Origin of the sequence: Paenibacillus sp. PK3_47 (genome assembly GCF_023520895.1) — a bacterium.
Taxonomy (GTDB): Bacteria; Bacillota; Bacilli; order Paenibacillales; family Paenibacillaceae; genus Paenibacillus_AQ.
On sequence record NZ_CP026029.1, the window covers coordinates 459,739 to 517,409 of the forward strand.

General features: G+C 51.2%; 54 protein-coding genes, 1 pseudogene and 2 riboswitches (2 of these 57 only partly in view). Of the genes and pseudogenes, 12 read left to right on the plus strand and 43 right to left on the minus strand.

All coding sequences use genetic code 11. The annotated features are described in order from the left end of the window. On the minus strand, positions 1-2,664 hold the 5' portion of the coding sequence (locus C2I18_RS02215; protein ID WP_249899664.1) for a collagen binding domain-containing protein. 846 nt of this gene lie to the left of the window's left edge; only the first 2,664 of its 3,510 coding nucleotides appear in the window; it begins with the start codon at positions 2,662-2,664; its stop codon lies off the left edge, out of view. 379 nt (positions 2,665-3,043) lie between these two features. Between C2I18_RS02215 and C2I18_RS02220 the strand changes: the two genes are divergently transcribed. Next, positions 3,044-3,805 carry a YwaF family protein gene (locus C2I18_RS02220; protein WP_249899665.1) on the plus strand — a complete coding sequence of 254 codons (762 nt, stop codon included), beginning with the start codon at positions 3,044-3,046 and terminating at the stop codon, positions 3,803-3,805. Positions 3,806-4,161: 356 nt separating this feature from the next. Here C2I18_RS02220 and C2I18_RS02225 read toward each other — a convergent pair whose 3' ends face one another. The 6 genes from C2I18_RS02225 to C2I18_RS02250 form a co-directional block, all read right to left on the minus strand. After that, on the minus strand, positions 4,162-4,590 hold the full coding sequence (locus C2I18_RS02225) for a peptidylprolyl isomerase (protein WP_249899666.1): 429 nt from the start codon (positions 4,588-4,590) through the stop codon (positions 4,162-4,164). 164 nt (positions 4,591-4,754) lie between these two features. Then, positions 4,755-6,089: a diaminopimelate decarboxylase gene (gene lysA / locus C2I18_RS02230; RefSeq protein WP_249899667.1), complete on the minus strand. Its 1,335-nt coding sequence runs from the start codon at positions 6,087-6,089 to the stop codon at positions 4,755-4,757. A gap of 193 nt (positions 6,090-6,282) precedes the next feature. Next, positions 6,283-7,989 (minus strand): spore germination protein, encoded by a 1,707-nt coding sequence (locus C2I18_RS02235; RefSeq protein ID WP_249901978.1) that lies wholly within the window; start codon positions 7,987-7,989, stop codon positions 6,283-6,285. A 466-nt stretch (positions 7,990-8,455) separates the two neighbouring features. Next, the gene (locus C2I18_RS02240; RefSeq protein WP_249899668.1) at positions 8,456-8,881 is read right to left on the minus strand and encodes a stage V sporulation protein AB; all 426 of its coding nucleotides are present in this window, start codon (positions 8,879-8,881) and stop codon (positions 8,456-8,458) included. Beyond that, entirely contained in the window at positions 8,878-9,540 is a 663-nt protein-coding gene (locus C2I18_RS02245) for a stage V sporulation protein AA (RefSeq protein ID WP_249899669.1), read from the minus strand. Before C2I18_RS02245 ends, C2I18_RS02240 begins: the two co-directional genes overlap by 4 nt. A gap of 224 nt (positions 9,541-9,764) precedes the next feature. Beyond that, the gene (locus tag C2I18_RS02250; protein WP_249899670.1) at positions 9,765-10,718 is read right to left on the minus strand and encodes a DMT family transporter; all 954 of its coding nucleotides are present in this window, start codon (positions 10,716-10,718) and stop codon (positions 9,765-9,767) included. 128 nt (positions 10,719-10,846) lie between these two features. Further along, positions 10,847-10,998, minus strand: a riboswitch (FMN riboswitch). A 176-nt stretch (positions 10,999-11,174) separates the two neighbouring features. Here C2I18_RS02250 and C2I18_RS02255 point away from each other — a divergent pair. Beyond that, positions 11,175-12,350 (plus strand): PstS family phosphate ABC transporter substrate-binding protein, encoded by a 1,176-nt coding sequence (locus C2I18_RS02255; RefSeq protein WP_249899671.1) that lies wholly within the window; start codon positions 11,175-11,177, stop codon positions 12,348-12,350. A gap of 79 nt (positions 12,351-12,429) precedes the next feature. On the opposite strand, the gene C2I18_RS02260 is transcribed toward C2I18_RS02255, so the two are convergent. From C2I18_RS02260 to C2I18_RS02275, 4 genes are all read right to left on the minus strand, one after another. Next, entirely contained in the window at positions 12,430-13,902 is a 1,473-nt protein-coding gene (locus C2I18_RS02260) for a carboxylesterase/lipase family protein (RefSeq protein ID WP_249901979.1), read from the minus strand. Between the two features lie 18 nt (positions 13,903-13,920). Then, entirely contained in the window at positions 13,921-15,075 is a 1,155-nt protein-coding gene (locus tag C2I18_RS02265; RefSeq protein ID WP_249899672.1) for an AI-2E family transporter, read from the minus strand. Positions 15,076-15,171: 96 nt separating this feature from the next. Next, the gene (locus C2I18_RS02270) at positions 15,172-15,981 is read right to left on the minus strand and encodes a GNAT family N-acetyltransferase (protein ID WP_249899673.1); all 810 of its coding nucleotides are present in this window, start codon (positions 15,979-15,981) and stop codon (positions 15,172-15,174) included. Between the two features lie 105 nt (positions 15,982-16,086). Beyond that, a complete protein-coding gene (locus C2I18_RS02275; protein WP_249899674.1) occupies positions 16,087-16,446 on the minus strand; it encodes a (2Fe-2S) ferredoxin domain-containing protein in 360 nt (119 codons plus the stop codon). A gap of 171 nt (positions 16,447-16,617) precedes the next feature. Here C2I18_RS02275 and C2I18_RS02280 point away from each other — a divergent pair, with 171 nt between their 5' ends. After that, entirely contained in the window at positions 16,618-16,845 is a 228-nt protein-coding gene (locus C2I18_RS02280) for a YczF family membrane protein (protein WP_249899675.1), read from the plus strand. Here C2I18_RS02280 and C2I18_RS02285 read toward each other — a convergent pair whose 3' ends face one another. The 10 genes from C2I18_RS02285 to C2I18_RS02330 all read right to left on the minus strand — a co-directional run bounded on the left by C2I18_RS02285 (position 16,846) and on the right by C2I18_RS02330 (position 26,503). Then, positions 16,846-17,943: a GerAB/ArcD/ProY family transporter gene (locus tag C2I18_RS02285; RefSeq protein WP_249899676.1), complete on the minus strand. Its 1,098-nt coding sequence runs from the start codon at positions 17,941-17,943 to the stop codon at positions 16,846-16,848. Positions 17,944-17,973: 30 nt separating this feature from the next. Continuing rightward, entirely contained in the window at positions 17,974-19,179 is a 1,206-nt protein-coding gene (locus C2I18_RS02290) for a Ger(x)C family spore germination protein (protein ID WP_249899677.1), read from the minus strand. Then, positions 19,169-20,740, minus strand: a complete 1,572-nt coding sequence (locus C2I18_RS02295; RefSeq protein WP_249899678.1) for a spore germination protein — start codon at positions 20,738-20,740, stop codon at positions 19,169-19,171. Before C2I18_RS02295 ends, C2I18_RS02290 begins: the two co-directional genes overlap by 11 nt. A 163-nt stretch (positions 20,741-20,903) precedes the next feature. Continuing rightward, positions 20,904-21,944, minus strand: a complete 1,041-nt coding sequence (locus C2I18_RS02300; RefSeq protein WP_249899679.1) for an NAD(P)/FAD-dependent oxidoreductase — start codon at positions 21,942-21,944, stop codon at positions 20,904-20,906. A 40-nt stretch (positions 21,945-21,984) separates the two neighbouring features. After that, entirely contained in the window at positions 21,985-23,019 is a 1,035-nt protein-coding gene (locus C2I18_RS02305; RefSeq protein WP_249901980.1) for a FecCD family ABC transporter permease, read from the minus strand. A 2-nt stretch (positions 23,020-23,021) separates the two neighbouring features. Then, positions 23,022-24,080: a FecCD family ABC transporter permease gene (locus tag C2I18_RS02310; protein ID WP_249899680.1), complete on the minus strand. Its 1,059-nt coding sequence runs from the start codon at positions 24,078-24,080 to the stop codon at positions 23,022-23,024. 213 nt (positions 24,081-24,293) lie between these two features. Then, on the minus strand, positions 24,294-24,611 hold the full coding sequence (locus C2I18_RS02315; protein ID WP_249899681.1) for a hypothetical protein: 318 nt from the start codon (positions 24,609-24,611) through the stop codon (positions 24,294-24,296). 113 nt (positions 24,612-24,724) lie between these two features. Next, a complete protein-coding gene (locus C2I18_RS02320; RefSeq protein WP_249899682.1) occupies positions 24,725-25,111 on the minus strand; it encodes a hypothetical protein in 387 nt (128 codons plus the stop codon). A 386-nt stretch (positions 25,112-25,497) separates the two neighbouring features. Further along, the gene (locus C2I18_RS02325; RefSeq protein WP_249899683.1) at positions 25,498-25,923 is read right to left on the minus strand and encodes a DUF4279 domain-containing protein; all 426 of its coding nucleotides are present in this window, start codon (positions 25,921-25,923) and stop codon (positions 25,498-25,500) included. Between the two features lie 28 nt (positions 25,924-25,951). After that, entirely contained in the window at positions 25,952-26,503 is a 552-nt protein-coding gene (locus C2I18_RS02330; RefSeq protein WP_249899684.1) for a CPCC family cysteine-rich protein, read from the minus strand. A gap of 146 nt (positions 26,504-26,649) precedes the next feature. Between C2I18_RS02330 and C2I18_RS02335 the strand changes: the two genes are divergently transcribed. Next, positions 26,650-27,195: a GNAT family N-acetyltransferase gene (locus tag C2I18_RS02335; RefSeq protein ID WP_249899685.1), complete on the plus strand. Its 546-nt coding sequence runs from the start codon at positions 26,650-26,652 to the stop codon at positions 27,193-27,195. A gap of 1 nt (position 27,196) precedes the next feature. Then, positions 27,197-28,132: an aldo/keto reductase gene (locus C2I18_RS02340; protein ID WP_249899686.1), complete on the plus strand. Its 936-nt coding sequence runs from the start codon at positions 27,197-27,199 to the stop codon at positions 28,130-28,132. Here the strand turns inward: C2I18_RS02340 and C2I18_RS02345 are convergent. Next, positions 28,107-29,714, minus strand: coding sequence for a sigma-70 family RNA polymerase sigma factor (locus C2I18_RS02345; RefSeq protein ID WP_249899687.1), 1,608 nt, complete (start codon positions 29,712-29,714; stop codon positions 28,107-28,109). The genes C2I18_RS02340 and C2I18_RS02345 overlap by 26 nt on opposite strands. A gap of 171 nt (positions 29,715-29,885) precedes the next feature. On the opposite strand from C2I18_RS02345, the gene C2I18_RS02350 reads away from it, so the two are divergent. Continuing rightward, entirely contained in the window at positions 29,886-30,317 is a 432-nt protein-coding gene (locus C2I18_RS02350) for a hypothetical protein (protein WP_249899688.1), read from the plus strand. A gap of 304 nt (positions 30,318-30,621) precedes the next feature. Here the strand turns inward: C2I18_RS02350 and C2I18_RS02355 are convergent, their stop codons facing one another. Then, positions 30,622-32,259 (minus strand): methyl-accepting chemotaxis protein, encoded by a 1,638-nt coding sequence (locus C2I18_RS02355; protein WP_249899689.1) that lies wholly within the window; start codon positions 32,257-32,259, stop codon positions 30,622-30,624. A gap of 123 nt (positions 32,260-32,382) precedes the next feature. Continuing rightward, positions 32,383-32,469, minus strand: a riboswitch (cyclic di-GMP riboswitch). A gap of 166 nt (positions 32,470-32,635) precedes the next feature. Between C2I18_RS02355 and C2I18_RS02360 the strand changes: the two genes are divergently transcribed. The 4 genes and pseudogenes from C2I18_RS02360 to C2I18_RS02370 all read left to right on the plus strand — a co-directional run bounded on the left by C2I18_RS02360 (position 32,636) and on the right by C2I18_RS02370 (position 37,782). After that, positions 32,636-33,061 carry a hypothetical protein gene (locus tag C2I18_RS02360; RefSeq protein ID WP_249899690.1) on the plus strand — a complete coding sequence of 142 codons (426 nt, stop codon included), beginning with the start codon at positions 32,636-32,638 and terminating at the stop codon, positions 33,059-33,061. Between the two features lie 516 nt (positions 33,062-33,577). Next, positions 33,578-33,757: pseudogene (locus C2I18_RS29770) on the plus strand (S-layer homology domain-containing protein); the annotation flags it as partial. A 114-nt stretch (positions 33,758-33,871) separates the two neighbouring features. Further along, positions 33,872-36,736, plus strand: a complete 2,865-nt coding sequence (locus C2I18_RS02365; RefSeq protein WP_249899691.1) for an S-layer homology domain-containing protein — start codon at positions 33,872-33,874, stop codon at positions 36,734-36,736. Between the two features lie 398 nt (positions 36,737-37,134). Beyond that, positions 37,135-37,782, plus strand: coding sequence for a hypothetical protein (locus tag C2I18_RS02370; RefSeq protein WP_249899692.1), 648 nt, complete (start codon positions 37,135-37,137; stop codon positions 37,780-37,782). A gap of 360 nt (positions 37,783-38,142) precedes the next feature. Here C2I18_RS02370 and sigF read toward each other — a convergent pair whose 3' ends face one another. The 15 genes from sigF to C2I18_RS02445 all read right to left on the minus strand — a co-directional run bounded on the left by sigF (position 38,143) and on the right by C2I18_RS02445 (position 52,374). Then, positions 38,143-38,898, minus strand: a complete 756-nt coding sequence (sigF, locus tag C2I18_RS02375) for an RNA polymerase sporulation sigma factor SigF (RefSeq protein ID WP_249899693.1) — start codon at positions 38,896-38,898, stop codon at positions 38,143-38,145. A gap of 11 nt (positions 38,899-38,909) precedes the next feature. Further along, entirely contained in the window at positions 38,910-39,368 is a 459-nt protein-coding gene (gene spoIIAB / locus C2I18_RS02380) for an anti-sigma F factor (protein WP_249899694.1), read from the minus strand. After that, positions 39,365-39,718: an anti-sigma F factor antagonist gene (spoIIAA, locus tag C2I18_RS02385; RefSeq protein ID WP_249899695.1), complete on the minus strand. Its 354-nt coding sequence runs from the start codon at positions 39,716-39,718 to the stop codon at positions 39,365-39,367. The genes spoIIAB and spoIIAA overlap by 4 nt, the downstream gene beginning before the upstream one ends. Before the next feature lie 173 nt (positions 39,719-39,891). Further along, positions 39,892-41,097 (minus strand): D-alanyl-D-alanine carboxypeptidase family protein, encoded by a 1,206-nt coding sequence (locus C2I18_RS02390; protein ID WP_249901981.1) that lies wholly within the window; start codon positions 41,095-41,097, stop codon positions 39,892-39,894. 171 nt (positions 41,098-41,268) lie between these two features. After that, on the minus strand, positions 41,269-42,282 hold the full coding sequence (locus C2I18_RS02395) for an acyltransferase family protein (RefSeq protein ID WP_249899696.1): 1,014 nt from the start codon (positions 42,280-42,282) through the stop codon (positions 41,269-41,271). Positions 42,283-42,542: 260 nt separating this feature from the next. Then, positions 42,543-43,874, minus strand: a complete 1,332-nt coding sequence (locus C2I18_RS02400; RefSeq protein WP_249899697.1) for a pyrimidine-nucleoside phosphorylase — start codon at positions 43,872-43,874, stop codon at positions 42,543-42,545. Beyond that, on the minus strand, positions 43,874-44,734 hold the full coding sequence (locus C2I18_RS02405; RefSeq protein ID WP_249899698.1) for a purine-nucleoside phosphorylase: 861 nt from the start codon (positions 44,732-44,734) through the stop codon (positions 43,874-43,876). The genes C2I18_RS02400 and C2I18_RS02405 overlap by 1 nt, the downstream gene beginning before the upstream one ends. A 65-nt stretch (positions 44,735-44,799) precedes the next feature. After that, complete coding sequence (locus C2I18_RS02410) at positions 44,800-45,624, minus strand: purine-nucleoside phosphorylase (protein WP_249899699.1); 825 nt, start codon at positions 45,622-45,624, stop codon at positions 44,800-44,802. Between the two features lie 46 nt (positions 45,625-45,670). Then, positions 45,671-46,849: a phosphopentomutase gene (deoB, locus tag C2I18_RS02415; RefSeq protein ID WP_249899700.1), complete on the minus strand. Its 1,179-nt coding sequence runs from the start codon at positions 46,847-46,849 to the stop codon at positions 45,671-45,673. A gap of 292 nt (positions 46,850-47,141) precedes the next feature. Further along, on the minus strand, positions 47,142-48,035 hold the full coding sequence (gene xerD / locus C2I18_RS02420; RefSeq protein WP_249899701.1) for a site-specific tyrosine recombinase XerD: 894 nt from the start codon (positions 48,033-48,035) through the stop codon (positions 47,142-47,144). Positions 48,036-48,200: 165 nt separating this feature from the next. After that, on the minus strand, positions 48,201-48,434 hold the full coding sequence (locus tag C2I18_RS02425) for a DUF4227 family protein (protein WP_249899702.1): 234 nt from the start codon (positions 48,432-48,434) through the stop codon (positions 48,201-48,203). Positions 48,435-48,719: 285 nt separating this feature from the next. Continuing rightward, positions 48,720-49,187, minus strand: a complete 468-nt coding sequence (gene fur / locus C2I18_RS02430) for a ferric iron uptake transcriptional regulator (RefSeq protein WP_249899703.1) — start codon at positions 49,185-49,187, stop codon at positions 48,720-48,722. Positions 49,188-49,883: 696 nt separating this feature from the next. Then, positions 49,884-50,516, minus strand: a complete 633-nt coding sequence (gene spoIIM / locus C2I18_RS02435) for a stage II sporulation protein M (RefSeq protein ID WP_249899704.1) — start codon at positions 50,514-50,516, stop codon at positions 49,884-49,886. Positions 50,517-50,608: 92 nt separating this feature from the next. Beyond that, a complete protein-coding gene (locus C2I18_RS02440; RefSeq protein WP_249899705.1) occupies positions 50,609-51,811 on the minus strand; it encodes an endonuclease Q family protein in 1,203 nt (400 codons plus the stop codon). Beyond that, positions 51,802-52,374 carry an NUDIX domain-containing protein gene (locus tag C2I18_RS02445; RefSeq protein ID WP_249899706.1) on the minus strand — a complete coding sequence of 191 codons (573 nt, stop codon included), beginning with the start codon at positions 52,372-52,374 and terminating at the stop codon, positions 51,802-51,804. The genes C2I18_RS02440 and C2I18_RS02445 overlap by 10 nt, the downstream gene beginning before the upstream one ends. 76 nt (positions 52,375-52,450) lie before the next feature. On the opposite strand from C2I18_RS02445, the gene C2I18_RS02450 reads away from it, so the two are divergent. Continuing rightward, positions 52,451-52,624: a hypothetical protein gene (locus C2I18_RS02450; RefSeq protein ID WP_249899707.1), complete on the plus strand. Its 174-nt coding sequence runs from the start codon at positions 52,451-52,453 to the stop codon at positions 52,622-52,624. A gap of 99 nt (positions 52,625-52,723) precedes the next feature. Here the strand turns inward: C2I18_RS02450 and C2I18_RS02455 are convergent, their stop codons facing one another. Then, on the minus strand, positions 52,724-53,851 hold the full coding sequence (locus C2I18_RS02455; RefSeq protein WP_249899708.1) for a M20/M25/M40 family metallo-hydrolase: 1,128 nt from the start codon (positions 53,849-53,851) through the stop codon (positions 52,724-52,726). A 94-nt stretch (positions 53,852-53,945) separates the two neighbouring features. On the opposite strand from C2I18_RS02455, the gene prli42 reads away from it, so the two are divergent. After that, positions 53,946-54,047 (plus strand): stressosome-associated protein Prli42, encoded by a 102-nt coding sequence (gene prli42, locus C2I18_RS02460; protein WP_249899709.1) that lies wholly within the window; start codon positions 53,946-53,948, stop codon positions 54,045-54,047. Between the two features lie 52 nt (positions 54,048-54,099). Here the strand turns inward: prli42 and lipB are convergent, their stop codons facing one another. From lipB to C2I18_RS02480, 4 genes are all read right to left on the minus strand, one after another. Then, positions 54,100-54,807, minus strand: coding sequence for a lipoyl(octanoyl) transferase LipB (lipB, locus tag C2I18_RS02465; protein WP_249899710.1), 708 nt, complete (start codon positions 54,805-54,807; stop codon positions 54,100-54,102). Positions 54,808-54,875: 68 nt separating this feature from the next. After that, entirely contained in the window at positions 54,876-56,294 is a 1,419-nt protein-coding gene (locus C2I18_RS02470) for a dihydrolipoamide acetyltransferase family protein (protein WP_249899711.1), read from the minus strand. A gap of 153 nt (positions 56,295-56,447) precedes the next feature. Continuing rightward, on the minus strand, positions 56,448-57,434 hold the full coding sequence (locus C2I18_RS02475; RefSeq protein WP_249899712.1) for an alpha-ketoacid dehydrogenase subunit beta: 987 nt from the start codon (positions 57,432-57,434) through the stop codon (positions 56,448-56,450). A gap of 3 nt (positions 57,435-57,437) precedes the next feature. After that, positions 57,438-57,671, minus strand: partial view of a thiamine pyrophosphate-dependent dehydrogenase E1 component subunit alpha gene (locus tag C2I18_RS02480; protein WP_249899713.1) — the 3' portion only. It continues 798 nt past the right edge of the window; 234 of the gene's 1,032 nt are visible here — the last part of the coding sequence; its start codon lies off the right edge, out of view — the gene reads right to left on this strand; the stop codon is at positions 57,438-57,440.

Sequence of the window (57,671 nt, forward strand, 5' to 3'; positions counted from 1 at the left end):
GCCTGTACCCGAACCGCTGGATACGCCAACGATTACTTCTGTACTTGTATCCTTCTCCACAAGCACAGCATTGTTACCGCTGAAATTCACAGTATTAACCAGCTTATCACCGGTATTTGCAACAATCAGCGACTGATATTCCAGGATAAATGCAGTGCTTATATCCCGGGTGAAGCTCAATTCAAAGCTGCGGTTGCCCGCTGCATCAGTGATGAGGTTCAGTGTATAATCGATATCCTTAACCAGTTTCGGTCCGGATTTGGTAACTTCTCCGGCTGCGGAGACTGCAGTCGGGTACAGATGGAACGTATCCGGCAGAAGGATCTGGTTGGTGCTTGGAACGTCTACGATCTTGGCATCCTTAACAAAGGACTGCGTACGGTTAATTGCTATGCTCCAATTCACCTTGTCGCCGTTTTGCAGACCATTCTTGTAGATATACTCACCGCCGTGCCGGATCTCCAGGGTGGCCGTTAGATCCTTGGACACCTTCTTGGCGCCATCCCGCAGCTGCGCAGTATTGGTAATCATTTTATCTATAAGCTGGCCCGCAAGCGAGGTGTTGAACTCAATAAAATAAGGCTTATTAATAGCATCTGCAAATTCAACCTTCAATTCGTTGCTGCTGCTGACAGTATAGGTATAAGCTGTATTACTGATTTCAGATCCTTTTGTTGAGTTGCCTTTGGTGTCGATATTCATATCATAAATTTTGAGGGAACCCGGTACCAGCGTCTGTCCCGCAGTCAAAAGATCCGTCAATACGGGATCAGCAATTTCCTTACCGTTATAGTTGGCACCCACAGTCCAGGTAATTTCTTTGGCTGCCGCATTGTAAGAACCAGTTTTGAATCCGTTCTTTTTCACTTCCGCGCGGGGAATGAATAATCCGTCAGCGTGCGTCCAGCGGGCAATGCCTTTGCTGTCAATCCAGTCAATCCGCGCCCGGTTGAGGAAATTGTCCGAACTTCCCGTCAGCCAGTCATTGCTGAACTGGGTCTGGTATGTGATCGTGTAATATCCGGAAATCGCTGAAGCGAACTTCACTGTGAAGCTTGCGTTAGGCTCCACTGGCGTTTTATAGTCCAGTGTGTATGCAGAGGAGTCCAGCACTTTCCCTTTGCTGTCTCTTACGACAATGGAATCCGGAACAAACTTCTGTCCTCCTGAAGGGAAGCTGTCAGTTACGACTACATTATCCATCGGGTAACCATCAAAGTTGAAGGTGATTTTCCAGTCTGTTGTTTTGTTCTTGTAGTCAATCCCCGACAAGTTCTTATAGATAATAGCCGGACGTACAAGCTGCGTTGCACTGGATGAATAAGTGCCTTCTGTTACCGTGTTTGTAATAACAGTATCCTCGAATACACGGTCTGCAGCTTTAATTTTATATTCAATCCGGTAAGGCGAGGTCAGATCATTTGCGAACTGCAGTTTAAAGCCTTTTTTACCGGCTGCAGTAATATCCGTTACGGAATAATCCGTATTCTCGGTAAGCGTCTGGCCCTTAACGGCATTTCCAGCTGAATTCAGGACTACCGGATAGACCTTCAGAGAACCTGCAATAAGCTCATGCGATTCATCGAAGAGATCTTCCAAAACAGCATTTACCTGTGGAATGGACTTGCTGTTGTAGTTATATTCAATAGCCCAGGAAACGGTCTGAGTGTTCCACTCGTAGCCGGCGGACATTTTTTTCAGTGTGCCTCCGCGCTCTACAGTCACCGTTGCCGAAGAACTGGCTGGTGTCCGGCCTTCACCTGTAAACGTGGCCGTATTGGTAAAGGTATGCTTAGTCTCCGAGGATATCGCCGTAGTGTATGCGATCCGGTAAGCGCTGCTGATTGCAGAATCGGTGAATCGAACCTGCAGCACACCATCACTCACCTCAGCGGTATACTTGCTGCTGTCAACAGGAGCACCCTGTACGACAGAACCGTCAAGCTGCACAGTCAGCGCATATACGGCCAGGGTAACTGTACTGTCCATCGCCAGTCCTGCCGGAATCGGATCAGTTACTGCTGCGCCAGCTACTGTCTCCAGCTTCTTGTTCACATCAACTGTCCATTGGATCGTGGATGCGTTGTATCCGCTTGAGGAGCCTTGTTTCTCAATCGTACTGCCAACCTCCGGCCTGAAGCTGACGACTATGCTCTGCGTGCCGCCATTTACAGGGAACAGAATTTCTTCTACTCCGCTGCCGGGAATTTTTGTTTTGTCAAACTTGGTATTGATTCTCAGGGTTCCCTGCACATTGGCGTGATTCTCGATATAACCGTTAAAGGTCATCACAACCTGATGTGTGGATTGGCTGACCGTGAAGCTGCCCACTTCACCGTCGTCCGACACGAGGGTGCCTCCGATATCGTTGTAGAGCTGGAACTGTTCAGGAAGGAGGAGCGTGAAGGTATCGCCGCTCACATACCCGTGTCCATCAGGCAGCGACCAGGTGTAATCCAAACTGACAGTGGATTCTACATCATAGACATCGCCTGTAACGGTCTGCCCGTCAGGTCCGTAGACTGCCATAGAGACACTTGTAATAATATCTCTGTCGGCTTCAATCCCCGCAGCTGTTGCCTGCGTAGTAAACCCGATGCTGTATGCTACCTGCACAATAAGCATCAGAAACACAATTGCAATATTGACTCTTCTTTTTACCATTCCGCGGAATCCCCCAATTCTCAATTAATTTTGCAAATCTTCATCCCTCTTGCAGCATATTCGCCCGCTGCTTTTTCATGCTCTATTTCAGAAAATGCTGGATGAACAATGGATACAGCTGCCTATGACACAACAAAATAAAGGCCTGACCATGAAATGACAGGGTATAACACTCATTCACTTAATCCCAGTTATGTATTCGGGCATCCTCCGTCCGTCGTATGTTAGATTACAGGAATCAGGAATATCTTCCTTTTCTGGTCCGCAAGAGCGTTATATACTTATATCACCTAAGTATAGTGCTGTAGAATCAGATAATGTTGCAATCCGTTAATTTATTTTGAAAAGTCAATTAAATTGGTTACAGGGAGAGAAGCCCGTGAATGCTGCAGCCTTTTTTGACCGGAGACATGAGACTGATTTTGCCATGTTCTCACCTTCTCACTTCATAGCACTGGCCGTTGTTATTTTGATATGTATACTGCTCTACATTAACCGGAATGCACTGCGCTCCCATCCGGCACGCAGGAAACTGTTCCGTATTCTGCTGGCAGGCCTGCTGCTCTCCTCCGAAGCTGCGCTGCATATATGGTATCTCTCCCAGGACATCTGGAAGAACGGTTTATCGCTGCCGCTTGAGCTGTGCGGAATCACCCTGCTCTTGTCCGCCGTGATGCTGCTTACCCGCAGCCGCCTGCTGTATTCTTTTCTTTACTTTGCCGGGATCGGCGGAGCCGGCATAGCCCTGCTTACGCCCAATCTCGTCTATCCGTTTCCGCATTTCCGTTTCCTGCTGTTTTTTGCGGCTCATGGTGCTATAGTTCTGGCTTCCCTGTACATGACCTGGGTAGAAGGTTACAAGCCGACCTTACGGTCGGTCTTCTTCACCATGCTCTGCCTGAACATTGTCGCAGCCTGTGTTTATGCCGCCAATACAATGCTTGGCTCCAACTATATGTTTCTGGCGCATAAACCAAGTACCTTTTCGGTTCTGGACTATTTCGGGCCTTATCCTTACTATCTGCTGGTTGAAGAAGCCTTTGCCCTTATCCTCTTTCTGCTTATGTATCTCGTGTTCTTTTGGCTCCCGCAGCGCAGCAGCCGTATTCCCGTGCAAACCCGCAGCAGCGGGGATATATAATTGCCATAACACGCAAAAAACAGCACCCGGCAATATAACCATCAGGGCTGTCCTCATAGACTGCGTTTTGTTGTAACGAGCCCTCCTGTACTTTAACTGTATTTTATACAGCTGGACCGGGCTCTTTTTGCTCCAGGAAGGTTTTACTTGCATTCTGTGCAGCTAAAAACCCCCATTTTCTCTAATCGAAGACTCTAAGCCATTTTTAATTGTACAAAATACATCTAAAGTGCCTAATCGGGGGTTTGAGCAGTCTTTTAAATGCAGAAATTACACTTATCTGCCTTGGCCCTTGTAACAACAAAACCCCCGATGGAAATAATCCATCCGGGGGCTTTGTTTTATATGGCAGCTTATTAAGCTTCAAATACCTTAACTTCTTTCATTTTGTCTCTGCCTTTGAATTCATCAACCAGGTCCATGCCCTTGGTGATTTTACCAAATACAGTGTGAACACCATCCAAATGTGGTTGTGGAGCATAAGTAATATAGAATTGGCTGCCGCCTGTATTCTTACCTGCGTGTGCCATAGCGAGCACTCCGCGCTCATGCTTGTTCGGATTGATTTCGCAGTTGATAGTGTATCCAGGACCGCCAGTGCCGGTGCCGTTCGGGCATCCGCCTTGAGCAACGAAACCAGGAATTACACGGTGGAATACCAGTCCGTTGTAAAATCCTTCATTTGCCAGCTTCTCAAAGTTGGCTACTGTGTTAGGTGCATCCTGATCAAAAAATTCTATTTCAATTACTCCGCCGTTTTCTAATTCAATTGTTCCCTTTTTCATTGTACACTTCCCTTTCCCATATCTGATATTATGTGTATTGCTTTCAGAGGTATAACACTTGTCTTAGTGTACTATGAAATCACGCACAAAGCAAAGCAGGCGGGATCTCTCTCCCGCCTGCTTCCTTCATGCTATTTCCGAGAAGCAGGTTCAGCCTGCAGTGATTACTTCAATGCAGCCTGCTTGGCGATACGCTGCGGCACAATATCGTTGGCGATAATGTCCTGATGGCTCTCGCGGCGCACCACCAAATCGCTCTGGCCGTCCTGAACGAAGACCACCGCCGGGCGGCGGATCCGGTTATAGTTGCTGGCCATGGAATAGTTGTATGCTCCGGTGCAGGCCACAGCGAGCAGATCCCCGCTCTGTACCTTCGGAAGCTCTACATCATAGATCAGCATGTCGCCGCTCTCGCAGCATTTGCCGGCAATGGAGACCGTTTCTTCGTTCGGCTCGGTGGCACGGTTGGCCAGCAGCGCCTCGTATTTGGATTCATACAGTGCCGGGCGCGGATTATCGGTCATGCCGCCGTCAACAGCTACATATTTGCGCACACCCGGTATTTCCTTGTTAGTTCCTACAGTATAAAGAGTTGTTCCTGCATCCCCGACAATACTGCGGCCCGGTTCAACCCAGATTTCCGGCAGTTTATCGCTGATTCCGGCAAAGTGTGTCTTCACCGCATCAGTGATTGCTGCAACATATTCCGATACCTGCAGCGGTGTGTCGCCGTCTACATACCGGATACCGAAGCCGCCGCCGAGATTGACGACCGGGAAATCCACGCTGAGATCTTCTTTCACTTTACGCGTAAATTCAGCGATCCGTTCTACAGCAAGCTGGAAGCCTTCCGTTTCAAAAATCTGCGATCCGATATGCGAATGCACACCCAGCAGCACCAGATTGGCCTGCTCTGATGCAAGGCGCACCGCTTCAAGTGCTGAACCGTTACCGATGTCAAATCCGAATTTTGAATCGGTCTGGCCTGTGGAAGCATAAGCATGATGGGCATGCGCCTCAACGCCCGGAGTCACGCGCAGCAGAATGTTAACGGATACTTCCTTGCTTGCCGCAATAGCCTGCAGCAGGCTGAGTTCCACCAGATTATCCACTACGAAGCAGCCGATGCCGGCATCAAGAGCCATTTCAATTTCGTCCGGTGTCTTGTTGTTGCCGTGGAAATGAATACGTTCCGCAGGAAATCCTGCCTGCAGAGCGGTATACAATTCACCGTCAGATACCACGTCAAGCGACAATCCTTCCTCATCAGCCAAACGGCACATCGCCATCACTGAAAAAGCCTTGCTGGCATAAGCGACCTGGAAGCCGAGACCGGATGCTTTGAACGCATCCATGTACTCGCGGCAGCGGCGCCGGACCAATTGCTCGTCCATTATATATAGCGGGGTACCATACTCCGCCTTCAGTTCTGTGACATCACACCCGCCGATTTCCAAATGCCCGGCATCATTGATTCGGCTCGTCCCGTGTAAAAACATTGCTCAATCCTCCAATTTCCGTGGAATATCCTATTCCACCCTGTCTATTGTATGTGATAGGGCTCCCTGGCGTTCCTGCTGATGCTCAGTGGTTACAGGAAACGCATAATGTCAGGAGCTATTTAGTGTATTCAGTATACCAGACAGAGGGAACACCAAAGAATGGATTAATTTGCAGTTGATTTGTATTTTCTTACGGCTGTTTCTCCTTATCCCCGACAGGCCGCATCCTTGTATTATCTCTTGTTTTGTTGAAGGATGGCCTTGTTTTGGAGCTGAGCACCGGCTGGCGCAGGATGATCGCTCCCATTGCTTTTGCATTAAAAGGTATGAACGGCCACAAATATGAAGAATTATATGACCGGTGTGTTGTCAGCAGAATGATAAGCAGCGTCGTGCCGATAACCAGTCCCTGTACCTGAAAAGCGGCCACGGCCAGCAGCAGCACAAGCCTGACAATCCGGTTGGCAAGCCCCAGCTCATAGCTTGGGGTTGCGAACATTCCGATCGAGGCAACCGCCATGTACAGAACCACCTCGTTAACAAACAGACCGGTCTGTACAGCAATGTCGCCGATCAGTATGGCAGCAATAAGGCCCATTGCCGAGCCGAGTGGAGTCGGCGTATGCACCGCTGCCATCCGCAGAAGATCAACCCCCAGCTCCACAATGAGGAACTGGGCCAGAATCGGAATTTTTGCACTCTTTTGCGGCCCGATGAATTCCAGCATCGCCGGCTTGAGCTCCGGATGAATAACCATCAGCATCCAGAGCGGCAGGATAAACAGGGAGGCAAATATCCCGATAAACCGCACCCAGCGCAGATAGGTTCCCATAAACGGTGTCTGCCGGTTCTCCTCCGCATGCTGGCACAAGTCAAAAAATGTGGTCGGCAGCACCATGACACTCGGTGAAGTATCCACGAAGACCACCACCCGGCCCTCCAGCAGATGTGAGGCTACCACATCCGGGCGCTCGGAGTACCTTACCATCGGGTAAGGATTCCAGCCTGCTCCGACGAGCGCCTCCTCCAGCTGCTTGTCGGACAGCGGAATGCCGTCCATATCAATGCTTTTGATTTTGTCCGTAACCGCCTTAACCTGGGCCTTGTCCACGATATCGTCGATATAGGCCACGCATACATCGGTTCTTGTCCGGCGGCCGACCTGGTGCATCTCATATTTCAGTCCGGGATCGCGGACACGCCTGCGCACCAGTGCCACGTTGCTGAGCAGCGTCTCTGTAAACCCGTCCCGCGCCCCCCGGACCACCCGTTCAATGGAGGGCTCGTCAGGGCTGCGGGAAGGATAAGAGCGGGTATCCATTATGATAACCTGGCTCTCGCCTTCTATGAAAAAGACGCTCATTCCGGTGAGGACCTTGTTGACCGCTTCGCTCAGGAGCTCTCCCTTTTCAACCTGCAGGTGAGGAATATACTCCGTCATGAAAGTGGCCAGCACATCCCCGGATACATTGTCCGGTGTCAAATAAGACAGGCGCTTCAGAATCTCGTCGATGATTGTGTCCTTGGCAAATCCGCTGATGCACAGCAGGGCCAGCTTCTGTCCGCCAAAGGACATTTCCCGGAACACAATATCAAAAGAAGAGCCGAGCCCCATCACTTCAGTCAAGGTACCTCTTGTTTTCTCAAGACTCGGCAAGATTTTATCTGTCCCCTGCCAGTAGATAACCGACTCCTCAAGGGAATTGGAGTATTCTTGATCGCGCTTCTTCTGATGCGGGTCTTTGGAGGCCCGGGATTTTTCTTCGTCCTGCTTTGCCTGCTTTCTGCTCTTTTTATGATGATTCTCCGGCTTCTGTTTCTTGGCTTCTGCCTCTTTGCCGCTGTCCCCTTGTGCCTGCTTATTCTGACGTCCGTCAGGCTCGTCATCCTCTTCCATATCCGAATCATCTCCGAATAACCGGGCGAAAAAACCCTTTTTCTCACCGCCTTCCTGTTCCTCTGTATCCTCTGCGCCCAGTTCATCCGCTGCTTCCATATCGCCCTGGCCGGACTTTCCTTCCGGGGAGTCCTCCGGTTCGGGATCGGTGCTGAACAGCTCTGCTAAAAAACCTTTTTTGCCCTTCGCCTGTGCTCCGGAATCCGCCTCTCCCGGACCCTTCTCTTGCTGCTCCTCACCGCCGTTTGCCTCTGCCGCCTCTCCATCACTGGCTGAAGTGCCCGCATAATCATCACTGGCTGAGGTTTGGATATCTTCGTGCCTGCCCGGATGCGTGTTACCTTCTTCTCCGGTCCCGTTCACCGGCGGTTCATCCGCCGTCTCTTTTTCCTTCTTATCCTCCATCTGGTCGCCGCTATGAATGTATTTCATTACTCCGTAACTCCTTTCATTTCTGTCCGTATGTTCATCTCTGGTACACAAACCAGTCAAACAAAGAACCTGCGACTTTCCCGCATACCATGGCCATCAACAGCCCGAACATATAATGTGTCATGTACAGGCGTTTGGCTAAAATCGGCAGAACATTCAGCACTTCCGTCAGCGCAGCTGCCAGCATGCCGATAAATATTCCGTCTAAAAGTCCTACCCCCAGTTCAACCAGCGGGCCCGAAGTGATGCTCCAGTTCCAGAAATCACTTACTGTACCGATCAAAGAGCCTCCGACCATTGCTCCTTCATACCAGTGCACTTTATTGTAAGAGGAAGTCAGCTGGGCCAGCCGGGGCACGATATCAAGGACGATAAATAGCGCGATCACCCCGCCGCCGACCGCAATCCCGCCTGCAATGCCCAGCAGCAGGTGTATTCCCAGCGTGACAGGTGCAGTCATGTCCCACCGCCTCCGGCAGAGGGTGGTTTCTCCCCGCTCAGGTTCATTTTGCTGTACTCTTCATGTACTACATAGTGATCGATATTTTTCTGGTACAGGAACATCTCCACTTCCAGCGGAGTCGGCTCCTCATTCCATTTTTTCTTGAACAGATGATTGAAAAAGATTACCATCCCGAATCCGATGCCCAGCGAATAAGCGATCTGGAAGACATAAGGATGCTCATCCCGCCGGCCGGTCAGCATCTCGACAATCCGGATGTGTACCTCCTGCATGCTGACATCGGCATGAAAGTTCATAATGGTCAGTGCCGATCCGAAAAAAAGCAGCAGCCATACCAGCACGAATAGGGCAATGGAAGGCTTGCGGACATCAGCTGCACTTTCCACCTGCACGATGGTTCGCCCCTCTCCGATCAGCTGGATATCCGCCCCGGGCAAAAACTCGTGAATCCGCGGAATGATCATCAGCAGATCGACCAGAATCAGATTGCCGTCACGGTGCTCCGGCTGCAGCAGCAGGATCGAATACAGGCGCTCTGTCCATTCGGGGACGGTGATTATATAAGCGACGTCACGGAGTGTCACGCCTTTTCCTTTGGGCACCATTATGCGGTTCTTGAGCTGTATATAAACGGCGGGAGCCGAATGAGTATTCATCCGTTTGTACCTCCTCTGGTTTGTCCTCAAAAGCGGAGTTGGAAGACAAGATTAACGGTAGTATGGGAGTAACGGCTTGTTTTTACTCAGCATGCCAAAAAACAGACCGGATTCTTTTGCAAAAAAAAGAGAATGTCTCCTTCAGCCTGCAGCTGAACGAAACATTCTCTTATGATACAAAAGCCCTGGGGCGGTCCCCTCAGGCTGGTATGAATGAACAGGCTTTACAGCTTTGCCGTCTCCCGGCTCTGCTGATTGGAAATAAAGAACAGCGCCGTCCAGATCAATGCGAATCCGGCAAGCTGCGGCAGGGTCACAAGCTGCTGATACACAATCCAGTTAATGATGATACCTGTCATCGGAAAGCTGAGTTCAGCCAGGGTGGCAAACGAAGCTTTTGTTGTGTTGAGTCCTTTGTAATACAGCAGCATGCTCAGCAGCCCGGGCAGCAGTGCCTGCAGCAGCAGGTTTACAGCAACCGCCGTTGTTTCACCCCATCCGCCGCCCAGCTGCCAAGGAGCTCCCTCCATGGCTGTGACAACGAACAGCAGCGGCAAAGCCAGAATGAACCGCAGCGAAGTAACTGTCTCGTATTTCATGGAACCCAGCAGATAACGGCCCATTACTGTAGAACCGCCCCAGAGCGCAGCCGCCCCGAGCGCCATTACACTGCCGATGCTGATGAAGTTGTTCACATGGCCAAAAGGTACCGTCCAGCCAAAGGTCAGCAGATAAGTTCCCGCCAAGGCAACTGCAATTAACACACCGAAGTTTTTGGGAAGGCGTTCTTTAAGAAGAATAGCGGCGAGACCAATGGCAAAGATAGGCTGCAGCTTCTGCAGCAGCAGCACCGCGTTCAGGTCGCCTGTCGCCAGAGCTTTGGTGAACAGGATCGTCGCTACCGCAGATCCCCCCCAGGACACAACCAGAAGCGCAGCGGCATGGCGCATCCGGATACCTTTGAGATCCGCCCGGTTGCGCCACAATACAGGTGCAGCAGCCAGAAACAGCACCACATGCTCCAATAGCACGATCTGCGAAGAAGTCAGCGACTTCAGCAGGATGATGCGGAACAGCGGATCGACACCCCAAAGGGCCGCCCCCAGTACTACCAGCCAGAATCCGCTCCGTAGAGGCGAGGTGCGGACACTTGAGGATGAAGCCGTTACATTGCTCATAAATCATTCTCCTTGTCGATACAAACCCTCGATAAGAGACCAAAAGCCCCCGGACTGCCTTAAAAGGACAGCACTCGGGGGCCATTACCAATAAAGACCATCGGGAAATAACCCTATCGTCCTTATTCTTTGATCCTCTCCCATCCGGACTTTACCGTCGGCTCTGGAATGTCACCAGATCAGTCCTTCCCTCTTCCAAGGAAGAAGAAAGGAGTCGCGGGCTGAGTTCGCTTTGAACATCACCGCCGGTCGGGAATTTCACCCTACCCCGAGAATCTTGTATTCCGTTATATTTTTCACAATCTTAGGATAACTCTGTTTTTTCATTTCGTCCAGTCTTTTACGAAAACTTTCTTTATTTTCATAGGAGACTTTTGTGGAAGAAGTTAGCAGTATATTAAGTTATACTATATAGGACTGCCAACTTTTTACTAAAAACCCAACGAGGAGGCTGCTGTGAAAAGATCTTTTTTGACCAATCTGCTGTACTCTATTCTTGCTGTCATCCCCATCGCCTTTGCCGCATTTATCGGCTCGTTTATTACTGCAGTATTGGGGGGCATGAAATTCTATACTCCGCTCACCCTTATTGTGGCAGGCGGACTGGCGGTGTATGCCGTCATCTCCATCTTTGACCTGATGACCCGGCGGGTCCGCGGCATTATCATGGCCAGCTTTGCAGGTCTGTGCCTGCTCGCAACTGCAGGGTATGAAATCAACAAAGCGTACATTAACAGTATCACTGTCAATGAACAGGAAATATATCTGGGTGACTATACACCATTCGCAGAGAACACCAAAGCGGTGTCACTCGGGCAGACGGCTGCTTACCGGATCGGTGACAGGGATAATCTTCCGAAGCTTGACGGAGCAACGGCCCTTTACCCCCTATACTCCGCTTTTGTCCGGGCGGTTTACCCTCAGGATGACTATCAGCCTTATGACTATGAGGATGGAATCGTTCTGTGCTCCTCGACAGCAGAAGCCTACAAGCGGCTGATTGCCGGAGAGGCAGATATTATTTTCGCTGCCGCGCCTTCCGTTTCCCAGCAAAAAGCAGCCAAACGTGCCGGAAAAGAGCTTCAGCTTACCCCGGTCGGCCGCGAAGCCTTTGTCTTTTTCGTCAACAACCATAATACCGTAGACGGTCTGACCACAGAGCAGATCAAAAAAATCTACTCCGGTGAAATCACCAACTGGAAGGAGGCCGGGGGCAAAAACGAGAAGATCCGGGCCTTTCAGCGCGACGAGGACAGCGGCAGCCAGACCATGCTCGAAAAAATCATGGAGGACTCCACCCTGATGACGCCCCCTAAAGAGGATGTCGCGGATGTTATGAGCGGAATCATCAGCCGGACGGCTAATTACCGCAATTACCAAAACTCTCTGGGCTTCAGTTTCCTCTTCTATGCCTCGGAGATGAACGGGAATGATAAGATCAAGCTGCTGGCTATTGACGGCGTCCGGCCTGACAAGCAGGGAATTACCAGCGGGAAATATCCGTTCGCAACGGAATTTTATGCAGTGACGGCGGGGAGCAGCAATCCTAACATCCGGCCTTTTATCGAATGGATCCAGTCAGCTGAGGGCCAGGAGCTGGTAGAGAAAACAGGATATACTTCACTGAAATAAAGATCCCACACCACGGACCTTAAAAAAGCAGCCGCTCCCTTTACAGGAGCAGCTGCTTCTTTAAGTTCCAGATCACTTTCTAATCCGCCGCTGCTGACAGCAGCCGGCTGCGCTTCTCCTGATCCGGGTCAGGCACGATTCTTGTCTCTTCGTCAATGATCAGAGTTGCGCGTGTCCCGCACTCATACTGCGGCCAGTCCAGTCCAGGCACAGAAGGCTCTCCGCGGTGTGCAAATGAGGTCCAGGCATGCTGCATAATCTCAGCCACGGCTTCCATGGCAGGGGTTATCGTCACCCCGTACAGCCTGAGCAAAGGCAGTGTGTTAAATACATAATAAATTTCTGCGCCGTGAACTGCCTTGCCCAGCAGCGGATGTCCGGGAATGGTCCAGTCGAACCGGTACATCCAGACAGGCGCATGCGGCAGCTGCTTCTGTGCAAAAGCGATGGAATGGTCCCAGAAATACAGGTCTGTCATAAGCTCTGCCTGTCCTTCCCAGGATTTCGGATAAGGGGCGGCAATCTCTGTCAGATCTCCCGTTCCCAGCATCAGCTCCAGCGCTTTGAGCGACTGCTCAAACTGCCCGCCCTGCCCTTCCCGGAAGAACAGGCTGCCTTCGTGAAGATTAGTGCCGATCAGCAGCGGAATTCCGCTTGCCGCTCCGTCCGCAACAGCTTGTTCCGGCTCCGCCGGCAGGGTTGCCGGGTCAATGACCGGCTGGAAGAACATGCCCATGCTGCCGCCGGACAGCTTATAAGCCATGCGGCCTGCGGCTGCCATAATCTGCTCTGCCGGAAGCGTGTCCAGCAGCGCCAGATCGCTGCCGCCCCCGAGACCGAGTTCTGCCAGCAGCGCTTTGCTGATCTCTTCCCCTTGCGCTCCTGTTAAGCTCTGGGCGGCACCGCTCTGCATAATCGCCCCTGAGAACAGCCCCTTCGCAGCAGGCATGGCGAGCAGCGCAGCAATGCTCATGCTCCCTGCCGACTCCCCGAAGACCGTCACCCGTCCGGGATCTCCGCCAAAAGCAGCGATATTGCCCTGTACCCATTTCAGTGCGGCTATTTGATCCAGCAGGCCTGCATTAGAAGCCAGGTCTCTGCCAAGCGGAGACAGATGGAGGAACCCGAACGGCCCCAGCCGGTAATTCACCGTTACGACGATGACTTTACCTTTTTTGGCCATTTCCGCACCGTCAAACATCGGCTGGCTCCCTGCTCCCGTAATAAAGGTTCCGCCGTGAATCCATACCATTACCGGAAGCAGCGTATCTTCTGACTCCGGAGACCAGACATTGAGATACAGACAGTCTTCCGAGTAGACTGGTGTGGTACCGCCAAAGCGGATGCTGCTCGTGCTTGCAGGCTGATGGCTGACCGGAGCGAACTCCAGCGCTTCCCTCACCCCGCTCCACGGCTCCGGCGGCTGCGGCGCACGAAAACGCAGACTGCCTGCAGGCGGCGCCGCAAAAGGTACTCCCCGCCAGACGTTAACCCCGTCACTGTGAGCTCCCTGAAGCTTTCCGTATTGTGTTGCTGCAACGGGTCCTGTCATTTCAATCATCCTTTCGGTTTATTCCTTGTTTTCTTCAATCACTTCATATAATCCGGAGCGGAACCGGAACCACTGGAACAAGTGGGTAACAACCACCTTGAGCAGCGCATATCCCGGAACAGCGAGGATAATACCCAGTACACCGAACATTTTGCCGGCAAATATAATGACAAAAATAATCGTAATCGGATGAATTCTCAGCGACTTGCCCATAATTTGCGGTGAAATGAATTTGCCTTCCACCAGCTGGACCACAGTCCAGACTATAATCATCTTCACGAGCATAAACGGCGAGGTTACGAGTGCGACGATAAGTGCCGGTGTAATCGCAATGGCCGGTCCCAGATACGGGACAACCGCCGTACAGGCAGCAACTATAGCCAGCACGAGGGAGTATTCCAGGCCGATAATGAGGTAACCAATATAGAGCAGCGCACCGATGCAGCAGCTGACGATAATCTGGCCGCGTATGTAGGATGCAACCTGGCTGTTCATTTCGGACATCACCAAACGGGTCTGCGGCTGGAGGGCGGTCGGAATGAATCTCATCAGATAATCAGGAAGCCTTTTGCCGTCCCGCAGCAGATAGAACAGGATGAACGGTGTTGTGACTAGTGCCAGAACAATCTCTGTGACTGCGCCGACGAAATTCCCCACACCATTCACTGCATTGTTCAGAAAAGTAGTCCCCCACTCCGTCACCCTGCTTGTAATGTCAGTGAAATCTGTGCCGATGTTCTCCTGGACCCGTTCAAACAGCTGGCTGCCGGTCAGGTTCATGAATTCCTCCTGAATCTGCTCGCTGTACTTAGGGAAGTTATCAATTAAGCCCATCAGCTGCGTCCGGATCATCGGAATAACCGTCAGCAGAATCAGCGTAACAATACCGGCGATAAGCAGATACAGGATAACAATGCCGTAGGCACGTTTGATCCGGCTTCTTTTCTCCATGCGGTCTACCAGCGGATTAAGCAGATAGTAGGCAATTCCTGAGAGCAGCAGCGGTGCAGCGACCGTGTGCAGCAGAACAGACACCGGTTTGAAAATAAACGGTATCTTGGCGAACACCATAATGGTTAGTCCCACCAGTAATACAATAAGTAACGTCACCACAAATTTGTTGTTCAAAAAAAACTTCTTAAATTTCTCCGGCCATACCTGCAGCCTCTCCATCCTATCGGGTCCCCCTTACCAGAAACAGATCCATAAAGTGTGATAATTTGCACTTCTTCTTAGCATAGTCAACGCAGGGGCAGCAAGTCAAATTTCTCATTCAAACTTGAGCTCGGCAATTGTTCCCGCCCCTGTAAAGCCGATTGAGCGGTACACCTTGTTGGAGTCGGGGTTGCTGCCGTCAGCGTATAACACCGGGGTTAGCCCCTCGTGAAGCAGCCCTTCGCAGAGTGCAGCCACCAATGCGCTTGCATACCCGTGTTTGCGGTACTTCTCCGGAGTGTACACATCATTAATTCTTGCCTGCCGTTTCGAGCGGTGGGCAACCGCCGCCATGGATACCGGAACGCCATCAATAGTCCACAGATGAATAATGCCTGACCGTACAGCCTCTTCAGCATGCGGAAGAAAATGCTCCCGCTCCTCCTTCCTGCCGAACGCATCTTCCACAAACCGGGCCATAAACTCCGCGATCAGCCCAATATGTTCTGCTCCCGCCGTCAGCGGCTGTCCGGGCACACCTTGCGGCTGTACCACCTGCGGACAATAATACGCTTCAAGGATCATATATGTATGGTACAGCTTTCCTCTTGCCTTACAGTAGGCTTTTGCAAAAGCCTCTGCAACCTCTGCTTCGGCAGACACTCCCGGAAAATCCTTCTCCTTCAGATACTCTGCCGCCTCCCTTGCCCGATCCATCCGGATACTCTGAACCAGCTTGCCTGAAATCCATAGCCAGGGGTTGAAGCCCGGAGACTGGGTCAGAATCAGCCGGCCATCAGCGGATTTAAGATTCAGCACTCCATCGTACCCGGTAATGCGGTGAATGAGATTATAGCGGGTCTCTTCAAGGCGGAATTCATCACTGTCCAGGATGCTGTCCTTCACACCGAAATTTATGAACATTATTACCCTCCTCAAACTGGCTTTCTGTCAATCATAATCCTCCACCTGGGAAAAATAAACAAAAAACCGCCAGCTTGGACGGTTTAATACAAGTTCATGTTATAGTTACTTTTTCTTCTTGCCCTTGGTCCCCTTTTCCCCGGCGGCGGTCAGTCCGTTATTGTAGGTGTACAGCACATTATCCTCCAGCTGCTGTCCCTGCACCAGCTTCCGGACCAGTGCTTTGCCCGTTTTTGGCGTCATGTCCCTGTACCAGACCCCTTCCGGGTAAGCGATGATGACGCAAGCATCCGAGCATCTCCCGTTACAGCGGGTAACTGTGGTATGGATGCTTGCTCCTGCCCCCTGCTTTTCAATCTCATCTTCTATCGCTTCAGCCACTTCCTCGCCCTTGCGTTTTTTGCAGCTGCTGCCGTTACAGATCAGCAAATGGCTTGTTGTCCCCTGCAAATTCCAGGTCGTCATCCTCTTGTCCTCCTTCTGCTCAACTATCCCCCGTTACTCAAGCATACTAAAATCGGCACATTTCGGGAATAGCCGTCAACAGGTTGACTACCGGGCCAGCTTGCTGGGGATAATAACCGCAGGTTCAAACAGTCTGCTGCCTTATTATTTCACAGCCCGGAGGTTAGCCCTATGAAGATATTCAGCATTTATATTTTGCTTGCCTGCTTAACCTGCTCTATTCTTGTGTTTGTAGATATTTTGTCGGGGATGACTCTCGCGATGTCGCTGTACTCTTTTTACACCGTGTTCGCCACCACTACTTTTCAGGAAGCCGCCTGCATGTGTTTGTTTGCGTGCATTCCCGTGCTCACCATCATTGCCGATACCCGGAAGCGTACTGCTGACAGGGACGAATAGCTACGCATACCAATTAAATTTACGCCGCACCCGGTGCACAATGAATAATAAAACCGGAATGACTATACAAAGGAACGGCAGAATCTTTTCCAGAAAAATAACCCCTTCGTTCATATGGACCGGATAATTCTCCGCACTGGCAAAAGAGCTGAACAAAACCACAACCCCCACCGGCGCCACCAGCCTGCGTATGTCCTTTATCTTGAACAGGTCCGCCGTTATACTTGCCGCAGCATAGCAATAAATCGACATTTTAAAGAAAACGCCGATAATCAGAGTAAGAATCACCAGAGCATCCAGCCGCTGGATAAAATTAGCCACATTGACCAGCGTAATCGTTGTGAACATCGGAAATGTAGCTCTGCTGTATATATCCGTACCCAGCACGGACATCTCGACCGCATGGGTAAAGCTGAGCAGAAATGCGCTTAAGACCACAGCGAGAATTCCGACCTTCCTGGCTTTGCGTCTGCTGTTAAAATGGGGCAGTATCGCTGTAAAACAGACAAGCTCCCCGAAAGGGAAGACCAGAATATTGGGATATGCCGAGTCCACTGCCTCCAGCCATTCCCCAGGGTGAACCGGAAAAAGATTCTCCAATTCGACCAGACCGGCAGCAATGACCACAAAACAGCAGATCAGCCCCAGCCCGACGATAATCAGAAAATAGATCTCCGCCGTTCTCGCAAAGACCTCAATGCCCAGGTACAGAATATAAATAACAGCAAAGGCCATAATGGAATTGATAATAAACACAGGCGTTCTGTCATAGGAGGCGGAGAGCAACAAATCGCCTGCTTCCCGCAGATTCCGCGAACCGTTATACATCAGAATGGGCAGATACAGCAGGCTCAGGGGCCAGCCGATCCTTTTGCCTAATATTTTTTGCGTATACCCGCTTATAGTCAGCTCAGGAAACTGATGATACAAATCGGCATAAATCAGGTACAGCACAACCGCTCCCGGCAGGGCCAAAAGAATAGAGAGCCAGACGGCATGTCCGCTCTCCAGGCCTATAGGAACGACAACTGCAGTCCCCAGTTCGAACAGAATCATCATCGCAAACAACTGGGTGGGACCGATAACCTCTTTTCTCATGAACCGCCTCCCCCTTATCCAGCTCTAATTTTATTCTTTGGCAGGAATATACGGCTTTAACCGCATTCCCGTACTGCGGATGTAGGCTTCAACGTGAAGAACCAGCTCGCCCCGCGCAAACAGCTCATCCCATTTCCCCTCTGCCTTTCGCCAGTACTCCGGATGGGTCCGCTTCAGCTCATTTCCAAAATTAAAAATATCTGCCTTCAGCTTCTGTGCGTTTTGTACAGCCAGCTTTATTTCAGCTTTGGTCTGTTCTTCCAGCTCGTCCTCCAGCTTTTGCAGCTCCGCTTTCCGGCTCAAATCTACGAACCCCCCGGTTTCATAGATAATCCCCTCTTCACGGATATGAACATGAAACACCGGATTCCCGTCCCTGATCTCAACCCGGCTTTTGGTTTTGGAGAAAAAGATATTGACGGCAACATCATTTTTTTTGTCCGGCGAGCTGATATTAATATTCGTTTCTTTAATTCTGTTCAGCACCCATTGGGTCCCTCTCGCCTCCGGCCCTTCCAGCCAGTCAATCAGTTTCCCTTCCTTAAGTACCCCCAGCCCGCTCATGACTGTAGCCGCCTTCAGCTCGGACTGCTCCAGACCGGATTTCTTCATGCCTTCTGCAGGTTCTCCAATAATCCGTATGCCATTGATCGTCAGGTCGCCTTCTCCAGTAATCGCTTTGATAAGGTCGAACACTTTCGTGCTCCGGTTCTCCCCCCACACTCTGGCCGTATTTTGCGTCTTCTTGACAATGCCCTGTGAAGGCAGGCTCTCTACAGGTGTCAATACTTTTAGTATCGAAGCCGCTTCTGTGTCTCTGGCGATGACAACTTCAGTGTTCAGCCGCAGCTCATGCGACCGTTCAAAAATGTCAAACAAGCCGTAGACCCCGTGCCTGACCAGCGGTTCTCCTACCACAAGGAGCTGGGTATGGGCAAAAAACAGCTGCCGCGTCGCCCGCTTGGAAGCTTTACGCAGGGCTCCGAAGATCGTCGCGTCTGTTGCCGAAATGACGGTAATCGCCGGCAAACCGCTCCCGGCCCCTGTACTTGTGGATGTTGCCGACGGATTGACAACCTGGAATGTGACCTTGTAATCATCCGAATCCGGCACCCTGTCCAGGCCTATGCCGCTCACAATCGACAGCTCATTTAATTCCCGGCTGTTATAGCAGCTGGTCAGTACCAGAGACATGCTTAATAAAAATAGTACAAGTCCCGGAAATCTAATCTTCATGTTTCTGCTCCTGACGTTTCCGGCTGTCCTGCCGGTTATGGGGATGTTTACCGCTGATTTGCCGTTTCCGTGTTTTCATGAAATGCAGCGGGGTCCGCAGGATAAGATCCTTTTGATCACCAGGCACAAACGGAGCCAGCGGAGCCAGATAGGGGACGCCGAGTGAACGCAGGCTGCATATATGGGCAACCAGCATAATGCCGATGATAGCTATCCCGTACAGCCCCATAAAAGCTGCGACAAACATAATGACAAAACGCAGCACCCTGATGGATAAAGCCATATTGAATGCCGGTGTCGCAAAGCTGGAGATTCCCGTTAATGAAACGACAATGACCATCGCCGGCGAGACAATTCCGGCCTGCACGGCTGCTTGACCCAGCACCAGGCCTCCGATAATCGATACGGTCTGGCCGATCGGGGAGGGCATGCGGATCCCCGCTTCCCGGATGATTTCAAAGGTGAATTCCATCATCAGCGCCTCGACGAATGCCGGAAATGGGACGCCTTCACGCTGTGCTGCCAGGTTAATCAGCAGCGGAGTAGGAATCATCTCCTGGTGAAAATTCAGTGCGGCAACAAAAATCGCCGGCCCGAACAAGGATATGAGCAGACAGATAAATCTTAAAATCCGGATCAGCGTCGAGATGTCGTATCTCTGATAATAATCCTCAACGGTATGAAAAAACATGAAGAAGGTAGAGGGAACAATTAGGACAAACGGTGTACCGTCCACGAACAGGGCAATCCGCCCTTCCAGCAAATTGCCGGCAACGCTGTCCGGCCGCTCGGTATTGTAGACTGTCGGAAACGGGGAGTTCCGTTTGTCTTCAATTAACTGCTCAATATAGCCCGATTCCAGGATGGAATCCACGTCGATGGCCTGAAGCTTTTTCCGGAAGGTCTGAAGGGTCTCTTCCTCGGCTAAGCCGTGGATATGCATGATCGACACATCCGTTTTGGTTACATTGCCGATGGTCATGGTCTCTACCCATAAATCCGGAGTCTTGACTCTGCGGCGCACCAGGGCAATATTGGTTCCCAGGGATTCGGTAAAGCTCTCCTTGGAGCCGCGGATGGCCACCTGGGTAGCCGCTTCCGATACTGCCCTGGTCTCACCTCCGCTGGTGCTGGCGCTGATGGCCTCCTGCAGTCCGTTAAACAGGATCATTGTATCTCCTGACAACAGACCTTCCAGCAGGCTGTTCAAGTCCTGCACCGTCTTCAATTTGCCGGTGCTGAGCGCCTTTTCCTGCACAAACCGGAACATCTCTGTCGTAGTTAATGCCGGGCCCTTGCTGTCTTTTAACGGTCCGAAGGACAGTCCATGCGTAATATATTCCTCCACCCGTTCCAGATCCGTGATGGCATTGAAGTATACCGCAGCCACTTGATGCACATCATCTACAGATTCATACATCCGGATGACAAGATCAGGGCTGTTGCCGAGCCTGGAACGGACCTCTTCCAGATTGCTGCCCAGACTTATACTGAGCGGAGGACCTTCAGCAGCATTCCGCGTCTTCCCGGCTGGTGTCGATTGTGTTGTCCGGCTAGGCATTACCAGCACCTCCTGCCTCTTACTATTGTCCTCCCAGTCTCTTTTTATGCAGCTTATGGAATGTATGAGAACGGCCGGACACCCCCCGGCAATACAAAAAAGGCTGCCTGCCGCAGATTTCCCTCTGCTTCAGAACAGCCTTGCTCACAGCCGTATATCTAGTTTAGTGATCGTCTATCACGCCGAGCGCTTTATTCTTCTCTTTGAACCGGTCGTTATGTGAGGAGACGTAAGCAGCCTTGGGCGCATCCGGGTCCATGTACAGCTTGGCACTGTTCAGCGCCAGAACAGCATCCGTAAAGGTGCCGGCAATAAGGCGGACCTTACTGCTGTAATCTACGAAATCTCCTGCCGCAAATACACCCGGCAGATTGGTTTCCAGTCTTTCGCTGACATTCGCGCACCAGTCGCCCATATCGAGCCCCCAATCCCGCAGCGGCCCGAAATCGCTCTTAAGCCCATGATTCACAATGACTGCGTCTACGGCAATCTGTTCAGTTACGCCGGATTCAATATGACTGATCGTTACCTGGTCAATCATTTCACCATTGCTGCTGTGCAGCTGGCTGACTGTGTAAGGTACTCTAACCTCCACTGAGGAAGCCTTCATACGCGCAACATTCTTCTCATGACCGCCGAACTGCTCTCTGCGGTGCACAATCATTACGCTCTCGGCAATTCCCTCCAGCTCATTGGCCCAGTCGACCGCGGAGTCGCCCCCGCCGGAGATCAGCACCTTCTTGCCGCGGAACGGCTCCAGCTCCTGAACGGTGTAATGCAGATTGGTGACCTCATAACGGTCAGCGCCTTCAATCTCCAGCTTCGCCATCTGCAGGATGCCGTAGCCGATTGCCAGAATGACTGTCCGGGTCCAGTGCTGTTCACCTGTGGCCGCAGTCAGAATGTAAGTGCCGTCATCCTGGCGTGCCTGGGCAATAATCTGCTGACCCAGTATAATGGTAGGCTCAAAGGTACGTGCCTGCTGCTCCAGCTGTTCAATCAGCTTGCCGCAGAGCGTTGGTGTTACGCCGCCTACGTCCCAGATCATTTTCTCAGGGTAAATCAGCATTCTGCCCCCCAGCTCTTCCTTCGCTTCAATCAGCTTGGTCTTCAAATCCCTCATTCCGCTGTAAAAGGCCGTATACATTCCGGCGGGTCCTCCGCCGATAATCGTCACATCATATAATTCCAGTTCGTTGTCCATGGTTATCCCTCCGGGTGGTTATGAATGTCCCTTAAGCAGATTAGGATTTAGTACGGGCCAATAAGTAGAGAAAATACGGTGCGCCGATGACAGCTACAACAATACCGGTAGGAATCTCTGAAGGCTGCAGAATCCAGCGGCCGATCGTATCGGCTACGATGACAAGCAGGGACCCCAGCAGCGCCGATACCGGCAGCATCAGCTGATGCTTAGGTCCCACAAGCCTCCGGGCGAGATGCGGGCCTACCAGACCGACAAAGCCGATCCCGCCGCTGACCGCAACGCTTGCTGCCGCCAGTCCCACGGCTGCGGCAAGCAGCTTGAACTGCTCTCTGCCCACATCTGCACCGAGACCGGTCGCAGTCTGCTGGCCCAGATTAAGCACATTCATCACTCTTGCCTTATAGATGACATAAGGCAGCAGGACTACTATCCAGGGCAGCAGGGACAGCACAAACTTCCAGCTGGTCCCCCATATACTGCCTGCCAGCCAGGTAGCCACGAACTGGTATTTGTCAGGGTCCAGGCGGAGTGTCAGCACAATCATTGCAGCGCTGATTCCTGCGGCAACAGCAACGCCGGTCAAAAGCAGCCGGACCGGCGATATCCCCTGATACCGCTTGTAAGCAAGCACGTAAATCAGCGCTGCGGTAAGCCCCGCTCCCGCAAAGGCGGCCAGCGGCAGCAAAAACACCGGTGCTGCCGAAGTGGCCTCATAAAAGGAAACCACCAGCATCACCATCAGGCCGGCTCCCGCATTAATGCCGAGTATTCCCGGGTCCGCCAGGTCATTGCGGAAAACACCCTGCATCACCGCACCGGATACGGCCAGTCCTGCACCGATCAGCACTGAAATAACAATGCGCGGCAGCCGGAAGTCAAAGAGGATCAATTCCTGCTTGTCCGTCCCCCTGCCGAACATCGTATTCAGCAGCTCCAGCGGGGTTAAACGTATGTATCCTGTATTCACACTGATAATAAAGGCAATGACAATCATTACGCCTAAAATAACCATCACGGTGATTCCGCGTTTCTGTCTCGAAGATTCATAAGATAATACGGCCTGTCTCTGCATCACTAAAGTTCCCTTCTTTCTTTCCGTGCCAGGTACAGAAAGAACGGCACACCGATCAGCGCGATGATTGCCCCCAGCGGGACTTCCTGCGGCGGATTAATCATTCTGGACGTCAGATCAGCGAGAATGGCAAGCAGACTGCCGAGTACCGCCGAGCAGGGAATGATCCATCTGTAATCCACCCCTACCAGGTATCTGGTCAGATGGGGAATGATGAGCCCGATAAAGCCGACCGCTCCGACAACAGCTACAGATGAGCCCGCCAGAACCAGGACGATTAGTGTACCTGCCAGCTTCACAAGGTTGGTCCGCTGCCCTAGGCCTTTGGCGATATCGTCACCCAGACTGAGCATCGTAATGGAACGCGATAGAACGACCGCACCGAGTATGGCAGCGCCCACCCAGGGAGCCATCAATTTAAGCTGGAACCATTTCGTTCCGGCTACCCCGCCGGCATACCAGAAGGCCAGGTCCTGTCCGATCTGAAAATACAGAGCGACACCTTCGCTGAGTGCAGAGAGCAGTGCGCTGAGCGCAGCTCCGGACAGTACCAGCCGGGCCGGTGTAAGCCCTCCCTTGGCAATTGAGCCGACACCGTAGACAATACCCGCACCGGCCCCCGCTCCCAGAAAGGAATATAGAATCAGATACATGAAAGGCAGGTTTGGAAAAAAAGCAAAGCAGAGCGCCAGCGCAAAGCCTGCTCCCGCATTGATGCCCATGAGGCCTGAATCCGCCAGCGGATTCCGGGTCATGCCCTGCATAATGGCTCCCGCCACCGCAAAGCTTGCACCAACCAGTGCAGCACCGAGTACCCGGGGCATCCGCAGCTCACGGATAATCTGGTGATCCGTAATGTCGGGGTTGAAGTGAAATACTGCGGTCCACACTACAGACAGCTTAATCTCTGCTGCCCCGAATGAGACCGAAACTGCGATACCGAGCGCCAGAGCAATCAGACCGCCGACCAATATCAGCGTTGCCGCCCAGGGACGCGAGCGAAGCTTCACAGGTTCCGTCCCTTGGAGAAGCGGATTGCCGGCCGTCGCCTGTTGATTCATGACTTTCACCTGTTTCCTATGAAATTGATAATCATTATCATTGTTTTATTGTAATGAAAATGGAGCCTTTTGACAATGGACAAATCAAAATTGAACTATATAAAAAATATAATCAGCCAAAAAGGTGTTTTTTTTCAGCTGCAAACCGGACCCGGAAAAACCCCCGTGCTGTTCCTGGATCAGGACCTGCCGGGGGCTTATTCCGGAAGCGGTTCAGCCTGTGACCAGCTGCTGTCTGCTGCCGAATATCTTGCGGATATAGCCTTGCATTTTGCCGATATAAGGAATAAACGGACTTCTGTCATACACATAACCCGACTGGGTCACAAGCTGCGTATAGATCAGGAATAATACAGCCCCAAGCTTCTTGTCAATGGCCTTCTCCTCTTCCACCAGGTCCGTAATCTCATCCAAAATCTCATATAACTGCGCAAAAGCGGCCTCATGAATTTGTTTTTGCCGTAAAGATTCAATGATACCGTTTGCAAGAGCATCTAAATGGACAGTAAGTTCCTGGAGTCTCTCATTCATCGGCGTAACCTCCTGCTGCTGTAGAATTAAAGCGGTCTATTCTATTTTATGCCAGCAGGTAGTAAGGCATGATTGAATACGGCTATTAATCCCTTAAATCCGCGCATTCGTCATTATAGCAGCTGGACCATCTTAAGCATCCCCTGTGTATAACGTCTGGCATACAGCAGATAGAAGACCAGCTGGAGCAGGAGGAGCATCATACTTACGATGAGAGCAGATAACACCACCAGTCCGGTGGCCCTGCTCCCTCTAACCTCCAGCGAAAACATATATATGTAAAAAAATCCGGAGATCAGCACGCTAAACATATGCGGGAGAAAGAACAGAATCCGCAGCGGTCTACGCATCTGTGCAGCGGCTTCCTGCGCAGTGATCCCGATTCCTCTCAGCTTCCGGTACCTGCGCTGCTCCGCTTCCAGCCCGCTCAAGACGCCAAAATGCAGGACCGCACAGGACGCAGCGTAAAACAAAACGCCGGCCAAGCCAATGACAACCATACCGAAGATTCCGGAATCCAGCTGTTGCCGGTATTCTCCCCATACTATAATTCGAATATCAGGATGAGAATGTTATATTTTTCACAGAAAAGAGTGTTGGCAAGAAGCGCAGAAGTGTCTCGATGTGGCTGGGGGCGGTGGAACGATTAGACTAAATGGAATTTCTCCAACTAATTCTCCAATAAATACAGGTAATTCAATACTTAATGGAAAAACTCCACTTAATTGTGCTGGATAAGTCCCAAAAGGGCTCTTTCTGCCAAAATAGCAGGAGGAATTCCAACTAAAGCTCATAATTAGCTAAAAAGGAGCGGATTAAATGGAGGATTTCCCACTAGACTTTGGAGCATGCACACTACATCGACTACTGTCTTATAAGTACTTAATCAACTACTCTCTACTCCTCCATACGAAAGTATATGTATGCCCAATCCTAATCCTAAACGGGATATCATTTGTACAGTTTCCACTGAAAGATCAAGGCCCATCTGGGCAAAATCTGACCGCAGGTAAGCATTTAGTCTGACTGTTTTATACTTCCGCTGCAGATATTCAATTTGCTCAGAACAAGTTCTCAGCTTGTGCAGTAACAGCAGTAAAGATGCTTCCGGATCATGACTCTCATGACTCTCATCATCTTCACCAAAGCTAGTTTGCAGATGCCAGCTATCAGACGGTGCGGTCAAGTTTGTTCTTTTAGCTAAAACTTCTCCCTTCCGGGTGACTGAACTTGGAGAGGTGTGCAGCAACCGACTGATCTCAGCGAAATCCAAAGTGTCATCATAAATACTTAAAGTAAAGTTGCCATTCATCGACTCCATCTCCTCATTTTGCATCGGCTTATTCCTTAAGATATTTATGTACGCCCTCAGGGTCAACCACGAATGAGAATTGTTTATCCATCATACCCAATACGGCAAAATGGTCCTGTCCCTGTTTTAGTGTCATATGGTTAGGTGAACTATACTTTTCTTGGGTTCTAATCCCGTCATCCTCCCAAAAGCAGACTTGGCAAATATCATATTCTCCTGTTGACTGTAACGACTTGTAACCACAGCACGGACAGGGAAACAGTTCTTCTTCCACACCCTCAACTACATGTACAGAGTTTAAAACTAAATGGATAAGCTTTGCTAAATATTCATTTCTCACTCCGATGTACTGATTCTTTAATGCAGCCATTATTAAAGGATCATAAAGATGGCTAGTACACTCATGCTGCGGCTCATCAAACTGCAAAATCTCTTCCTTAAGTATCTCAGGAAAATTCTTAAACTCAGAGGATTCCTCAGTAAATCCCCACCAATCCATACAAATTTCCGTTCTATTTTCTCCTGACATTTTTTCCAGCGTATCGTTAATTAAAATATCTATAGCTTCTTCCCTTTTCATATAATCCTCCCGGATGCAGGTAATCCCCTTATACATACCACATCCCTCCCTCCTTGTCTCGCGCAAATGACCTGTTTACTCTTACAAATTACCAGGGTATGTACTATAATCTTCTGCAAAACAAAGCACAGAAAAGAGGGTTTGTGATGCTGCCTGTTTTGGAGACGGACAGACTGCTGCTTAGGGCCTTTGAACTCACGGATGCAAGCAGCGTACAAGAACTTGCCGGAGATGTGGAAGTTGCAAGAACCACACTTTCGATCCCCCACCCTTACAGTCTTGAAGATGCTGAATCATGGATCAGTTTCATTACCGGCAGCAGCAATGAGGGGCAGGGTTATCCTTTTGCACTGGTAAGCAAGGACAGCAATCTGCTGATCGGATGCATGAGCATCAATGTGGCCCGCCCCCATCAAAGAGGCGAGCTCGCCTACTGGATCGGTCAACCTTACTGGGGAAAGGACTATGCCACCGAAGCAGCCAGGCGGCTTGTCCGGTACGGATTCGAAGAACTGGATCTGAATAAAATCTGGGCCGCCGCAATGAGCAAAAACATGGCCTCCTGGAGCGTCATGAAAAAAGCCGGGATGTACTTTGAAGGGGAGCAGAAGCAGCATATTTTGAAATGGGACCAATTCGAGGATGTCGTCTATTATGGAATGACCAAAACGCATTACACGGGAGGGAACTAATATGAAGACCAGAGTTTACGGCAGTACCGGCAAATCTGCATCGGAGATCGGTTTCGGCGCATGGCAGCTTGGCAATAGGCAGGACTGGGAAGCGATGGAGGACAATGCGGCCATCCGCCTCGTGCATGAGGCTTTGGAGCAGGGAGTCAATTTTTATGATACCGCTCCCAACTATGGACGCGGCAAAAGTGAGGAGCTGCTCGGAAAGGCTTTGTACGGCAAACGTGAAAGAACGGTGATCAATACGAAGTTCGGACACCCGGCTGAAGGCGGGAGCGACTACGGTGCGGCGCAGATCCGTAAATCGCTGGACAGCAGTCTGCAGCGGCTGCAGACGGACTACGTAGATTCCGTGCTCCTCCATAACCCCCCGTTCGAGGTGCTGGATGGCAAGTACGGCCACTATGAGGTGCTGGAAAGCCTTAAGTCTGAGGGCAAAATCCTCTCCTACGGCGTTTCGGTCGATACTGCTGCCGAGATGCTGGAGGTGATCCGCCATACGAACATAGGTGTTATAGAGGTGATGTTCAACATTTTCTACCAGGAGACTGCGGAGGCGTTCAACATCGCCAAGGAGAAGGATATTGCCCTCATCATTAAGGTACCGCTCGACTCCGGCTGGCTCTCCGGCAAATACAGCAGTGAAAGTACCTTTTCAGGTGTCAGAAGCCGCTGGTCGCCGGAAGTGATCCGTAAACGTGCTGAACTGCTTGAGCAGATTAAATTTATAACGGACGAAAACACTACCATGACCATGGCTGCGCTAAGATTTATCCTCGCGTATCCCGAAGTCACTACTGTAATTCCCGGTGTGCGAAACAGTACCCAGCTTCATGAAAATATATCCGCCTCACACAGCGAAATGCCGCAGGAGCATGTGCAAAGACTTCAGGAGCTGTGGGAGAAAAAGATTAAGCATCAGAACCTGGGTTGGTAGATGTTCTAGCCTGAACCGGCCTCCCCGCTGTCTGGTCCCACCGCCATGGAACGTGGTGACCCTGCAGATGCAGCCCGCCAAACCACTGATCGATGCCCTGTTCTGTGATCCGGTCTGCGGCTCCTGCAAGCACCTGCTCCCCTAGTGTGGTGAGTGACATGCGGCGGTGGAGGAAATCAGTTGTTTTCCGGAAATCCGTTAGCTCTGCTGCTCCGTCGATGGTCACCAGTGGCTGGCTGCCCTGAACCAAAGCATACAGATACGTGAAATACTCAAGATCGCCCATCCCCAGCACATGCAGCCTATCCGTTACCACGCGGAACAGCTCTATCGGTGTATTTACTCCCTGCCGGAGAGCCTCCATTGTAGTTTGCTCCACGATTCCCAGCCCATTGTAAACCGAAGGCAGACGTGACAGGTGAGCCCTAAAAGCATCATAGGCAAAAGGCAGCGCAGAAGCGGCCAGTTCAGTCCTGTGTTCTTCCAGACATTCAGCCAGCTGCAAGGGACTTGAGGCGGCATACGCCTGCCACAGAATACTGCCCAGCTCCAGTTCTTTCTTTCCAATACTGCGCCATGTCCCGGACAGTGTTTGAAGCTGCTCGGCTGTAAGCTGGCCCAGACCGTGGAACAGCTCAATCCCCGGAAATTCACCGATACACAGCAGACTGAGCCTGGTACTTCCGGGCTTTTGACTATTGAACCAATGCAGCAGGTAAGCCAGCATACTCTGGTCGAACAAATCATGCTCAAACCACAGCACGACCTCGTCATAACGGCCGAAACCCTGCAGCTTCTCTTCCTGCTGTTCACAGCCCGCTGTGTATTCTTTTGCCGGAATGCCCAGGGTCTGTTCAAGAGCTCCTGCACGAATTCCCCGTTCTCTCTCGCTTGATAGATTCACAAATACCGGCCCTGCCGGATAGATCTCCCTCCACACCAGTACATCTCCCTGCACAACACCCTGCCTCAGCTTATCTCCTACCACATCACCGTTTACAATATGCAGCATTTTGTTTCCTCCTTCATATAAAAGGTTGAACATGGCGGCCACGTCAATGACGGGAAGAGCGCCTTTCAGCTTGCGCCGGGCGTCGAACAGCCTCTTTTTGAGCACCGTGACCGGGGTACCGAGCGCACCGGATATCTCCTGAAGCGAGTAACCGTAGAAATAAAACAGCTGTACCGGCACCCTCAGCTTGACAGGCAGACCCTCTACTAATTCCCGCAAATGCTGCGCCCCCTCCCTGCGCTCGGCCATTTCTTCCATGCTCATAGCGCTATGGGGAAGGGTAACAGCTTCATTTAAGGACAGCAGCGCATGACGTTTGCGCCGGAGCACACGCTGGCACTGTCTGACCACAATTGTTTTGAACCAACCCGGGAATGCTGCCGCCTCCCTAAGCTTGGCCAGATTCATATAAGCCTCAATAAAAGCCTCCTGAACCGCATCCTCTGCCAATTGGATATTATTCAGCTTGTCATACGCCACAGCAAATGCCATTCCGCGGTAGTGCCGCATGATTTCCCCGAACGCTTCTGAGTTCCCCTGTCCTGCAACTTCAATGATCCGAATATCCATTCCGGGCCTCTTTTCACATGTTCTTAACTATAAGTGCCGGGTTGGGGCGGAAAGGTTACCTGATTAAATCTAATAAGCTCAAAACAAGCAAATTCCTTAAGTCTATAGTACAGGCCTTCCTTCAGCAGGAACAAAGTATATAGCATCAAACAGAAAGGAGCTGAATGTCAAATGGCTAAAACAATTCTGGACTATAATGCGAGCGTAGTAACACCTATTACAAATGGGGTAAACCTTCCGGTTCCAATCTCGCCCGCAGGCAGAGAAATCGCAGCAGTAGCAGTATATATTGATCCTGCCGATCCGGCACACTATCCGAATAAAGTAGAATTAAAAGCTACCATTGGTGTGGATATCCCCGTTCTCGGCGAATTCCCCAACATCCTGATCCGCATCTGGCGTGCCGGAAGTGAAATTTTCTATGCCCTCGCAGAATATGAAGAAGAATTTAATGATGATGGTATCATCAGCCTGCACATGGTGGATATCAACGTACCGGCAGGCGTACAGAACTACCAGCTGATTGTCGAAAATCAGGATGCAGACTCGCAAGTGGTTGTCGTCGGTCCGGTTATTTTCAGCGCGCTTGCTATCGGGGGTTAACGTCTGTTTGGGCAGCGTAGTGAAATTGCAAGTCATATTATAAATAGTAATTGGTGAAGATGATCCCCTCTCACGGATGGCGGGAAAAGCTCGTGTTGATAGAGTTCCTGCTATTGGCGGGAGGGGATTAACAATTCCGCATGATCACCTGCGGCGTGACTCATACCTAAATAGTAAATAAAATCTGTTGTCTTCTTACCCGCAAAAAAACGTGCACCAGACTAATCGTTTACAGCGATCAAGTCCGGTACACGTCTTCTTCAAACAAACTACCGTATACTAATGCAGCTCACAAGGCAGCCGCTTATATTTTAAACTTCCCGATCATAGCTCTCAGATCCTCTGCTGCGCTGGCGAGTGAAGAAGCGGCTGCGTTCACTTCCTGCATGGAAGCCAGTTGCTCTTCCGAAGCGGAAGCAATTTCGTTGATGTTAGCGGCAGAAATCCGGGAAATGCTCTCGACCTCATCGATCGATGCACTTACCTGCTCTACCCCGGCTGACATTTGCTCGCCGATGGCGGATACGTCCTGGATTTCTGAGCTTACCTGTTCAATGGATCCGATAATGGTATCAAACGTCCGGGCAGTTTCCTTAACGAGCTGCATGCCTTCCGATACTTCCCGGGTACCCGCATCCATCATTCCAACCACTTGGCTGGTTGCGTTCTGGATATGTGTAATCAGCTCCGAGATTTGCTCTGCCGACACTCTCGATTGCTCAGCCAGCTTCCTTACCTCGTCGGCGACAACGGCAAAGCCCCGGCCATGCTCACCGGCACGCGCGGATTCAATCGCTGCATTCAGTGCCAGCAGATTTGTCTGCTGCGCAATCCCTGTAATGACGCTGATAATGTCACCAATTTGCTGGGAGTGTGCATTCAGTTCCTTAATTACAGCATGAGTCTGGTTATTCGAGTTATAGATAGAATCCATCTGGCCGGTAACTTTGGCAAGATACTGGCTTCCTTCCATAGCCTGTTTTGCCGTATCCGATGCAGAATCTGCAATCCGCGATGTCGTGTCCGCAACTCTCTGCACACCGGTCGCCATCTCCCGGACAGCGTTTGCGCTCTCGGCAGTATTTTTCCCCTGAACTTCAGTTCCTGTTGCAACCTCCTGAATGGAGGCTACCACCTGTTCTGTAACCGTGTTGGTCTCAACAGCACCTGCCATCAGCTCCTCAGCAGAAGAAGCTACATGTTCTGCCGTTAAGCTGGCTTGACTGATTAAATCTCTCAGGTTACCGGCCATCTGGTTGAAGGATGCTGCCAGTTCACCGATTTCATCCTTATTTTTCACATGAATATCTTCTACGGCAAGGTTCCCTGCGGCAATTTCCTTTGCAGCCTTGGCAACAGCTTTAACCGGATTGGAGATGATTAAGCTGATCACAACCGCGACGACAAGGCCAAAAATTATAGCCGATATACTAATCAGAAGAATGAAATTGGTAGTTCTGTTGGTTTGCTGTGACAGGTTACCACTGGTGTCAATCATATTCTGCTCCTGAAGAACTACCGAATCCTCCCCCAGCTGTGCGATTCTCTCCGTAAGGGGGATTTCTTCACTTTGCATAACGTACACATACCCTTGTGCATTCCCCTGACCTTTATAATTGATCATCTTCTGGGCTGTAGAGTTGTAATCTACTTCAGCTGATATGAGTTCCTCAGCCAAAGCTCTTGCGTCAGGCAGCAGGCCCAGATTTAAAAATTCTTTAGCACTCTTATCAAACAATTCCCTTTCCTGATTGAATTTGTCCAGGTGCCTGTCTTCTCCGGAAACCAGATAAGCACGGACAGCCAGCTGCTCGTCCCTTGCAGAGTCAATCATATCATTAATAAGGGAAATTCTTTGAAGCCGGTCTTCAATTACCTCGGAATAATTGCTGTCTACCGTCCGGAATTGAATAAATGTAACCAAGGTAACAAATGCAAGCAAGATAAGTACTACTGAAAATCCTCCTAAAAGCTTCTTCTTCACAGTTAAATTCATTGTTGCAGCTCCCCTGATGTATTATGTAAACAAATGACAAAAAACCCCAATATAAACAAAGGGGTCCCTGCTTGCAACTGGCTGGCATGGTTCCTGAGAACTTTAGCCCCTACAGCTTTGCGTCACCACTTTTCAGTGGTTTTGCCCCTAAAAATATATTCAATTTAGTACTTTTATCCTATTTCGATATTATAGAGTAATAACAAGCATTATTTCAAGCTAAGAAAAGAATAAATGTATAAAATCATCAGGAAGTATGTCCAATCTACCGTTGCCGTTCTCCAATATATTAATGTATACCCTTGAAATGGAGTGATGCTGAATGGCAACAATTATCAGTTATGGTTCACAGGCTAAAATCCCGCTGGATCCGTTTGCTGTTGTTACATCGATCGCGGGAATTCCTGGAGCTGGAGCAAGTCTGGCTACTGCGCAAGTAGATATCAGCCCGGCTAATCCTGCCTCTTTCTCCAGCAGAGTTGAGTTAAATGGTAGTTTCAGTATTAATGCACCTGCTAACAGCTCGTTTTTTGTAATCATCCGCCGTGCCGGAGTCGACATTTATAGATCCTTTTTTAACTTTCCTACAACTACTGATATTCAGATTAACGTTCTGTGGGTTGATGGTCCTTATCTTGGAGTCCATAACTATGAATTGATCATTGAAAATAGCAGCGCCTCGACTTTAAATCTCTTTGGACCCGTAGCATTCACTGCAACTGCTATTGGAGGAGAGGGCGTCATTTAAGGATTTTTGCAGGAACGGATTCAGCCGGATAATATAAGCTTCGTATAAAAACATGGACAGTTGAATCGTTCTGATTCAGCTGTCTTTTAATATAGGCATGTATCAAGGCCTCAACTCCCGCACAGTTTAGCGGAGTTTTCCCGCCTCTAGCAGACGGAAATAGTCGTTTGTTCACCGGTTTGTTGACTTTTCAAAGATTCTTAATCCTATTCAAAATAACTGATTTACTATTACATATAGGTGAGATAATATGGAACTTGTTTCCTGCCAAATAGAAGATTTTCACATCAGAGACAGCTGGAAAGAAAGGCATGCTGCAAAAGCATTCGTTAAGGAACATACATAACTCAGGGGGAACGATCGATGGGCAGGAAGTTAAATGGATTATGGACAGGAATACTCGGAATCAGCATGCTTTTGGGTTCAGCCGGGACAGCGGCGGCTCAGGCAACAAGTACTAAGGATTACGAAGGGCACTGGGCACAAAAAACCATTCAGAGCTGGCTGGACAGCGGAATGCTAAAAGGTTTTGAGGACGGCTCGGTGAAACCCAATCAATCAATAACCAGAGCAGAATTCTTTACCCTGGTTAACCGCTCCTTTCATTTCACAGAAACGGCTGCACTGAACTTCTCGGATGTACCACCCGCAAGCTGGGCATACAGTGAGATTTCAAAAGCAGCAGCTGCCGGCTATATCCAGGGCTATAACAACGAAATACGGCCCAATGCCCCGATTAACCGTCAGGAAGCGGCAGTAGTTATCTCTAAGCTGCTGAAGCTGGATCCCGGAAGTTTTGAAGTTTTAAAAATGTTCAGCGATGCCGGACAAATTGCCTCATGGAGTAAAGGAAGCGTGGCCGCAGCTGTAAATGCAGGAATACTCAAAGGATATCCGAACGGCACTTTTGCACCCGTGCAGGCTTTAACCCGTGCAGAGTCCCTGTCACTCATCGATGCATCCTCGGCATTAAAAGCAGGCGGCGCTGCAGAAGAAACTCCACAATCTGCAGCAACACCGGCTGCCAGCACGGCACCGGCACCTTCGCCTACAGCGACAACCGCTGCGGTGGGTGGTGGCGGAACAGGCGGTGGCGGCGGTGGTACAGGCGGCGGGAGCGCAGCAGATCCTGCACCGGCGGCAACACCGACACCAGCAGCAACGCCTGCACCCTTAGCTATTCCTTTTGTAGATGGAGTCAGAATTGGTGTCAATGAAGAGATTTTTATGGCTAACTCGGTTAATTTGAATATAGATCTTACACTGGTACCGGATGAGACCGCTGCACAGTTCGATCATTTTAATCAATACCTTACGAATGGTTCAATTCCCGTTGAGCAGTTATTAAGCGGGGATTTTCGTTATGAGCCTTTTGGTTTTACTTCCAGAGTCTTAAACTATCCAATATATGAGTTTGAATTAGAGGGAATTACGGACCCGTATATTACACAGGTCTTTTATAATGCCAATAACCAGCCGGTAGGCTATTACAAACAGAAGATCGACGGGAAGCTTATCAGGTCCACCAAGTCAGCGCAATTTGCTGAAATAACTGAAGGTGTGACTGCCTCCAAAGTATCGGTTGGGGAAGATGTATATTATGTCCAGTTCGATGTTACAGAGGTCTTTGGACAACCAGGAAACCAGGCGTATTATTACTCGGTAAATACTTACGAAACGGATACAACTGATAACCCGGCTTATATTGATCAGGTCTTAACCAGTCAGGATTATTTATATAGTCAAGATGATCAACGCAGTGTGTATCTTGAGTTCGGACTGGAGCGGACCTATTACATCGTTTTTTATGACCGTAATCTTCAGGCGGTAAGTTACTATGCAGGAGATTGGGCCGGAATCGGACAAAAGGCTGTTGATTCAGCAATATCCCGGATCCATTCATTGCCGGATGTCTCTGCCTTAACCCTTGCTGATGAAGATGCCGTAGCTGGTGCTTTGCGAAAATTCGATGCTCTGTCTGATGAGCAAAAATTAAACGTCAGCATAGAAGACCAGGAAAAACTACACGCTGCAGTGGCTGCAATCGGGAGTCTGCGTCCGCTGGGGAGTCTGGGTTATCCCTATTTCAATAACATCCTGCCGGCGGATGACAAATATTTTTTGAACAGCTCCACTTTTAAGATTGATGCACAGAATATGCCAGGGTTGTTGAGGTATACATCAGACAAATTCAGCTATTCGACCAGTAACAGACCGCTGGATCCCTCACAGTTGAAAGAGCTGGATAACGAGTACAAGTACAATCTTAACGATGCAGTAAATGTCTTTTATCTGCAATCTCAACCGGATGAGTATCTTAATGTGATTTTGTATGATAAACAGGGGGATATTACAGCTTATTATAGTGAGCCGCTGAATTTGCCCGTTGTTAAGGCTGTGTGGGAAAGTCCAATTTTACAAATTACAGATGGTATTGATATCAGGAAAAGTGAAACCGAAAATTCCGTTGAAATTGATGTCAGCAAATTTTTAAAACAGAATTCACAGCAGGCTGCCTACTACACTGTCGCTTCACAATTTACTGGAGAGCTTTATGAGGTTAAACCGGAAACATGGCTGAATTTCAATAATGTTTCGTATCTGTACAGTACCAAATATTTTACAGAGATTGAATACAGCTACTTGCCTGATCAACAGTATTTAATTATTTTTTATGATAATAATTTGAAGGTGCTGGGCTATTATCAGGGAAAGGCTACATATACAGAGCAACAGCTTTTGGATCAGGCTCGGATACTGTTGTCCCTCCTTCCGGCTGCCGATGCCATTACACTAGATGATGAGTACAATCTCGAAAAAGCCAGACATGCTTATGATGCTCTAACGGATAGCCAGCGCCAGCAGCTGGATGCTTCCTATCTTGCAAAACTGGAGCAGGCTGAAGCTGCACTACAAACGCTGCATTTTAGTGGACCGCTGACCTCTATTCTCCGGATAGGGGGAGTAACCAGGAATTTGGAATTTCCTATGTTGAATGGAACTCATCTGGATGTTAATTTTAGATATTTGCCTGAATCCGTTGCAAATCTGGCGAAGTCATTTAAAGCCTATTATTCAGAGCAGCCCTTCACCCAGGACAATTTGAAGAATCAGGTGCCTAACGCCACATATCCTATATTTAAAACTTCAGTATTAGAGAGATATAACATCCCTGGTCCGGCCCTGCCGGGTGAACTATATGTTACGCTTGTGTTCTATGACCAGAGTAATGCCCCTATTGCATACAATACTGAAAAGGTCGAATTTACGATCAAGCGGCCAATACTGGATGGTACAGCCAGCGGGCTGACTGAGGGCGTTCAAATTACCAGCAAATATGTCGGAGAAATAAACAACATCACATTGGATGTATCTGAGATACTTAATAATGAACAATTAGGGGTCTCTTATTACACAGTGACTTCCAAAAGAGAACTCGGCGGTGAAGCAGGCTTTACGGTTGAGAATGCAGCCCTGCAGCGGAACTTCCTGCAAACTAACGATACATCTACGGTTGGCAGCTATGGTGAAGAGGAATTTTTGATCCTGTTCTACGACAGCAGCTATAAGGTGCTATATTACTATAAAACCAAGAACCCTCTGAATGTAGAGTTTGCTCCTGGGGTAACAGATTCGGGAAATGTCAGTATCCCTGGGGCTAATGATGAAGAGTGATGTAGAGAGATGATATAGAGTGATATAGAGTGATGTAGAGTGATATGTAGGGTGATCCCGTCTTTTCATGAATAAACTCGCCTAATGTTTTTAAATTACTTGGCTTGAATTACTAAAGATTAAATTACTAGGGTTACACTATCATGCTTAAGCCTAATGCTTGAAACGTCCTGTGGTTTGGCTGGAGCCCCGTTCTTCTTGATGAAGGCGGGGCTTTTCTTATTTCCTGATCCATTATGAACGATTGGTGCGGATTCGGTGGTATTTGTGCCTTTCATTTCACCATATTGCACGATTTATGCGGATTCAAAGGTATTAGTACCTTTCATTTCACCTATCCGCCCTAGATCCAAGGATTCGGAGGTATATGTGCTTTTCATTTCCCCAAATCGACCAATTTGCGCAAATTCAAAGGTATATGTGATTTCCATTTATCTCCACCACCTGGTTTCGGCGAATTCAATGGGACTTTTCCCGCTCATTTCAGCCTTGGGCCTGATTTCGGTGAAATCAACGGGACTTTTCCCGCTCATTTCAGCTATCTGTCTGGTTTCGGCGAATTCAACGGGACTTTTCCCGCTCATTTCAGCTATCTGCCTGGTTTCGGTGAAATCAACGGGACTTTTCCCGTTCATTTCAGCTATCTGCCTGGTTTCGGTGAAATCAACGGGACTTTTCCCGCTCATTTCAGCTATCTGCCTGGTTTCGGCGAAATGAACGGGACTTTTCCCGCTCATTTCAGCTATCTGCCTGATTTCGGTGAAATCAACGGGACTTTTCCCGTTCATTTCAGCTATCTGCCTGGTTTCGGTGAATTCAACGGGACTTTTCCCGCTCATTTCAGCCATCTACCTGGTTTCGGTGAAATCAACGGGACTTTTCCCGTTCATTTCAGCTGCGAGTATCTTTACTCCTCCCTGCCTTCAGCAGGAGCCATATCCACCCCATTACACAAAAAAACCGCCTCTCCCGAGGCGGCTCAACACCGTACCAGTTACTGCACCCGTCACATACTTCGTCATACTCTCACTGCAGATCGCCACTAAGTTCTTTCCATACTCATACATACTCAATACTACACTCTACTCCTACTTACTTAATACCGCACTCATACTCATACTCATACTTACTTACTTAATACTACACTCTACCCATACTACTCATATTCAGACTCATGATCATACTCATGAGCATACTTTACTCATACTACTCACACTCATACTCATTACTCGAACTCATTACTCATACCCAGACTCACACTTGCTCATGCTCATACGCGTGTCCGTAACCTTACACCGCTCGTCCACACATACTATCATTCAAGTCTGCTATCGCCTCTCTTGACGCTGCTCCTGCTCTTCCCCGCTTATACGGGGTGAGGCAAAGTCCAGCGGGCTCCGCAGACCCTACTGCGCAATCTGCTCGCGGATGTTCGCGAGGATCTTTTTCTCCAGCCTCGACACCTGGACCTGCGAGATGCCGAGGCGGCTGGCGACTTCGGACTGGGTCTGGTCGCGGTAGTAGCGCAAATAGACGATCAGCCGCTCGCGCTCGGTCAGGGCGCCGATGGCTTCGTTCAGCGCCAGCTTGTCGAACCATCGCTCCTGTGTATCGTCGGCGATCTGGTCAATCAGGGTGATCGGATCGCCGTCGTTCTCGAACACGGTCTCGTGAATCGAGGTCGGCGGCTTGTTGGCTTCCTGGGCAAACACGATTTCTTCCGGTGTTACGCCCAGTGCCTCTGCGACTTCGCCGATCGTCGGCAGACGATCGAGCGTTTTGGACATCTCATCCTTCATCTTGCGGACCTTATTCGCCATCTCCTTGAGCGAGCGGCTGACCTTCAGGGTTCCGTCATCGCGCAGAAAACGCTGGATCTCCCCGATAATCATCGGCACCGCATAGGTGGAGAATTTGACCTCATAGCTGAGATCGAATTTATCGACGGACTTCAGCAGCCCGATACAGCCGATCTGGAACAAATCATCCGGCTCATACCCGCGGTTCATGAACCGCTGCACCACCGACCAGACGAGGCGGATATTGCAGCTTACAAGCGTATCACGGGCCAGATTATCTCCGGCCTGGCTGAGTGCAATAAGACGTTTGACCTCCGCATCGTCCAAGTAGGTCGGCGGAGCTTTTTTTGACTCTGTATCCATGGCTCCAACCCCTAATTGTATAAAGCTTTTTTCGAGACGATGGTTTTCTTCATAGAAATGGACGTACCGCGGCCTGCTTCACTGGTGACTTCAAATTCATCCATGAAACTCTCCATAATCGTAAAGCCCATACCCGACCGCTCCAGCTCCGGCTTGGACGTATACAGCGGCTGCTGGGCGAGTTCCAGATCTTCAATTCCATTCCCCTGGTCCTCAATCTTAAGATAGACGGTCTCATTCTCGATCTTGGCCGAAATACTGACGATGCCTTCTGGGTTGCTGTCATAGCCGTGAATGATACAGTTGGTGACAGCTTCCGATACGACGGTTTTGAGATCGTTCAGCTCTTCCATCGTAGGGTCAAGCCGCGAAATAAAGGCAGCCACCACGACTCGCGCGAACGATTCATTCTCCGACAGGGCGGCGAACTGGACACTCATGAAGTTTCCTGCAGCTTCACTCTTTGTCATAACGCAACCTCCAAATCCGAGAGTGCAGCACTCTCATCATCATATAAGGACATGATCTTGAACAAGCCTGACATATCCAGCAGCCGCTTCACAGGCGCGGTCGCATCGCAGATTGCCATTTTTCCGCCTTTGCTGCGAATCAGCTTGTACCTGCCAAGAATAACCCCAAGGCCTGAGCTGTCCATAAACTGCAGATCTTTAAGACTGAGGATCAGATGCTCCACCTGGCCCCGCATAATCGCCTCGTCCATTTCCAAACGTACATAATCGGCTGCGTGATGATCCAGCTCTCCAAATAACCTGACAATCAGCACACCCCGGTGATGCTCCATCTCCACATGAGAATTCATGCTTGCCACTCTCCTCTTCGCTGCTATTGAAACCGCCCTGAATTAATGTTCTTTTCCCCTTCAGGACAAGGTTTTCTACATGGCAATTGAGGAATCCTGCCCCCCGACAAAACTAGAAGAAAACCCCTATGAATCTACAGAAGACACAAGGGGAATCTACAAAAAACAAGAAATTAATCAATCGTGAACAGCGATCCCGTTGTACGCTTGAACAGCTTCCACCAGCCTGCCTTAGGTACATCCTCGCCTGCCTTCAGCTCATATTCCTTGATTACCTCTGTCCCCTGATAGACTACCAGCTTCCCGACGGTCTGTCCTTTGGCAACCGGAGCTTTGATGCTGGCCGGCAGTTCCACGCTGTGGCGGATTCCCTCCTGGGTAACGCCTTTGCGCAGCAGAACGCTGTAGGTTTCTTCAGCAGTGATCGGCAGCTCTTTTTTCACGCCCTTTTCAATCTTCAGTGTCCCGATGGCGTCGCCTGCTTTGTGAACCGTGTGCATTTTGTATTGTGAAAAGAGATAGTCGAACATGCCCGATACTTCACTGTTGCGGGTCTTGGTGTTCGGCTCCCCGAGCACAACCGCCACTGCACGCAGTCCGTCTCTGGACGCTGTAGCGGAGAGGCAGAACTTCGCTTCAGAGGTATAACCTGTCTTCAATCCGTCAGCCCCTGTGTAAAAGCGTACCAGCTTATTCGTGTTCACCAGCCAGAACGGCTTGGCCGAATCCTTGCGCAAATAATCCTGGTAGGAGCCGGTATATTTAATAATCCGTTCATGCTTCAGCAGCTCGCGGCTGATGACGGCAATGTCGTGGGCGGAGGAGTAGTGATCCTTAGCCGGCAGGCCGTTACAGTTGGCAAAATGCGTGTCCTTAAGCCCCAGCTCTTCCGCCTTTTTGTTCATCAGGTCGACAAAAGCGCTCTCCGAGCCGGCAATTTTCTCCGCCATCGCTACAGAAGCATCATTGCCTGAGGCCATCGCGATGCCTTTGAGCATTTCGTCCACCGTCATTTCTTCACCCGGCTCCAGAAAAATCTGCGAACCGCCCATAGAAGCCGCATACTCGCTCGTCCGCACCATATCGGTCAATTTCAAAGTTCCTTTGTCAAGCGCCTCGACGGTGAGCAGCATGGTCATAATTTTGGTAATGCTGGCCGGCGGCAGCTTGTCATGACTGTTTTTCTCATAAATGACTGTACCGGTGGCTGCATCCATCAAAATGGCGGAACGTGCACTAGGCGCCAGGTCCACAGCCGGAGCATTGCTGCTGCCGGTGCCTGCTTTGGCTTTTTCCTCCGCATATACACTCCCGGCCGATCCTAGAGCCGAAACGGCAATACACAACACGAGCATCCAATAACGCAATTTTCTCAAAATGTTCCCCTCCTGAACGTAGACCTTCATTTCACAGGTACTGTGTTTCAGTGTCGTCAGAAAGGCTGGAAATTATTCCATTACACCGCAAAAATCCCCGTAAGGAGCAGTTACCCTGGACGGTGTAAATGCTCCTTTAACGGGGACCCGGATTACGGCTGTCTATATGAGCTGCTAGTGCAGACGTTCTCCATAGTTCACGGCCGGGCGGCGTCCGCCCGCATGTCCAAGATACAGCCTGGACAATGCCGGATAACGGCTTGCCCACAAAGCTGCCAACAGCGGTATGCCAACGCCCGCAGCGGTGAACATCAGCAGTCCGTAATCTGCGCCGAGAAGATATTTTAACGCGTAATTCACAGGCAAGTGCAGGTACATGACCGCAATCGTGTTGCGTCCCAAATTCCCCAGCCATGTCAGCGGGAGCAGCTTGGAAAGATGGTACACAGCCGTACAGATCGTCAGGGAAATCAGCAGCGGGACTGCCAGATCAAGGACAATTGCGTCATATTCTTTATATTTCATGTTGAGACTATAGCTGATTACACCGGCAAATTCCATGGCAAAAACAATAGCACATAGCGGCAGCAATACAGCCAGAGCAGTGCGGGTACGGATCAGCGCAGGGATCATTGTCCGCCCGTAATAACCGATCGCATAATAAGTGACGGCCAGCAGCGCAACATCCATGTTCCAGGGGAGATTGAAATGTTTTAGGGAGGTGAGGGAAATCAGGTGGGATATGGCGTAGGCGGAAGCAATTAGAAGGAATTGCGTTCTTTTTGAATATCTGACGATAAATCCGAAGAGGAGCTGCGTAAACAGGAGACAGGTAATGAACCAGAATACCCCATAAGGTCCGGTCAGCGACAGGCCGCCATAAAGAAGTCTCGCGAGATTTTCGGCAAAACCCATGATATTGAGGTTAAACAGCAGCAGCACAGCCGCAATGAGGAGTCCGTAGGCAAAATAGGGAGTCATCAGCCCCTTCGTCCTCTTCACTGCCCAGCCGGCGTAACGCCCGGGGTCAATCGGTTTGAAAACCAGTCCGCTGAGCAGAAAGAACAGGGGCATTCGGAACCAGGACAAATAATGATTCGCTACCGCGTCGCCGGAGTGTCCCATGACTACAAAAACAATACTGAAGCCTTTGGCTGCATCTATCCACAGCTCACGCCGTTTTTCCACTTATCTTCCAACTCCTCCCAGTCTAGTTTAATTTATATTTAAGTATAGGAGAATTAACCTTATAATTCAATTTTCAACAATAAATTGGGACTTACGTCACAAGTGTGTCCGGGGTCATATACGGGAGATCAAACACCACCGATTCGCGCTAAAAAACGCATAAAAGCCGCAAGGAGCATTATTTGCTCCCTACGGCTTTCAATTAAGCTGAAATGTTGGCCCTGCATTAGACATATCAGGGTCTATTCTGAAAAGATTCCCTAATACCGGGTTACCCCGTCTTTGGTCACCAGTGCAAATACCAAAGGCTGTGGAGGAACAGGATTAGAGGTGATGCGGTAAGCTTCCAGCACCTTGGCTTCAGCTTCACGCACCTTGCCCTCACTGGCGTCATTCACATGCAGCACTGCCAGCGTATCGCCTGCAGATACTGCGTCCCCGACCTTCAAGGAGAGCTGGATGCCGACAGCCAGATCAATCAGCGATTCTTTGGTCTCGCGGCCTGCGCCGAGCAGCATCGCAGCTACGCCGATCTCTTCGGCCTGGATGCTCTCGATATAACCGGCAGATGCCGCTTTGACCTCAATGAACTTCCGCGCGGAAGGAAGAGTGTCCGGCGCCTCGACCTGGGAGACATCTCCGCCCTGTGCAGCGACCAGCTGCTTGAACTTGTCAAGGGCGCTGCCGTCCTCAATATGGGACTGCAGAATGGCGCGCGCTTCGGCCTCGTCCTTCGCCTTGCCGCCAAGCACAAGCATCTGGCTGCCCAGAATCAGGCAGACCTCCTGCAGATCCTTCGGTCCGTGGCCCTTCAGGGTCTCGATGCCTTCCTTGATTTCCAGCGCATTACCGATGCCGTAGCCCAGCGGCTGATCCATATCGCTAATGACCGCAACCGTATTGCGGCCAAGGTGCGTACCGATATCGACCATGGCCTGGGCCAGGGCGATCGAATCATCCAGCGTTTTCATGAATGCGCCGCTGCCGGTTTTGACGTCAAGCACGATGGCGTCAGCGCCGGCGGCAATTTTCTTGCTCATGACGGAGCTGGCGATCAGCGGAATGGATTCCACAGTTGCTGTTACATCACGCAGTGCATACAGCTTCTTGTCGGCTGGAGTAATGTTGCCGGACTGGCCGATAACAGCCGCGCCGATCTCGCCGACCTGGCTGAAGAACTGCTCCCGCTTCATCTCTACCGAGAATCCGCTGATGGACTCCAGCTTGTCCAGCGTGCCGCCGGTATGTCCGAGTCCGCGGCCGGACATTTTGGCTACCGGCACGCCGGCCGAAGCGACAAGCGGTGCCAGAACGACTGTTGTTTTGTCGCCTACGCCGCCGGTCGAATGCTTGTCTACTTTGATTCCGGCGATCGGGCTCAGATCCACCTGGTCTCCGGACATCGCCATCTCCAGCGTCAGATCGCCGGTTTCACGGGCGTTCATTCCGCGGAAATAGACAGCCATCGCCCAGGCCGAAATCTGATAATCCGGAATTTCACCCTTGCTGTATCCTTGGATCAGAAAGGCAATTTCTTCACGGGTCAGCTCTCCGCCGTCCCGTTTTTTCTGGATCAGGTCAACCGCACGCATTATACCTGCACCTCACGCACAAAGGCACGGACAAGACCGATAAATTTCGGTTTGGTCAGGTTAGCGACTTTTACCACCTGCTCATGGGTCAGCGGCTCCAGCTCATCTCCGATCGCCATGTCAGTGATACAGGTGATGCCTAGCACACGCAGCTGGCTGTGGCTGGCTACAATGACTTCCGGTACGGTGGACATGCCGACAGCATCTCCGCCCAGGTATGCGAGCATTTTGAGCTCGGCCGGTGTCTCATAAGTAGGGCCGCTGATACCGGCATAGACACCCTGCTGCAGCACCAGCGCTTCGCCGTCAACACCTTTCACCTCAGGCGCAAGCTTCTTGGCAAGCTCAATATACTTCGGATCATAGGCACGGGACATATCCGGGAAGCGTACCCCCAGCTCCGGATCATTCGGCCCGATCAGCGGGTTGTCACCGGTCATGTTGAGGTGGTCGGTAATCAGCATCAGGTCACCGGCTTTGAACGCTCTGTTCATACCGCCGCCGGCGTTGGTGATGACCAGTGTGCCGATGCCCAGCTTGGCCATTACATATACAGGCAGCACTACCTTGCGCATTTCATAGCCTTCATAATAGTGGAAACGGCCCTGCATAATCATGACATCCTTGCCTTCCAGCTTGCCGATGACGAACCGGCCGGCATGGCCTTCCACCGTGGAACGCGGGAAATGCGGGATTTCTTCATACGGCAGATAGACTGCATCTTCGATTTGATCGCCCAGATCGCCGAGGCCTGAACCGAGAATCAGCCCGATGCTCGGGGAGTATTGTCCGAATCTGGATTTGATATATTCGGCCGCTTCTTTTACCTGCGTACCATAAGGGATAGTTGCTTGTGTCATAAGTTGATCCTCCCGGATATAAATTGTGGATTGATATTATACAATCAGGCGCTTCAGACCCGAGATTACATCTTAGGAATGAATGCCAGAACCAGCTTCAGGAAGCGTTCACGCACACGTTCCGCTGTCTCCATCACCTCTGCATGGTTCAGCGGCTGCTCCAGAATTCCGGCAGCCATGTTGGTGATGCAGGAAATACCCAGCACTTCAATTCCGGCATGACGGGCCACGATGGTCTCCGATACGGTGGACATTCCTACCGCATCCGCACCCTGGCGGCGCAGCATGACGATTTCGGCAGGTGTTTCATAGTTCGGTCCGAGCAGTCCGGCGTACACACCTTCCTTGAATTCAAAACCCTGCTCTGCTGCAGCTTCTTTGGCCACAGCGATCAGACGCGGACTGTACGCGGTGGACATGTCCGGAAAACGTACGCCAAGCGCATTATCGTTAGGTCCCATCAGCGGGTTGCGTCCGGTCAGGTTCAGGTGGTCGGTAATCAGCATCAGATCGCCAGGCGTAAAGTCCGTGTTCACTCCGCCCGCAGCATTGGTTACAAGCAGACTGGTTACTCCCAGCTCCTTCATAACCCGTACAGGGAATGCCGTTGTCTCCGGACCGTAGCCTTCGTACATGTGGAACCGGCCCTTCATCATCACTACTCGGCGGCCTTCGATCATGCCGATCAGAAGCTCGCCTTCATGTCCTTCCACTGTGGATACAGGGAAATGGGGAATCTCATTGTAGGGGATAACCACTTCATCAGTGATCAGATCTGCCAGTACACCGAGACCGGAGCCGAGAATCAGCCCGATTTCCGGTGCCACCGTACATTTATCCTTGATATATACCGCTGCTTCCTGAATGTTGTTTTGCGTTACTGCTTCCATGATTGTTGCCTCCTTGAGGTTAGTCCTTATGGTTTATAACGGGTATTTACTTAAGTTCCGCCAAAAAGCTTGTCCCGTACTGCGGCGCTTTTGCCCCGAAGTTCTCGGCGATCGTTGCTGCCACATCCGAGAAGGTCTGACGGATGCCGAGGCTGCCCGGATTCTTGAAGCGCGGGCTGTAGACCAGCAGCGGCACATATTCACGTGTATGATCCGTTCCGCTGTGGATCGGGTCATTACCGTGGTCGGCAGAGATGATGAGCAGATCATCTTCGCTTAGAGTTGAGAGCAGCTCAGGCACCGCCTGGTCAAAGACTTCAAGGGCACGGCCGTATCCTTCCGGATCCCGGCGGTGGCCGTACAGCGAGTCAAAGTCTACAAGATTGGTGAACAGGAAGCCGTCAAACGGCTTGCGCAGCTCGTCGATCGTAAGCTGGATACCATGTTCATTGCTCTTGGTCGGGTAGCTTGCTGTTACCCCTTCACCTGTAAAGATATCATTGATCTTGCCCACTGCGATGACATCCTTGCCGATGTCCTGCAGTGCGTTCATCACCGTCGGCTCCGGCGGCTTCACTGCATAATCGTGGCGGTTCGGTGTGCGGACGAAGCTGCCCGGTTCACCGACATAAGGACGGGCGATGACGCGTCCGACAGAGAACTCCGGAGCCATTGTGAGCTCACGGGCGATTTTGCAGGCGCTGTACAGCTCTTCCAGTGGAATAACATCTTCATGTGCTGCAAGCTGGAATACACTGTCCGCAGAGGTGTAGACAATCCATGCACCTGTTTTCATCTGCTCTTCCCCGTATTCAACCAGAATCTCGGTGCCGGAAGCCGGCTTGTTGCCAATGACCTTGCGGCCGGTTGCCGCTTCAAATTTCTCGATCAGCTCAGCGGGGAATCCATCAGGATACACATTGAACGGCACCTCGATCTTCAGGCCCATCAGCTCCCAGTGGCCGGTCATCGTATCCTTGCCGACCGATACCTCCTGCATTTTGCCATAATATCCGGCAGGGGCTTCCACCGCTTCCAGCGGAGGCAGCGGAGCAATATTCGCAAGCCCGAGCTTCTGCAGGTTCGGCAGCTTAAGGCCAGGCACACGCTCCAGAATATGGCCCAGCGTATGGGCGCCCTTGTCTCCAAATCCTTCAGCATCCGGCGCTTCGCCGATTCCTACACTATCTAGTACAATAAATCCGATTCGTTTAAAAGAGGACATTGCCGTCTTCACTCCTTCATTGATGTACATACTCTTCAGGGAACTTCTTCAAAACAAGAAGAAACGGCTCTACCTTCCCCGTGAAGGAATCTCCCCACGAAGACCGCAGCAGACAGCGCCGCTGGCCAGGTACCCGTTTCTTCCGAAAGAACCTGTCCGGCCGCAGGGGTCCGGGTGATCCTTTCAGTATATTTCCATCATAACTATCTTACTCACAAAAAGCATCTTTTTAACACGTTAGTGCACTATTCAGCAGCAATATTTACACTTATTCCAGTCATCACTTCAGGCCTTATCTCGCCCGAGGATGATGGCTCTCATAGACTTCCTTCATGTTTCTGCGGGCAATCCCGCTGTATATTTGCGTCGTGGAAATATCGGAATGTCCAAGCATCTGCTGTACAGAACGCAGATCCGCTCCGCCTTCCAGCAAATGTGCGGCAAAAGAATGTCTCAGCGTGTGCGGTGTGATATCCTGCTCAATGCTGGCTTCGCGGGCATACTTTTTGATGATTTTCCAGAAGCCCTGCCGGGTCAGGCGTCCGCCCAAACTGTTCAGGAACAGGGCCTGCTCATCGGGGTTGCCCCGCAGCAGCTTGTCCCGCATACCGGCTGTGTACACGGCTACACTCCCGGCGGCAATGGCTCCGATCGGTACCACCCGCTCCTTCCCCGAGGCTCCTGTGCAGCGGGCGTACTTCAGCTCTGTCTGCACATCCTCCACATTAAGCGAGATCAGCTCGGAGACCCGGATGCCGGTTGCATACAGCAGCTCCAGCATTGCCTTGTCCCGCGAACCCTGGGGAGTTCCTTCATCCGGGGCTGCCAGCAGCCGCTCAATCTCTTCGATGGTGAGGATCATCGGCGGTTTTTTGCTGGGTTTGATCATTTCCATATCCAGTGTCGGGTCCTGCATTATCAGACGTTCTCTCAGCAGATAGTGAAAAAAAGCCCGGAGTGACACCGTATTTCTGTTCACAGTAGCCGTCGCCCGTCCTGCACCCCGCAGGCTGGCGAGATACTGGACAATATGGGTTCTCCGGATATCCTCCAGTGAAGCTGCCCCCCGTTCTTCGGCAAACTCCAGAAACTGTGTTACATCACGTCCGTAGGATTCCAGCGTACTCGAAGACAATCCTTTGTCTACGGTCAGATACTGCATAAAAGGCTGCAAGTGTGACTTCATTTCATTCACGCTCCTGTCTGCTCAAGGCTGCTGTCAGCGCATTGCAGCACATAGACATAAGGGTATTATAACCGGGTACACGGCACCTGCTGTGCCTGCCCCTCCTTAGCTTGTTTCGACAAGCTTCTACCTTCTTCCTGCTTTTGCGTTAACTATAGAGAGCAATCACTCGCCATACCAATAGTAGAGCCGGAGCCGCTCTCCGGTATTCAGCCCCCCGCCGCCCGGCGGACTTTCCTGAAATGCCCTGACGGCTGTTCCTTCCGGAATTTCATAATTATCAATCGGACTGACCCAGCTGCTAACCCAGCTCAGGGCATAATAAAGGAAGCAGCTTACCGCTACCATCAGTGTCATAAAATACAACCGGCGCACCGTTTTCGGCACAGAGATAATCATTTGGATACCTCCTGAAAGTTTTGGGAGCATCAGCAGCTATGGGCTGCTTCGTACAAAACTTGCTTCGAAAGCATACACTCAGTTTTGGGAGCATCAGCAGCTATGGGCTGCTTCGTACAAAACTCGCTTCGAAAGCGCAGTCCATCCCGCGCTGACTCGTCCTTCACTTTATGCACAAGGTATCCATGTTATGTATCCAGCCTGCAAAAATCATTTAAAAAGCTCCCTCCGGCAGCATACCGGGGAGAGCTTGTGCGGTAATTCCTCAACTAATTCATCTATAAGCTATTCGGGCGTACCGCCTTCTGCCGTGTTCTTATCCTTGCAGCGATAGCAGATCCCGTGAAAATCAAGTCTATGATCAAGCACCGTAAAATTAAACTCTTGTTCAAGACGTTCTTCCAGCGGCCCGAGCCAGTCTTCACGAATCTCATCCATGGTGCCGCATTGCACACAAATCAGATGATGGTGATGATGCTTGGCCGTATCTGTCCGCAAATCATAGCGGGCAACGCCGTCTCCAAAGTTAATCTTCTCTACCACATGAAGCTCGCTGAGCAGTTCGAGGGTACGATATACGGTGGCGAGACCGATCTCTGGAGCCTTCTCTTTTACAAGCATAAATACATCTTCAGCGCTTAAATGATCGTCTTCGTTCTCCAGCAGCACTCTTAAGGTCGCTTCCCGTTGGGGTGTAAGCTTATATCCTTGGGATTGTAGCTGTTGCTTTATCTTGTCTATCCGGGCTTCCACCTGTCTCCCTCCCCCTTGGAAAATTACCGCACCGGGCACAAAACCACTTCTTACATTATAGGGGGAGTCCCTTTGAGAAGTCAAACGGTTTTAGTGTCCTGCACCAGGAGACATGCTGTATGCAGGTGTACGCTACTTGAGTATTTTTCCTCATGCTTAACGCTTAAGGCGGCATTAGAGTGACAAAATCTTATCGGACACGCTACCCGGCCATTTGACAGGAACAGCAGCTTTACCCTAACGGACCCAGGGTCCCTTATTTCCTCCAAAAACCTATGTTCCGGACAGCTGACGGACCACAGTTCCGTTATGCAGGGAATTCCACTATGAAAAAGCCTGTTAACGATGAAATAAGAGACCTGTGGTCCGTTAGCCTGCTGAAGTGTACATTTTTCGGGAAAATAACGGATCTACGGTCCGTTAAGGACAACTGAACGTGATAGGTAAGAACAACCTCCGTCTATCCAATGCAACCTTCCAGCGGATTCATTGAATAATAGCGGCTCCGGCAACGTATCAGGGCGATTCCAACTTCAGACAATCAAGGTTTGTCCCCAAAAAAAGTGACCCTGCGCTGCTTCTGCGAGGGTCAAGGTCTATTGTAAGGGGGTCATGTGACTACTATAGAGCTCCAAGCTTAAAACAGGATGAATTTCAGATAAAGGTTTGCTTAAGGGGTTGGTGTCTGTTAAGGTGTTACCCTGCAAATACCAGCATTGGGGTCACCCATCTCATCATGGTCGGCGTCACCCACGCCTCAAAACCCGATATCCCCAGCACCAGCAGCGCCATCCCGACGGAGAGAAGTGTGTACATCGCAAAAGGCCTTGTCACCGGCGTACGCCGCTGGCCCAGCACACGGCTGCGGATCATCAGCAGGGAGAATGCGATCGCCGATGCGCTGCATACAAGGAGCACGGGGATCAGCACGAGATTGTGCGGGGCAACTGAGACCAGGGCGAACAGCATGCCGTGCCAGGAATATTCACTGACCAGACAGCCGACGGTGAACCCGATCAGCACACCTTTCAGAAAATCCAGAATCAGAATACCGGGCAGCCCGATGACAGACAGTCCGAGAATCCAGATCAGACCTACCCACTTCAGATTCAGCGCGGCAATGCTCCAGAAGGAATCCGGTGCGGCGGGCAGCCCCTGCTGATCAACCGTCACGAAGAAGTTGCCCAAATAATCCCCCAGCTCCTGCTGCTGGTCCAGTGTAAGCGCACTGACAATCAGCGCCCCGAACACAACCCCTACCAGAAATAATACCGCGACAAAAATATAAAGAGGCGTCTGTTCCTTCATCATCTGCCTTAAGCTGCGCATCGGGACGTGCTCCTTTCCGGTCATATGTTACACCATATGAGGAGATGTCCCGCGGTATGACTTGTCCAGCAAATCCTTCAGCCTGCTGCAGCTTACAGCTTGTCCTGCTTCATTACTTTGCCGTAGGTTCCGCCGCCGCCCGCAGACAGCGAAAGCTTACCGGTGCGTGCCAGCACGATTTGTCCGGCTAGCTCCGCTCCGGCTACAGCGGCAAGGTCTGCTTCAGCGGCCCTGTGCAGAATATTCATTTCTGTGCCAAAAGCCTGCAGCAGCGCATTCATCTTCGCCTTTCCCAGCCCGGGTATGAACTCAAGCGGCACCTGGTAGTGGTACGGCGGGCGGTAGTCCGGGATGACAGGTGTCTCCCTGTCGGCGATGTCGAGAATCCGGTCGAACACGCCTTTAACAAGCTTCTGGCTGCCGCAATACGGACAGCGCTCCGAGGTCGCATAGGCTTCGTCAATGATGCTGCCGCAGGCGGCACAATAGGTCCGGTGGTATTTGCCGAGACGGGGATTCAGCCCGAAGTTAGCGCTGACCCGCCGCCCATCCTTCCGTTCCAGCGCCATACGCAGCTCTTTGAATGAAGGCCCGGCGAGTTCGATGAGATTGTATTCGCGGCCTATTTTTCCCAAGGAATGAGCATCTGAATTGGTCACAAAAGAGTACCCGTCCAGCTCGGAAATATATCCGGCCATCTCTGAATCCGCACTGAGCCCCAGCTCCACTGCCGCAATCCGCTCCAGGTCAAACAGCTCTGCCATCCGCTCAGCAGCACAGCCGTACAGGCCCTTATGCGGTGTAAAAATATGAGCCGGTATCAGAATGCCGCCGCGCCCGTAAATCTCGTCCTGCAGATCTCTGGAAGAGGCGTACAGGCGCTGGGAGCTGAGATTGATGTTCCGCATATGCCTGCCCATCCAGCCGCTGAAGTCTTCCATCGCCGTAAGGTCCGGCATAAAGGCCAGCACATGGCATTCCTTATGTCCGGGTTCACGGATCTCAATCTCACTTCCCAGCAGTATTGTCGTTCCCCTGTAAGCGATCCCCCCGCCATCGGCAACGCTCATTTCCCCGGACTCCAGGGACTGATGAATGTCGTGCAGCACGCCCGGCGAATGGCTGTCGATGATGCCGATCAGCTCAATTCCTTTGCGTTCAGCCGCTTCCTTGGCAATTCCGGCAAAGGTGAGATTGCGGCTGCCGCTGATTTTGACGGCCTGTCCTGCTGACGTGCGGCCGATATGCACATGCAGATCACAATAGTAGCCCTGTAACTCCGGTGTCAGTGCCATTGTCCCGTCAGCGTGTAGAGATGCCATGCGTACACCGCCATCATCGTTTTGGCATCGGCAATCCGTCCGTCTGCAATGTACTGGTATGCTTCCTCCAGCGTAAGCTCGGAAACCTCCAGGAACTCATCTTCATCCAGAGCCATATCGCCAGCTTGCGCATTGTCGGTTACATACAGATGGATAATCTCATCGGCAAAACCAGGGGAAGTATAGAACGATTTCAGCAGCTTCAGATCTCCGCTGTGATAACCCGTCTCCTCCTGCAGCTCGCGTCCGGCGGCAACAAGCGGATCTTCCCCCGGATCGAGCTTGCCGGCAGGGATTTCCACTTCTGTCCGGTGCATCGGCTGCCGGTACTGCTCGACTACGAGCATTTTCCCTTTATTCAGGGCCAGTACTGCTACGGCTCCCGGATGAGTGACGACCTCGCGGGTGGCTGTCTTGCCGTCAGGAAGCTTTACGGTATCTACCTGCAAAGATATGATTTTGCCTTCGAAAATAGGCTTCGTGGACAAAGTCTCTTCATCCAGCGCCGGATTGCTGTGAGTTTCATTTTTTTTCATAGTTTATGGTCTCCTTTAGCTCAGATCTGCATAGGGTGTATTATAGCAAACTTAAGGGGAAAGAAGGAATGCAGGCATGAACGATATCCTTATCCGTACAAGCAAAGCTGCGGTCACTATGGTTGGTACACCGGAGCAGATTAAAGAGGTGCTCTCCAGGTGGACCCGGCAGTATGGACGTGATATGCCACTGGCCTACATTCTGCGGCTGCATGCCGATTCACATGTGAATGAGCATAAAGCCTGTTAACAGTAAGCGTATATAACTAAACATAAGGAGCTGTTCCCGGGGTATCCCCAGGTAACAGCTCCTTCCTTCGGTTCATGCAAGTGCAGTAACTGTACCTGCTTAGCCTTTTACACTTTCTTGTACAATAGCAACAACCAGCTCGGCTGCTTTGACGATATCCTCGGCTCTGATCCGCTCCTGCGTCGTATGGATATGCTCATAACCGATCGCCAGGTTCACTGTCGGAACCTTCAGGCCGTTGAATACATTGGCATCGCTGCCTCCGCCGGAATGGAACAGACGGGTCTTCAGGCCCAGGGAAGTGATGGCACGGTCCGCGAGCTGTACAACAGGATCATGTTCGTTGAAGCTGAATGCCGGATAGATGATCTCACTGCGGAATTCACTCTCCGCGCCGTATTCGCGTACGGTTGTCTCCAGTGCTTCACGCATGGATTCAATCTGCAGACTCACCTTCTCCTGTACAATACTGCGTGCTTCGGCATCCAGCTGTACATGATCACAGACGACATTCGTCGGGCCGCCGCCCGCGAACTTGCCGATGTTAGCGGTGGTCTCGTTGTCGATGCGGCCCAGCTTCATGGCGGAAATGGCTTTGCTGGCCACCTGAATGGCGCTGATGCCATCCTCAGGGTTCACACCGGCATGGGCGGATTTGCCGAAAATCTGCATGGTGATTCTCGCCTGTGTCGGTGCGGCTACGGCAATCGCCCCAATCTCGCCGTTGGAATCCAGGGCAAAGCCCAGGTCCGCGTCCAGATGGCCCGGGTCCATGGCACGTGCGCCAAGCAGACCGGATTCCTCACCCGCTGTAATCACGAACTGGATTTGGCCGTGCGGAAGCTTCTGCTCCTGGATCACACGGATTGCTTCGAACAATGCAGCGAGTCCCGCTTTGTCATCTGCACCAAGAATGGTACTGCCGTCACTGGTAATCCACCCGTCTTCCCCGAGTGATGGCTTGATGTTCTGTCCGGGCACCACGGTGTCCATATGGCAGGTGAACAGCAGCTTGGGTGCAGCTCCGCCGTTCTCGGCAGGCCAGGTTACGAACAAATTACCGGCTCCGTGTCCGGTACGTTCCATGGAATCATCTTCGACCGCCGTAAGGCCAAGTTCGCTGAATTTCTTAATGAGCACATCCGCAATCTGCCGTTCATTTCCTGTCTCACTGTCTACACGGACAAGCTCCATGAATTCTTCGATCAAACGGTCCTTTGCTATCATCGGACTTCCCTCTCTTTCACAGATACGTTACAATAGTCGTAATACGCTTAACATCTATACCTTTTAACTTAAACTAATTCCAAAGGAGTCACACATGCAACGTCAAAAATGGTTCAAAATCGTCATTTACATCATGCTCATCGCGATGATTGCCTCTACCCTGCTGCTTGTGGCCGAGCCCTTTTTGGCCGGTTAATCATACGCAGCCTCGGGTCGTTATTAATAACGTCAGGGAGATTTCCCTGGCGTTATTTGGCGTACTCCGGAGCACAACTCCCCTCATACCCGAAATGCCGCAAAAAATAAGGAACTAACTCTCCGGCAACCTCAGCCACATCAAAAGAGCGGCCTGTGCACTCTTCCAGCGAAGTGACTCCGTACTGGGCAATCCCGCATGGAATAATTCCCGAGAAGCCGCTGCGGCCAATCCCTTCCGTAACATTAAAAGCAAAGCCATGGCTGGTAATGAACCCTCTGCGGTGCTTGCTCTTGTTAAACTTGACGCCGATTGCGCAAATTTTCTCATCGCCGACCCATACTCCGGTATACTCCGGCTTACGTGTTCCTTCAATTCCATGGGATGCCAGGTAGTCAATAATGACGGACTCCAGCGTGCGGAGATAGCCGTGCAGGTCGACCCGGCCGTGCTCGCCGAGCTTAATGAGCGGATAACCGACCAGCTGTCCCGGGCCATGATATGTAATATCTCCTCCCCGGTCAATTTCAAACAGGGCAATGCCCTGTTCCTGGAGCTGCTCGCTGCTGAGGAGAAGATGTTCAGGGTGATGCTGTGATCCGATAGTATAGGTGGGCGGATGCTGCAAAAGAATAAGCTTTTCCGATGCGGTTCCGGCATCAATGGCCTGAACCCTTTCCTTCTGCAGCTCCCACGCCGCACCGTATTCCATCAGGGGGTGGTATGAAATTTCCAGCTTTGCAAATTCCGGCATGTTCATGACATCAGGTCCCCTTTGGATTAAAAGTCGAAAGTCCACAATACAGTCCTGTGCTGGCTTAGCAGTGCTTAATACAGCTTGGTATCCGGAGTGTAGGCTTCCATGTTGTCCTTGACACGCTGCAGGAACCGTCCGCAGATTACGCCGTCCAGAATCCGGTGATCCAGTGACAGGCAGATATTGGCCATTGAGCGGACAGCAATCATGTCGTTGATGACGACAGGCTTTTTGACGATGGATTCAAAGGTCAGAATGGCCGCCTGCGGGTAGTTGATGATCGGATAGGACAGGATCGAGCCGAACGAACCGGTGTTGTTGACCGTAAAGGTGCCGCCCTGCATATCGTCAAGGCGCAGCTTGCCTTCGCGGGTCTTCTGGGCCAGCTCGTCGATCTCCCGGGCCAGTCCGGCGATATTCTTCTGGTCAGCCTTCTTGATAACCGGCGTCATAACCGAATCTTCTGTGCCTACCGCCAGCGCGATGTTAATGTCGCGTTTGACGATAATTTTGTCCACGGCCCAGACGGAGTTCATGATCGGATAATCCTTGATCGCACTGACCACAGCCTTCATCATAAAGGCCAGATACGTCAGATTAATGCCTTCCTTACGTTTGAACTCCTCCTTGAGCTTGTTGCGGAGCACGACGAGATTGGTCACGTCGACCTCGATCATGGTCCAGGCATGCGGGATTTCCGATACGCTCTGGCGCATTCTGGTCGCAATCGTGTTGCGGATCGGCGTCACATCGATCAGATACTCCGAGCTGCTGCCGCGGCCGCCTTCCACTTCGATCGTCGGGATGCGCGGGGATTCGCTCAGGTGCAGGCCGGAATGGCGTACAGGCGGCAGAGCCTCCTGTACTTCTTCCTGAACGGCCTGCAGCACCGGCTGCTGCTGCGGTTCCGGCACCTGCCGGCTGGCAGGTGCATGCTGGGCTGCCTGAGGCTGCTGCACGGCACCGCCGCTTTCCAGGAACGCCAGCACATCCTTGCGTGTGATGCGTCCGCCGAGCCCTGTGCCCGGCACCTGCGTCAGATCCAGCCCGTGCTCTGCCGCCAGGGTCTGCACAGCAGGTGAATAACGGGAGCGCATCGGCGCATTCCCGTCAAAGGCTGCTGCCGCAGGCACTGGCGGTCTGCCGGAGGCAGGAGCGCCGGAGGCGGCAGGCGCAGCATTGCCGGCAGAAGGAGCTGCAGGCGCCGCAGATGCGGCAGGTGCTGCCGAAGCCGGAGCGGCCACTGCAATGCGGGCGATCACCTCGCCGACGCTGACAACCTGGCCCTCCTCCGCAAGCAGCTCCACCAGCGTGCCGTCCACGGTGGACGGCAGCTCCGCATTTACTTTATCTGTGATCAGGTCACAGATCGGTTCGTATTGCTCTACCTGATCGCCCGGCTGCTTCAGCCATTTGCCGATCGTTGCCGATACCAGTGATTCTGCCAGCTGCGGCATTATTACGTCCGTCAGCTTAGTATTGTCAGACATATTGTCACTCCTTAAAGTTTTGTAAGCAATGGCTTACTGTATAACTTCGTACCAACTCGCTCCGGAAGCATCTACTTAGTATTGTGAGTGCTGCTCTCCTGAATAAGCTTCGTACAATACTCGCACCAAAATCATGCGCTCATCAAAATCAATTTAATATTCTGCCAGCCGGAGCATTTCCGCCTTCACTTTATCCTTGCTCAGCATGAAAAATTTCTCCATCGGCGGGCTGATCGGCATGGCCGGCACATCCGGTCCGCAGAGCCGGAAAATCGGCGCGTCCAGCTCGAACAGGCAGTGCTCGGCAATAATGGCAGCGACTTCGCCGCCGATTCCGCCGGTCTTGTTGTCCTCATGGACAATCAGCACCTTACCTGTCTTGCGGGCGGCAGCGATGATCGCTTCACGGTCCAGCGGCTGCAGCGTGCGCAGATCCAGGATATGAGCGGAAATTCCATGCTCGTTCTCCAGTTCCTCCGCTGCCTGCATCGCAAAATGCAGCGGCAGGCTGTACCCGATTACCGTGATATCACTGCCTTCACGCAGCAGGTTCGCTTCACCGATCGGCACGATATAATCGCCTTCCGGCACATCTTCCTTGATCAGCTTGTAGCATTTCTTGTTCTCGAAGAACAGGACCGGATCGGGATCGCGCACCGCAGCCTTCAGCAGGCCTTTGGCATCAGCAGCCGAATACGGCGCTACGATCTTCAGGCCCGGCGTTCCGAAGAAAATCGATTCCGGACACTGGGAGTGGTACAATCCGCCGAAAATCCCGCCGCCGATCGGTGCACGGATGACGACAGGACAGTCCCAGTCGTTGTTGGAGCGGTAGCGGATTTTGGCCGCTTCACTGATAATCTGGTTCGTTGCCGGAAGCATGAAATCCGAATACTGCATCTCCGCGATCGGCTTCATGCCGTACATCGCCGCTCCGATCGCCACACCGGCAATCGCTGATTCTGCCAGCGGTGTATCCATCACGCGCTCTTCCCCGAACTGCTCCTGCAGTCCCTTGGTGGTCGTGAATACGCCGCCCTTCACACCGACATCTTCGCCGAGCACGAACACCGATTCGTCCCGCTCCATCTCTTCCTTCATCGCCAGCCGGATGGCATCGATATATTCCATCATCGCCATAATTTATGCTCCTCCTTCAAGGCCAGGATCGCTGTACACATGCAGCAGCGTATCTTCCGGTTTCGGGAACGGCGCATTTTCGGCGTATTCAATAGCCTCTTTTAATTCCAGGTTAATGCTTGCTGCCAGATCACGCTCCTGCTCATCACTCCACAGGCCCAGTCCGGTCAGATACTTGCGGAAAGCGGCAACGCCGTCCTTGGCCCAGTTCTCGTCAACCTCTTCCTTGGTCCGGTA

What these genes read in the sequence shown, in the direction of transcription:
- C2I18_RS02295 (WP_249899678.1), bottom strand. Translation starts at nt 20,740, where the DNA reads ATGCCTAGCCGGACAACACAATCGACACCAGCCGGGAAGACGCGGAAT.
- C2I18_RS02315 (WP_249899681.1), bottom strand. Translation starts at nt 24,611, where the DNA reads ATGAATGAGAGACTCCAGGAACTTACTGTCCATTTAGATGCTCTTGCA.
- C2I18_RS02310 (WP_249899680.1), bottom strand. Translation starts at nt 24,080, where the DNA reads ATGAATCAACAGGCGACGGCCGGCAATCCGCTTCTCCAAGGGACGGAA.
- C2I18_RS02235 (WP_249901978.1), bottom strand. Translation starts at nt 7,989, where the DNA reads ATGGAAGAGGATGACGAGCCTGACGGACGTCAGAATAAGCAGGCACAA.
- spoIIM (WP_249899704.1), bottom strand. Translation starts at nt 50,516, where the DNA reads ATGCGCAGCTTAAGGCAGATGATGAAGGAACAGACGCCTCTTTATATT.
- C2I18_RS02450 (WP_249899707.1), top strand. Translation starts at nt 52,451, where the DNA reads ATGAACGATATCCTTATCCGTACAAGCAAAGCTGCGGTCACTATGGTT.
- prli42 (WP_249899709.1), top strand. Translation starts at nt 53,946, where the DNA reads ATGCAACGTCAAAAATGGTTCAAAATCGTCATTTACATCATGCTCATC.
- xerD (WP_249899701.1), bottom strand. Translation starts at nt 48,035, where the DNA reads ATGAAGTCACACTTGCAGCCTTTTATGCAGTATCTGACCGTAGACAAA.
- C2I18_RS02340 (WP_249899686.1), top strand. Translation starts at nt 27,197, where the DNA reads ATGAAGACCAGAGTTTACGGCAGTACCGGCAAATCTGCATCGGAGATC.
- C2I18_RS02410 (WP_249899699.1), bottom strand. Translation starts at nt 45,624, where the DNA reads ATGGAAGCAGTAACGCAAAACAACATTCAGGAAGCAGCGGTATATATC.
- C2I18_RS02305 (WP_249901980.1), bottom strand. Translation starts at nt 23,019, where the DNA reads ATGCAGAGACAGGCCGTATTATCTTATGAATCTTCGAGACAGAAACGC.
- C2I18_RS02440 (WP_249899705.1), bottom strand. Translation starts at nt 51,811, where the DNA reads ATGGCACTGACACCGGAGTTACAGGGCTACTATTGTGATCTGCATGTG.
- lipB (WP_249899710.1), bottom strand. Translation starts at nt 54,807, where the DNA reads ATGAACATGCCGGAATTTGCAAAGCTGGAAATTTCATACCACCCCCTG.
- C2I18_RS02475 (WP_249899712.1), bottom strand. Translation starts at nt 57,434, where the DNA reads ATGGCGATGATGGAATATATCGATGCCATCCGGCTGGCGATGAAGGAA.
- C2I18_RS02405 (WP_249899698.1), bottom strand. Translation starts at nt 44,734, where the DNA reads ATGACACAAGCAACTATCCCTTATGGTACGCAGGTAAAAGAAGCGGCC.
- C2I18_RS02245 (WP_249899669.1), bottom strand. Translation starts at nt 9,540, where the DNA reads ATGAATACTCATTCGGCTCCCGCCGTTTATATACAGCTCAAGAACCGC.
- C2I18_RS02345 (WP_249899687.1), bottom strand. Translation starts at nt 29,714, where the DNA reads ATGGATATTCGGATCATTGAAGTTGCAGGACAGGGGAACTCAGAAGCG.
- C2I18_RS02270 (WP_249899673.1), bottom strand. Translation starts at nt 15,981, where the DNA reads ATGTTCATAAATTTCGGTGTGAAGGACAGCATCCTGGACAGTGATGAA.
- C2I18_RS02250 (WP_249899670.1), bottom strand. Translation starts at nt 10,718, where the DNA reads ATGAGCAATGTAACGGCTTCATCCTCAAGTGTCCGCACCTCGCCTCTA.
- C2I18_RS02300 (WP_249899679.1), bottom strand. Translation starts at nt 21,944, where the DNA reads ATGGACAACGAACTGGAATTATATGATGTGACGATTATCGGCGGAGGA.
- spoIIAB (WP_249899694.1), bottom strand. Translation starts at nt 39,368, where the DNA reads ATGACAAAGAGTGAAGCTGCAGGAAACTTCATGAGTGTCCAGTTCGCC.
- C2I18_RS02325 (WP_249899683.1), bottom strand. Translation starts at nt 25,923, where the DNA reads ATGAATGGCAACTTTACTTTAAGTATTTATGATGACACTTTGGATTTC.
- C2I18_RS02225 (WP_249899666.1), bottom strand. Translation starts at nt 4,590, where the DNA reads ATGAAAAAGGGAACAATTGAATTAGAAAACGGCGGAGTAATTGAAATA.
- C2I18_RS02280 (WP_249899675.1), top strand. Translation starts at nt 16,618, where the DNA reads ATGAAGATATTCAGCATTTATATTTTGCTTGCCTGCTTAACCTGCTCT.
- C2I18_RS02470 (WP_249899711.1), bottom strand. Translation starts at nt 56,294, where the DNA reads ATGTCTGACAATACTAAGCTGACGGACGTAATAATGCCGCAGCTGGCA.
- C2I18_RS02320 (WP_249899682.1), bottom strand. Translation starts at nt 25,111, where the DNA reads ATGGTTGTCATTGGCTTGGCCGGCGTTTTGTTTTACGCTGCGTCCTGT.
- sigF (WP_249899693.1), bottom strand. Translation starts at nt 38,898, where the DNA reads ATGGATACAGAGTCAAAAAAAGCTCCGCCGACCTACTTGGACGATGCG.
- lysA (WP_249899667.1), bottom strand. Translation starts at nt 6,089, where the DNA reads ATGTTTTTACACGGGACGAGCCGAATCAATGATGCCGGGCATTTGGAA.
- C2I18_RS02400 (WP_249899697.1), bottom strand. Translation starts at nt 43,874, where the DNA reads ATGCGTGCGGTTGACCTGATCCAGAAAAAACGGGACGGCGGAGAGCTG.
- spoIIAA (WP_249899695.1), bottom strand. Translation starts at nt 39,718, where the DNA reads ATGAATTCTCATGTGGAGATGGAGCATCACCGGGGTGTGCTGATTGTC.
- C2I18_RS02330 (WP_249899684.1), bottom strand. Translation starts at nt 26,503, where the DNA reads ATGAAAAGGGAAGAAGCTATAGATATTTTAATTAACGATACGCTGGAA.
- C2I18_RS02275 (WP_249899674.1), bottom strand. Translation starts at nt 16,446, where the DNA reads ATGACGACCTGGAATTTGCAGGGGACAACAAGCCATTTGCTGATCTGT.
- C2I18_RS02260 (WP_249901979.1), bottom strand. Translation starts at nt 13,902, where the DNA reads ATGACAGGACCCGTTGCAGCAACACAATACGGAAAGCTTCAGGGAGCT.
- C2I18_RS02445 (WP_249899706.1), bottom strand. Translation starts at nt 52,374, where the DNA reads ATGAAAAAAAATGAAACTCACAGCAATCCGGCGCTGGATGAAGAGACT.
- deoB (WP_249899700.1), bottom strand. Translation starts at nt 46,849, where the DNA reads ATGTCCTCTTTTAAACGAATCGGATTTATTGTACTAGATAGTGTAGGA.
- C2I18_RS02350 (WP_249899688.1), top strand. Translation starts at nt 29,886, where the DNA reads ATGGCTAAAACAATTCTGGACTATAATGCGAGCGTAGTAACACCTATT.
- C2I18_RS02285 (WP_249899676.1), bottom strand. Translation starts at nt 17,943, where the DNA reads ATGAGAAAAGAGGTTATCGGTCCCACCCAGTTGTTTGCGATGATGATT.
- C2I18_RS02265 (WP_249899672.1), bottom strand. Translation starts at nt 15,075, where the DNA reads ATGGAGAGGCTGCAGGTATGGCCGGAGAAATTTAAGAAGTTTTTTTTG.
- C2I18_RS02360 (WP_249899690.1), top strand. Translation starts at nt 32,636, where the DNA reads ATGGCAACAATTATCAGTTATGGTTCACAGGCTAAAATCCCGCTGGAT.
- C2I18_RS02335 (WP_249899685.1), top strand. Translation starts at nt 26,650, where the DNA reads ATGCTGCCTGTTTTGGAGACGGACAGACTGCTGCTTAGGGCCTTTGAA.
- C2I18_RS02425 (WP_249899702.1), bottom strand. Translation starts at nt 48,434, where the DNA reads ATGATTATCTCTGTGCCGAAAACGGTGCGCCGGTTGTATTTTATGACA.
- C2I18_RS02455 (WP_249899708.1), bottom strand. Translation starts at nt 53,851, where the DNA reads ATGATAGCAAAGGACCGTTTGATCGAAGAATTCATGGAGCTTGTCCGT.
- C2I18_RS02290 (WP_249899677.1), bottom strand. Translation starts at nt 19,179, where the DNA reads ATGAAGATTAGATTTCCGGGACTTGTACTATTTTTATTAAGCATGTCT.
- C2I18_RS02240 (WP_249899668.1), bottom strand. Translation starts at nt 8,881, where the DNA reads ATGACTGCACCTGTCACGCTGGGAATACACCTGCTGCTGGGCATTGCA.
- C2I18_RS02365 (WP_249899691.1), top strand. Translation starts at nt 33,872, where the DNA reads ATGTTCAGCGATGCCGGACAAATTGCCTCATGGAGTAAAGGAAGCGTG.